Origin of the sequence: Acinetobacter sp. 'aerobic (ED)' (assembly GCF_904886855.1) — a bacterium.
Classification (GTDB): Bacteria; Pseudomonadota; Gammaproteobacteria; order Pseudomonadales; family Moraxellaceae; genus Acinetobacter; species Acinetobacter courvalinii.
In genome coordinates this window covers 173,015-221,560 of sequence record NZ_CAJHGI010000007.1, presented here as the reverse complement: position 1 = coordinate 221,560, position 48,546 = coordinate 173,015, and the positions used below count along the sequence as shown (strand labels likewise).

Annotated in this window: 51 protein-coding genes and 1 pseudogene; 24 read left to right on the top strand and 28 right to left on the bottom strand. The window is 43.4% G+C overall.

All coding sequences use genetic code 11. The features are described from left to right. Positions 1 to 266: 266 nt before the first annotated feature. From JO943_RS14990 to JO943_RS14980, 3 genes are read right to left on the bottom strand one after another with little or no spacing between them, the layout of a single operon-like run. Positions 267 to 1,325, bottom strand: coding sequence for a DUF6670 family protein (locus tag JO943_RS14990; RefSeq protein WP_202741206.1), 1,059 nt, complete (start codon positions 1,323 to 1,325; stop codon positions 267 to 269). 17 nt (positions 1,326 to 1,342) lie between these two features. Continuing rightward, the gene (pssA, locus tag JO943_RS14985; RefSeq protein ID WP_005226718.1) at positions 1,343 to 2,176 is read right to left on the bottom strand and encodes a CDP-diacylglycerol--serine O-phosphatidyltransferase; all 834 of its coding nucleotides are present in this window, start codon (positions 2,174 to 2,176) and stop codon (positions 1,343 to 1,345) included. Positions 2,177 to 2,214: 38 nt separating this feature from the next. Next, a complete protein-coding gene (locus tag JO943_RS14980; protein WP_005280560.1) occupies positions 2,215 to 3,072 on the bottom strand; it encodes a 23S rRNA (adenine(2030)-N(6))-methyltransferase RlmJ in 858 nt (285 codons plus the stop codon). Between the two features lie 120 nt (positions 3,073 to 3,192). On the opposite strand from JO943_RS14980, the gene JO943_RS14975 reads away from it, so the two are divergent. Further along, a complete protein-coding gene (locus JO943_RS14975) occupies positions 3,193 to 3,804 on the top strand; it encodes a 2OG-Fe(II) oxygenase (protein ID WP_005226714.1) in 612 nt (203 codons plus the stop codon). Between the two features lie 64 nt (positions 3,805 to 3,868). Then, complete coding sequence (locus JO943_RS14970; protein WP_005280565.1) at positions 3,869 to 4,396, top strand: hypothetical protein; 528 nt, start codon at positions 3,869 to 3,871, stop codon at positions 4,394 to 4,396. 22 nt (positions 4,397 to 4,418) lie between these two features. On the opposite strand, the gene JO943_RS14965 is transcribed toward JO943_RS14970, so the two are convergent. From JO943_RS14965 to JO943_RS14950, 4 genes are all read right to left on the bottom strand, one after another. Next, positions 4,419 to 4,664 carry a DUF2789 family protein gene (locus tag JO943_RS14965; RefSeq protein WP_005280568.1) on the bottom strand — a complete coding sequence of 82 codons (246 nt, stop codon included), beginning with the start codon at positions 4,662 to 4,664 and terminating at the stop codon, positions 4,419 to 4,421. A gap of 156 nt (positions 4,665 to 4,820) precedes the next feature. Then, complete coding sequence (locus JO943_RS14960; RefSeq protein WP_005226708.1) at positions 4,821 to 5,807, bottom strand: malate dehydrogenase; 987 nt, start codon at positions 5,805 to 5,807, stop codon at positions 4,821 to 4,823. Positions 5,808 to 5,974: 167 nt separating this feature from the next. After that, entirely contained in the window at positions 5,975 to 6,643 is a 669-nt protein-coding gene (locus JO943_RS14955) for a ribonuclease I (protein WP_032876211.1), read from the bottom strand. Positions 6,644 to 6,687: 44 nt separating this feature from the next. Then, positions 6,688 to 8,595: a lytic transglycosylase domain-containing protein gene (locus JO943_RS14950; protein ID WP_171067862.1), complete on the bottom strand. Its 1,908-nt coding sequence runs from the start codon at positions 8,593 to 8,595 to the stop codon at positions 6,688 to 6,690. Positions 8,596 to 8,894: 299 nt separating this feature from the next. Here JO943_RS14950 and miaB point away from each other — a divergent pair, with 299 nt between their 5' ends. The 4 genes from miaB to JO943_RS14930 all read left to right on the top strand — a co-directional run bounded on the left by miaB (position 8,895) and on the right by JO943_RS14930 (position 12,555). Further along, on the top strand, positions 8,895 to 10,346 hold the full coding sequence (gene miaB, locus JO943_RS14945) for a tRNA (N6-isopentenyl adenosine(37)-C2)-methylthiotransferase MiaB (RefSeq protein WP_005226701.1): 1,452 nt from the start codon (positions 8,895 to 8,897) through the stop codon (positions 10,344 to 10,346). A gap of 40 nt (positions 10,347 to 10,386) precedes the next feature. After that, positions 10,387 to 11,460, top strand: coding sequence for a PhoH family protein (locus tag JO943_RS14940; protein WP_032870775.1), 1,074 nt, complete (start codon positions 10,387 to 10,389; stop codon positions 11,458 to 11,460). A gap of 298 nt (positions 11,461 to 11,758) precedes the next feature. Next, the gene (gene ybeY / locus JO943_RS14935; RefSeq protein ID WP_005226697.1) at positions 11,759 to 12,244 is read left to right on the top strand and encodes an rRNA maturation RNase YbeY; all 486 of its coding nucleotides are present in this window, start codon (positions 11,759 to 11,761) and stop codon (positions 12,242 to 12,244) included. A gap of 11 nt (positions 12,245 to 12,255) precedes the next feature. Beyond that, positions 12,256 to 12,555 carry an antibiotic biosynthesis monooxygenase family protein gene (locus JO943_RS14930; RefSeq protein ID WP_005226696.1) on the top strand — a complete coding sequence of 100 codons (300 nt, stop codon included), beginning with the start codon at positions 12,256 to 12,258 and terminating at the stop codon, positions 12,553 to 12,555. 123 nt (positions 12,556 to 12,678) lie between these two features. Here the strand turns inward: JO943_RS14930 and JO943_RS14925 are convergent, their stop codons facing one another. Beyond that, entirely contained in the window at positions 12,679 to 13,566 is an 888-nt protein-coding gene (locus JO943_RS14925) for an energy transducer TonB (RefSeq protein ID WP_009514149.1), read from the bottom strand. Positions 13,567 to 13,810: 244 nt separating this feature from the next. On the opposite strand from JO943_RS14925, the gene JO943_RS14920 reads away from it, so the two are divergent. From JO943_RS14920 to JO943_RS14910, 3 genes are all read left to right on the top strand, one after another. After that, positions 13,811 to 14,491: a hypothetical protein gene (locus JO943_RS14920; protein WP_005280587.1), complete on the top strand. Its 681-nt coding sequence runs from the start codon at positions 13,811 to 13,813 to the stop codon at positions 14,489 to 14,491. Positions 14,492 to 14,687: 196 nt separating this feature from the next. Further along, the gene (locus tag JO943_RS14915) at positions 14,688 to 15,392 is read left to right on the top strand and encodes a DUF3108 domain-containing protein (protein ID WP_005226683.1); all 705 of its coding nucleotides are present in this window, start codon (positions 14,688 to 14,690) and stop codon (positions 15,390 to 15,392) included. Positions 15,393 to 15,480: 88 nt separating this feature from the next. Continuing rightward, positions 15,481 to 16,056, top strand: coding sequence for a xanthine phosphoribosyltransferase (locus tag JO943_RS14910; protein ID WP_005226682.1), 576 nt, complete (start codon positions 15,481 to 15,483; stop codon positions 16,054 to 16,056). A 49-nt stretch (positions 16,057 to 16,105) separates the two neighbouring features. On the opposite strand, the gene JO943_RS14905 is transcribed toward JO943_RS14910, so the two are convergent. Continuing rightward, complete coding sequence (locus JO943_RS14905) at positions 16,106 to 16,930, bottom strand: YwqG family protein (protein ID WP_202741205.1); 825 nt, start codon at positions 16,928 to 16,930, stop codon at positions 16,106 to 16,108. 171 nt (positions 16,931 to 17,101) lie between these two features. Here JO943_RS14905 and thyA point away from each other — a divergent pair, with 171 nt between their 5' ends. From thyA to msrA, 5 genes are all read left to right on the top strand, one after another. Then, complete coding sequence (gene thyA / locus JO943_RS14900) at positions 17,102 to 17,944, top strand: thymidylate synthase (RefSeq protein WP_005280599.1); 843 nt, start codon at positions 17,102 to 17,104, stop codon at positions 17,942 to 17,944. A 20-nt stretch (positions 17,945 to 17,964) separates the two neighbouring features. Further along, a complete protein-coding gene (locus JO943_RS14895; RefSeq protein ID WP_202741204.1) occupies positions 17,965 to 18,474 on the top strand; it encodes a dihydrofolate reductase in 510 nt (169 codons plus the stop codon). Positions 18,475 to 18,492: 18 nt separating this feature from the next. Next, the gene (locus tag JO943_RS14890) at positions 18,493 to 19,548 is read left to right on the top strand and encodes a DUF4105 domain-containing protein (protein ID WP_202741203.1); all 1,056 of its coding nucleotides are present in this window, start codon (positions 18,493 to 18,495) and stop codon (positions 19,546 to 19,548) included. 127 nt (positions 19,549 to 19,675) lie between these two features. Then, entirely contained in the window at positions 19,676 to 20,152 is a 477-nt protein-coding gene (locus JO943_RS14885) for an META domain-containing protein (RefSeq protein ID WP_005226676.1), read from the top strand. A gap of 106 nt (positions 20,153 to 20,258) precedes the next feature. Next, entirely contained in the window at positions 20,259 to 20,783 is a 525-nt protein-coding gene (gene msrA / locus JO943_RS14880) for a peptide-methionine (S)-S-oxide reductase MsrA (RefSeq protein ID WP_202741202.1), read from the top strand. 48 nt (positions 20,784 to 20,831) lie between these two features. Here msrA and JO943_RS14875 read toward each other — a convergent pair whose 3' ends face one another. The 5 genes from JO943_RS14875 to JO943_RS14855 all read right to left on the bottom strand — a co-directional run bounded on the left by JO943_RS14875 (position 20,832) and on the right by JO943_RS14855 (position 24,512). Further along, entirely contained in the window at positions 20,832 to 21,236 is a 405-nt protein-coding gene (locus tag JO943_RS14875) for an ExbD/TolR family protein (protein ID WP_101237624.1), read from the bottom strand. 1 nt (position 21,237) lies between these two features. Beyond that, positions 21,238 to 21,858 (bottom strand): MotA/TolQ/ExbB proton channel family protein, encoded by a 621-nt coding sequence (locus tag JO943_RS14870; protein ID WP_004774288.1) that lies wholly within the window; start codon positions 21,856 to 21,858, stop codon positions 21,238 to 21,240. A 43-nt stretch (positions 21,859 to 21,901) separates the two neighbouring features. Beyond that, on the bottom strand, positions 21,902 to 22,657 hold the full coding sequence (locus JO943_RS14865) for an energy transducer TonB (RefSeq protein WP_032870753.1): 756 nt from the start codon (positions 22,655 to 22,657) through the stop codon (positions 21,902 to 21,904). 208 nt (positions 22,658 to 22,865) lie between these two features. Further along, a complete protein-coding gene (purU, locus tag JO943_RS14860) occupies positions 22,866 to 23,729 on the bottom strand; it encodes a formyltetrahydrofolate deformylase (protein WP_005226672.1) in 864 nt (287 codons plus the stop codon). Positions 23,730 to 23,813: 84 nt separating this feature from the next. Then, positions 23,814 to 24,512 (bottom strand): TetR/AcrR family transcriptional regulator, encoded by a 699-nt coding sequence (locus JO943_RS14855; protein ID WP_004655980.1) that lies wholly within the window; start codon positions 24,510 to 24,512, stop codon positions 23,814 to 23,816. 121 nt (positions 24,513 to 24,633) lie between these two features. Here JO943_RS14855 and JO943_RS14850 point away from each other — a divergent pair, with 121 nt between their 5' ends. The 4 genes from JO943_RS14850 (at position 24,634) to JO943_RS14835 (ending at position 28,604) form a co-directional block, all read left to right on the top strand. Further along, a complete protein-coding gene (locus JO943_RS14850; protein ID WP_202741201.1) occupies positions 24,634 to 26,088 on the top strand; it encodes a coniferyl aldehyde dehydrogenase in 1,455 nt (484 codons plus the stop codon). Between the two features lie 168 nt (positions 26,089 to 26,256). Further along, entirely contained in the window at positions 26,257 to 26,493 is a 237-nt protein-coding gene (gene rpmB / locus JO943_RS14845) for a 50S ribosomal protein L28 (protein WP_004649871.1), read from the top strand. A gap of 12 nt (positions 26,494 to 26,505) precedes the next feature. Beyond that, a complete protein-coding gene (gene rpmG, locus JO943_RS14840; RefSeq protein WP_003654787.1) occupies positions 26,506 to 26,661 on the top strand; it encodes a 50S ribosomal protein L33 in 156 nt (51 codons plus the stop codon). A gap of 227 nt (positions 26,662 to 26,888) precedes the next feature. Further along, the gene (locus JO943_RS14835; RefSeq protein WP_202741200.1) at positions 26,889 to 28,604 is read left to right on the top strand and encodes a cation:proton antiporter; all 1,716 of its coding nucleotides are present in this window, start codon (positions 26,889 to 26,891) and stop codon (positions 28,602 to 28,604) included. Positions 28,605 to 28,660: 56 nt separating this feature from the next. Here the strand turns inward: JO943_RS14835 and JO943_RS14830 are convergent, their stop codons facing one another. Together JO943_RS14830 and JO943_RS14825 are read right to left on the bottom strand one after the other, a co-directional pair. After that, on the bottom strand, positions 28,661 to 28,939 hold the full coding sequence (locus JO943_RS14830; protein ID WP_202741199.1) for a hypothetical protein: 279 nt from the start codon (positions 28,937 to 28,939) through the stop codon (positions 28,661 to 28,663). A 112-nt stretch (positions 28,940 to 29,051) separates the two neighbouring features. Further along, positions 29,052 to 29,555, bottom strand: a complete 504-nt coding sequence (locus JO943_RS14825) for a DUF6586 family protein (RefSeq protein ID WP_005280620.1) — start codon at positions 29,553 to 29,555, stop codon at positions 29,052 to 29,054. Between the two features lie 85 nt (positions 29,556 to 29,640). Here JO943_RS14825 and JO943_RS14820 point away from each other — a divergent pair, with 85 nt between their 5' ends. Next, positions 29,641 to 29,985 carry an EF-hand domain-containing protein gene (locus JO943_RS14820; protein ID WP_005226658.1) on the top strand — a complete coding sequence of 115 codons (345 nt, stop codon included), beginning with the start codon at positions 29,641 to 29,643 and terminating at the stop codon, positions 29,983 to 29,985. 18 nt (positions 29,986 to 30,003) lie between these two features. On the opposite strand, the pseudogene JO943_RS18570 reads toward JO943_RS14820, so the two are convergent. From JO943_RS18570 to JO943_RS14785, 8 genes and pseudogenes are all read right to left on the bottom strand, one after another. Further along, a pseudogene (locus JO943_RS18570) lies at positions 30,004 to 30,361 on the bottom strand (ASCH domain-containing protein); the annotation flags it as partial. A 6-nt stretch (positions 30,362 to 30,367) separates the two neighbouring features. After that, positions 30,368 to 30,613 (bottom strand): RNA recognition motif domain-containing protein, encoded by a 246-nt coding sequence (locus JO943_RS14815; RefSeq protein WP_005226657.1) that lies wholly within the window; start codon positions 30,611 to 30,613, stop codon positions 30,368 to 30,370. 65 nt (positions 30,614 to 30,678) lie between these two features. Continuing rightward, a complete protein-coding gene (locus JO943_RS14810; RefSeq protein ID WP_202741198.1) occupies positions 30,679 to 32,658 on the bottom strand; it encodes an ATP-dependent helicase in 1,980 nt (659 codons plus the stop codon). 117 nt (positions 32,659 to 32,775) lie between these two features. After that, positions 32,776 to 33,348: an HdeD family acid-resistance protein gene (locus JO943_RS14805; protein ID WP_009514147.1), complete on the bottom strand. Its 573-nt coding sequence runs from the start codon at positions 33,346 to 33,348 to the stop codon at positions 32,776 to 32,778. Between the two features lie 171 nt (positions 33,349 to 33,519). Continuing rightward, the gene (locus JO943_RS14800; protein ID WP_202741197.1) at positions 33,520 to 34,278 is read right to left on the bottom strand and encodes a hypothetical protein; all 759 of its coding nucleotides are present in this window, start codon (positions 34,276 to 34,278) and stop codon (positions 33,520 to 33,522) included. A gap of 89 nt (positions 34,279 to 34,367) precedes the next feature. Then, positions 34,368 to 37,007 carry a type I DNA topoisomerase gene (gene topA, locus JO943_RS14795; protein WP_032876161.1) on the bottom strand — a complete coding sequence of 880 codons (2,640 nt, stop codon included), beginning with the start codon at positions 37,005 to 37,007 and terminating at the stop codon, positions 34,368 to 34,370. Between the two features lie 33 nt (positions 37,008 to 37,040). Next, a complete protein-coding gene (locus JO943_RS14790) occupies positions 37,041 to 37,490 on the bottom strand; it encodes a hypothetical protein (protein ID WP_005280642.1) in 450 nt (149 codons plus the stop codon). Positions 37,491 to 37,722: 232 nt separating this feature from the next. Next, on the bottom strand, positions 37,723 to 37,968 hold the full coding sequence (locus JO943_RS14785; protein WP_005280646.1) for a SlyX family protein: 246 nt from the start codon (positions 37,966 to 37,968) through the stop codon (positions 37,723 to 37,725). Positions 37,969 to 38,000: 32 nt separating this feature from the next. Between JO943_RS14785 and JO943_RS14780 the strand changes: the two genes are divergently transcribed. Further along, positions 38,001 to 39,914 carry an ATP-binding cassette domain-containing protein gene (locus JO943_RS14780; protein WP_202741196.1) on the top strand — a complete coding sequence of 638 codons (1,914 nt, stop codon included), beginning with the start codon at positions 38,001 to 38,003 and terminating at the stop codon, positions 39,912 to 39,914. Between the two features lie 58 nt (positions 39,915 to 39,972). On the opposite strand, the gene JO943_RS14775 is transcribed toward JO943_RS14780, so the two are convergent. Both JO943_RS14775 and JO943_RS14770 read right to left on the bottom strand, forming a co-directional pair. Beyond that, positions 39,973 to 40,500 (bottom strand): O-acetyl-ADP-ribose deacetylase, encoded by a 528-nt coding sequence (locus JO943_RS14775; RefSeq protein WP_202741195.1) that lies wholly within the window; start codon positions 40,498 to 40,500, stop codon positions 39,973 to 39,975. Positions 40,501 to 40,634: 134 nt separating this feature from the next. Next, positions 40,635 to 41,177 (bottom strand): DUF4334 domain-containing protein, encoded by a 543-nt coding sequence (locus JO943_RS14770; RefSeq protein ID WP_202741211.1) that lies wholly within the window; start codon positions 41,175 to 41,177, stop codon positions 40,635 to 40,637. A 203-nt stretch (positions 41,178 to 41,380) separates the two neighbouring features. On the opposite strand from JO943_RS14770, the gene JO943_RS14765 reads away from it, so the two are divergent. Then, entirely contained in the window at positions 41,381 to 42,316 is a 936-nt protein-coding gene (locus tag JO943_RS14765) for a lauroyl acyltransferase (protein WP_202741194.1), read from the top strand. Positions 42,317 to 42,375: 59 nt separating this feature from the next. On the opposite strand, the gene JO943_RS14760 is transcribed toward JO943_RS14765, so the two are convergent. Beyond that, positions 42,376 to 43,920, bottom strand: coding sequence for a PT dipeptide repeat lipoprotein (locus JO943_RS14760; RefSeq protein ID WP_202741193.1), 1,545 nt, complete (start codon positions 43,918 to 43,920; stop codon positions 42,376 to 42,378). A gap of 134 nt (positions 43,921 to 44,054) precedes the next feature. Here JO943_RS14760 and JO943_RS14755 point away from each other — a divergent pair, with 134 nt between their 5' ends. From JO943_RS14755 to JO943_RS14745, 3 genes are read left to right on the top strand one after another with little or no spacing between them, the layout of a single operon-like run. After that, on the top strand, positions 44,055 to 45,296 hold the full coding sequence (locus JO943_RS14755) for a cupin-like domain-containing protein (protein ID WP_202741192.1): 1,242 nt from the start codon (positions 44,055 to 44,057) through the stop codon (positions 45,294 to 45,296). A 49-nt stretch (positions 45,297 to 45,345) separates the two neighbouring features. Further along, positions 45,346 to 46,227: a DUF6502 family protein gene (locus JO943_RS14750; protein WP_202741191.1), complete on the top strand. Its 882-nt coding sequence runs from the start codon at positions 45,346 to 45,348 to the stop codon at positions 46,225 to 46,227. 2 nt (positions 46,228 to 46,229) lie between these two features. After that, complete coding sequence (locus tag JO943_RS14745) at positions 46,230 to 46,949, top strand: hypothetical protein (RefSeq protein WP_005226620.1); 720 nt, start codon at positions 46,230 to 46,232, stop codon at positions 46,947 to 46,949. 332 nt (positions 46,950 to 47,281) lie between these two features. Here JO943_RS14745 and JO943_RS14740 read toward each other — a convergent pair whose 3' ends face one another. Next, entirely contained in the window at positions 47,282 to 48,391 is a 1,110-nt protein-coding gene (locus tag JO943_RS14740; protein WP_009514248.1) for an endonuclease/exonuclease/phosphatase family protein, read from the bottom strand. Between the last annotated feature and the right edge of the window lie 155 nt (positions 48,392 to 48,546).

Genomic DNA, 48,546 nt, shown 5'->3' with positions numbered 1-48,546 from the left:
TTCTTCTATTCTCTTAATGATCTTCTCGATGATTCGTCATCATCAAGCTAGGTCGGCTATATTACTCTCAATTTCTTAAAAGTCAACAGGTAATTTAGATATTTAGCAAACTTATCAACCAACCCAAGAATCTAACCATTTTAGCCAAATCCTTGTTTCTCAACAAGTTTTTATCTGCATCACCGCCGATGGATGTGCATTCTACAGTATTCCCTAACCAATGCAACACCCTTTTCTATTTTTATTTAAATTATTTAACCAAGCGTCTATTTTTTACACAAATAAGGCTGAAAATGTGGAATTTGGTCGATTATTTGCTCGGTTTTATTTTTTTCCTGCCAATGTAATGGTCTGCAATCGATATATTCACAGTATCCGGTGCCTTCATAAATTTTATTTTTCCATAATAGCTGGTAATGAAAGCTACCTACATATCCTGCAGCAAGACCAAACTTATAGTCTCCCCGACTTTTGGCCTGCAGCTGGAAAATCACTTCATCTTTTTCTTGATACTGCCAAATAAACTCTCGTGGCAAATACATTTCCCGCCCATTCGGTGTTTTGACTTTCGGATAAACACGGGTGATATCCAGAACGACCTGATGTTCATAGATAACATTGGTCTCTTTTGTTTGTATTTCTATCCGTGAAAAGACAATGTTATTCCATTGGTTTCTGAGTTCAGACATGATGATTTGCAAATCAGGATGAATCTGAATAATTTGATAGGTGAAAAAATGAAAAGCGATAAAAGGAAAATAAATCGCCCGGGCATGTTTTAAGACACCTCGCGCTTCAATTTGGTATTTTTGTTTTTTATATACAATTTCACCCTCACATTGGCAAGAAACATACCAGTAATCTGCCACCCCCCATTGCAGAGCCGAGTGATTTTCAATATCTGTGCAGATCTTCACTTTGAGCTGACAACTGAGTTCTTCATCATTCCGTTTAAAATAATAATGAGGAAAATCGGCCTGAATATGATCGACATCAAGAAACTGATAGCGATCTACTTCTAACTGGCATTGTTCTTTTGCACTATAGCTTTTCAGATGCCCCACCGTGGATGCACTGCTACTGACCAGAACAGTAGCAGTATCAATCGCAGTCGTGGTAATGGCACTGGCGTTATAGCAAATCGGAATACGAGGTTGCCCAATCAGGCTAATAAAATTGAAATAATGAAATGGCTCAGGCAAATTCGGCAGGATCAGGGCCTGATAAACAATTTTAAATAAACCCTTAGGCGGGTGAAAAGTTAAAGCATCTGACTTATTGAGGTTCAGCTGCTTTAATTGATTATTACTCATCAATATTGGCATACTGAACCTCCTGAATTTTAGGTTGTTATTTTTTCATCATTCTTTTTAGCAAACAAAGTCGTTACAAAGCCTGAAAGCACATAGAGAATACATACAATCAAGATCCCTACAGGAATGTTGTACGTGATTGCAGCAAAAATCAAGACCACAGGCAACATCACGACAAAAGGTACACGTTTACGATCCATTTGTTTAAATGAATAGTATTTGATGTTCGAAATCATCAGTAAACCGACTGCGACCATGACCACCGAATTAATCACCTGAATCACAATATCTCTTAAATCAAAGATAAACGGAAAATCACGACCAACCCATACTAATGAAATCACGGTAACGGCGGCAAGCGGACTGGCAATTCCGATAAAATAGCGCTTATCCACTACACCAATCTGTACATTGAAACGTGCTAGACGGAAAGCTGCACAAGCGGTATAGATAAAGCAACAGGCTAAACCAATACGCCCAAGGTCATGTAAACTCCAGCTATACATCAAGATTGCAGGCGCCACACCAAAAGCCAATAAGTCAGAAAGTGAGTCGTATTGTTCACCAAATGCACTTTGCGCACCAATTGCACGTGCCACGCGACCATCCAGGCCATCAAGTAATGCAGCCAGAAAAATGGCATAAATCGCCTGGTTAAAATTACCATTCATACTGGCAATAATTGAGTAGAAACCAGAAAGAAGTGCAGCCGTTGTAATTAAATTCGGCCACAAATAAATGCCACGACGTTTCACTTTTTGTCCTTCGTGCGTATGCTCTTCTTCTTCTACTTCAAAAGTGATGCCATCAAAAGAATGGGCATCTTTATTTAAATCAGAATCAGGTTTAAGAGAATTTGTCATTATTTTCAATTCCTCAAGAATATTTGGACGTTGATGGGTTATTCACCCACCAACCAACGCACTGCAGCATGTCCACCATTTTCACTCATACGCAAATGTGGAAATAACCATTGTAATGCCTGATCCGCATCTTCCGAGAATTTCCAAGGTGGATTAATCACTAACAAACCACAACCATTCAATCCAACAGGTGTGTCATCTGGCCATACGCAAATTTCACAAATCAATTGACGGCGAATACCGGTTTTCAACATTTTCTTTTCAAAACGGTCGATCATCGCGCGATCTTTGATTGGATACCAAACAGCGAATACCCCTGTTGGCCATTTTTTATGAGCGGTTTGCAGTAATTCAACCAGCTGTGGGAAATCTTTACGCTCGATTTCGTAAGGTGGGTCAATCATGACCAATCCACGCTTTTCTTTTGGTGGAATGACCCCCATCAGACCTTCATAAAAATCACGCTCATGCAGGCCAGCACGTTTATCGCGAATATTAAAATATAATTGCTGAAACACGTCACGCTGCATTTCAAACACAGTCGCTTTATCTGTTTCACGCATGCCTTCAAGCGCAAACCAAGGTGATCCTGGATAAGCACCTTTACCCGAAGCTGCACGCATATCTTCAACAATTTTAAGATATTGCTTTACACCTTCCGGTGCATTTCGTTTAATCGAATCGTCAAGTTTGACCAAACGATGGATACCCGTTAAGAATTCACCTGATTTTTGTGCTTCAGAAGTCGATAAATCATATTTACCGGCACCACCATGGGTATCAATATATCGATAAGGTTTATCTTTCGTATTTAAGCGAGCAAGCAGTTGAAGCAAAAGTACATGCTTCATAACATCGGCAAAGTTACCCGCATGGAAATGGTGACGGTAATTCATGTTGACAATTTATTCCTCAATTCAGCAGGTAGTTTAACATGAAAGAAAAAAGTATTCTTTAGCGTTGATGTGATCGTCTAAAATCGCACTTTAATCCAACCCATCCTAAACTGGAGTGCCATGCAACCAACCTCTCTTGCTGAATCATGGAATTTAGAGCAAATTCTGGATGATTTAAATGAATTTGGCTTTGCCGTGATTGATGATGTCTATTCACATGAATATGTACACTCTCTTGTTCATGAATGCACCTCTCATCTTGCGGAATTCAGAGCAGCGGGAGTACAAAATGGTGTGGTCAGTCATATCCGGAGTGACCATATCCTGTGGATTGATGGTCAGTTACCGATTGCCCAACAGCATCTCAAGGCCTTAGAAGTATTATCACAAACTTTAAATCAGGCCTTTTATCTCGGCATCAAAGAAGTAGAAGCACATTTTGCCTGCTATAACGCCGGTGAATTTTATGCTTTGCATCGTGACAATCCGCAACAAAAAAATGACCGGATGATTTCCACCGTATTCTATGTGCATGAAAGCTGGCAAGAGGACTGGGGCGGCCAATTACGTTTGCAGGATAAAAATGGTCAATGGCATATTATCCAGCCCTCACCTAATCGTCTGGCGATTTTCCAGAGCGATTTATTACATGAGGTTCTACGTTCAAAACAACAGCGCCTGTCGATTACTGCATGGTTACGTAGCGGAAGCTCAATCTGGAATCAGGGCTAAGCCCTTTAAATTGCTAAAAACAGCCTTATATACCTAGGCATAACTGACGATTCTGGATCAATACATGTCAAACGAAACTAAACAAGTCATTGCACGCATTGGTGAAACTGACCAACTCTTTTTAGAGAACAATAGTCCTGAACTTGCTTTAGAGCGTGCAGACCTGCGTTTACAGCTGGTTGTAATAAGTCATGTACGTCAGGAACAGTTGCATTTCTTGCAAGAAGCAATCGTATTGCTTGAACAGGCACGTATTGAATATGAGGAAATGCCATTAAGCCTGTATCTCAACCTGTCGTTGACTTTAGCCAAAGCTTATATGATTTATTTCGAGCTGACCAAAGAGCAACGTTTTGCCCTCATTACTCAGCAGATCTTGAAACCGCTGGCACATCATGAGCATCTGGATATTTATTTCTTTTTGGCTTATGCATCTGCCGTTAAGCAAGAACAGGCCTTAACACGACACTGGTTGAAAAAGTATGTGTCTTGCCTAGAGCATGATCTGGAATTACTACAGCTTCACCCCGCTTTTGTTGAAGTCCGTAAAGAAGACTGGTTTAGTACCCTATTACGCAATAAAGCTCACTAATGTGAGCTTTATTTTTATGGAATCATGACTTGGTACTGTCTACATGCAACTGCTGATTCAGCTCATCAATTACAATGGCCCAGTCATCATCTTTGTCCCAGTGACTTTTTAGAAAATCTCGCTGACCCGCACTCCAGAACTCGGCTTCATGCAATTTCTGATCAGCACCGAGCTGATGCGTTTTCACAAAACTTTCAATTGCAGCATCATCTGCCCCAAGCCCAAGTTGCTCAAATAAAAGTTCCAGTGTGGGTTGTTGTTCAAACATTGTTATTCTCCATAAGTGCTTCCGATCAAAATAATTTATCAGCAAACCCAGCAGATATGCTTAGGTATGTCTATATTTTCTTGTTGTTTTTTGTGATTCATGTATAAAAAAAGCACTCTATAGAGAGTGCTTTTTTCAATTTATCAAACTGATAAATTATTTAACCATGTCAGCAATCGCTGCACGTTCTTCTTCAAGCTCGTTCAGCGTGAAGTTGATACGCTCACGGCTGAATTCGTCGATTTCTAAACCTTGAACGATTTTGTATTCACCGTTTTCAGTGGTTACAGGAAAACCGAACATTACGCCTTCAGGAATACCATAAGAACCATCAGATGGAATACCCATAGTGACCCATTTGCCGTTAGTACCCAACGCCCAGTCACGCATATGGTCAATTGCAGCATTCGCAGCTGAAGCAGCTGAAGACAAACCACGCGCTTCGATAATCGCAGCACCACGTTTACCAACAGTTGGAAGGAACACATCTTTGTTCCAAGCCGCATCGTTGATTTTGTCTTTTAAGCTTACGCCATTTGCTGTTGCGAAACGGTAGTCAGCATACATGGTTGGAGAGTGGTTACCCCAAACAGTCATGTTTTCGATGTCAGAAACTGCAACACCTGCTTTTTGAGCAAGTTGAGTCAACGCACGGTTGTGGTCAAGACGCAACATTGCTGTGAAGTTTTTAGCAGGAAGATCTGGAGCAGATTTCATTGCGATGTAAGCATTGGTGTTCGCAGGGTTACCCACAACCAATACTTTAACATCACGGCTTGCAACTTCGTTCAATGCTTGACCTTGGCCAATGAAGATTTCGCCATTTACTTTTAATAAGTCAGCACGTTCCATACCTGGACCACGTGGACGTGAACCAACTAATAACGCGTAATCAGCATCTTTAAATGCAACTTTAGGATCATCAGTCCCGATCATGCCTGCCAATAACGGGAAAGCACAGTCATCAAGTTCCATCATCACGCCTTTAAGCGCTTGTTGAGCTTTCTCAAAAGGAACTTCAAGCAATTGTAAAATGACTGGTTGATCTTTACCTAACATTTCGCCGCTTGCGATACGGAATAATAAGCTATAACCAATTTGACCAGCAGCGCCTGTAACGGCAACACGAACGGGTTGCTTCATGTGATATTCTCCAATGAGATGCGTTAGCACGATTGAACGTTATTGTTATTCAACCGAATTATCATAAACGGCAAAGATTGTACTCTAAAGCGAATGCATATGCATGTAAAAGAGAATGAATTTCAACGAAAGTCTAATAGAAAATACAAATCAAACTAGGTAAAAGCCTAATAACTGCCTTTAATCGTAAACTCACTTGGGCAGCCCGTTACAATATGGCTAGCACATTGTTTATATTGACCATTTTTCTGATAACAAACCCGAATTTCCGTCAAAACCGAATTAAATTTTGAAGATTGGCAAGTGAAACGGATGCCATTTGGCGGCAAGGATGGATTGAGCTTGGTAAACTGCTGTCTCAGGCTTTCTTTTTGTACTTCAATGGTATTTGGACTAGTCAAGTCAGCCGGTATTTTCAGGCGTTCAGCGAAATTAATAATGGTTCTAAAGTATTGGCTGGCATTCATTGGCATACAGCCCCCCACATCCTGCCACAGTTGTACCCGAGCATTTTCATCCGGCATAACCCGTGCAACCACTTTCGCTTGTAACGGTGACAATCTCGCAGAAGTCTTGGTCGAGCAATCCCGGTTTAAAGGGACTTCAGGCAGCAAACTTGCAATGGTCAGCGAATAGCCTTCCAGACATTTACGTTGTTTTTGTCTTGATGAATCAAATGCGCAGGCAGCAGGCGTCATCTGTACATGCATGACATAACCGGCAACATCCTGTTTATCAGCTGCATATAACGGTGCAGCGAATGATAAGGCCAGATAACAGAACAATGCCTGTATCGCTTTCATCCACTTCCCTTTTAATAAGTCGACGGCTTTCATCAAATGCAAAAACTTCATTATCTCAATTAAACATCTTCGTGTGTTTAAGGACTATTGCGCACAGGTATAGTACTCATGCGTTTTTCTAACGACTGTGCGCCCTGTCCCAATACCACACCATAGTGCGTGGCATTGGTCATGACATGTTTCACATAGTCACGTGTTTCCAGTAATGGAATGGTTTCGGTGTACTGATCTGCGGCCATGGTCTGATTATCCGGCTGCCAACGACGGGCACGATTCGGACCAGCGTTATAGCCTGCCGTTGCCAGTACCGAACTGCCACTCAATTGACTCTGGATCATAGAAAGGTAATAGGTACCGTAACGAATATTGGTATTCATTTCACTTAATGCCGCAGGGTTATAGGTTTCACCCATTTGGCGTGCAATCAGTTTTGCTGTGTTTGGCATAATCTGCATTAAGCCACCTGCACCGACATTGGAACGTGCAGAGGTCACAAAACGACTTTCCTGGCGCATTAAACCATATGCCCAAGCGGGATCAATACCAGCATTGTAACTATGACTGGTGACATTGCTGCGGTGCGGTGTTGCATAACGATAGGTATCGTTATGACGAGAGGTGGTCCGGTCAGCCGCATAAATGGCACGATCATACCAGCCCATGTCATGCGCACGTTTTGCTGCAGCAAGCAACAAACCATCATCATGTTGCAAATAAGCCTGTCGTACGGCCCAGTTCCATTCACGGTTGGTATAGTTTGCAGGTGCATTGATATTTCTTAACGCAAAGGCACGTCGAAAATGAATATTCTGGTTTAGACGCTGGGTATCTTGAGCGCTCGGCTGTTCATTATAAGGCTGATGGTTATAGCGTTCACCGATACGGTCTTTGGCTAACAAATTATGATAATCGTCGCCACCTTGTGCCAGTTTACGATAAATCTGTTGAGCCGCCTGCTTGGAACCACCATCAGAACGCTGCTCAGAGGCACGTGCTAACCAGTACTGCCAGCGATCTTCCTGTTTTTGGGTTACCGACATTGCATCAATGGCACGAATCAGACTTTCCCAGGCCCCGAAACGAATCGCCTGACGCGCATAGATTTCAGCTTCTTCCGGGCTAAATGGATAACCATAACTCTGATCAAACGCGTTCAGTACTTCACGGTTAAAACCGTTTTTCATCACAGTGGTACCACCGACATAGCCAATGGTGCGGTAAAGATATTTCTGTACAGGTTGAGGCACATCCTGAACCACACGTTGCACATTACCTAAAGCATTGGTTAAGTCACTATCGGCAACACGACCGAGCGCAAAAATCAGATAAGCATAATCGGCATCGTTGGACTTAGGGGCACTCCATAAATAGCCCAATGGATTGGCCTGAATCTGGTTAAACTGAGCCAGCGAAAGATTCAAGCCCATAGTTTGAGCTGTAGCAATTGCTGGGCCAGATTGACCAGCGCGCAATTGTCCCCACAAACGTTGCTGACGATCTTGGGTACTCATTAACGGGCTAGACAGCATTAAACGTCCCAAGCCATTACACGATTCAGGTTGAGTACTGGTGGTCAGCCAGATGTCTTTATATTCGGCAAAAACCAGACTATCGCCCGTCTTGGCACGCACTTGTGCCACCGCACAACTTTCTTCCTGATCAGGATTGGTGACATAACTCAGTACGGGCTTGGCATCGGCGAAGCTGGCCTGTTTAACTTTTTCTTCGACATAATCGGCCGCGAGTTTCTCAGCCATTGCGGATTGCGGGTAACGCTGAGCAAAACTGATAATCGAGGTAGCAGGCTGGAAGCCGAGATTAGTATTCAGTTTCCAGTATTCTGGATAATAACCCAATGCATCATTTTGCATTGAATATTGGTATTGATCGAGCAAAGCCGTGTTACCTGAGCTGGCAGCACGTAGGGCGTCATTGAATTGTTCATCCAAAGCATAGACCGATGAACAGGCAATCATTCCACTCATGGCAATAAAACGACGGAAACTGTTCTTATTATTCGATTTACGTCTTCCTGTTGTTATTAAATCACACTGCTTTTTCATCTTCATCAATATCTATGCCCAATTTTGCCTGCTTACATAGTGTAATAAGTCTAGCTTCTCACTATTGTTGTGTTATGTAAATTACTGATTCATATTCATTAAAATTCACACAATTTTATTCACAAACTGTCCATTTTTGTCAGTTTTTTATTCTCTGCGCACAAGCAAAAATACTGCTATAATCCGCGGTTTATTTAAATCCACCTTGTTTAGGAGCCTGCATGACGGTTCAAACATTCATTCCCAGTGCTGTAAAAGCTGCCTCAGAAAACACTGTTACCCAGCCCATGCACACCGCTGATGTTTCAATTAAGAAGTTATATATTGAAACTCAAGGGTGTCAGATGAATGAGTATGACAGTCATCGTATGGCAGATTTATTAGGTGATTCACACGGTTATGTGCTCACTGACAACCCGAATGATGCGGATATTCTGCTGATGAATACCTGTTCGATTCGTGAAAAAGCCCAAGAAAAGGTCTTCAGTGGTTTAGGCCGCTGGCGCAAACTTAAAGAAAAAAATCCGGATCTGGTGATTGGTGTCGGTGGTTGTGTTGCCTCTCAAGAAGGCGACAACATTCAAAAACGCGCACCCTATGTCGACATGGTCTTTGGCCCGCAAACCTTGCACCGTTTGCCACAAATGCTGGATCAGCATAACGAGCAAGTAGAAAAGCCAAAGAAAGAAAAAATCAAACTGGTGGATATTTCTTTCCCGGATATCGAAAAATTCGACTTCCTGCCTGAACCACGTGTCGAAGGCTTTAAGGCATTTGTCTCTATCATGGAAGGCTGTTCTAAATACTGTTCTTTCTGTGTGGTTCCTTATACACGCGGTGAAGAAGTGTCTCGTCCTCTGGATGACGTGCTGGCTGAAATTGCCGGTTTAGCTGAAAAAGGGGTTCGTGAAATCAGCTTGCTCGGTCAAAACGTGAATGGTTACCGCGGTGAAACCTTCGAGGGTGGCATCTGTACCTTCCCTGAATTATTGCGCTTGGTTGCAGAGATTCCAGGAATCGGTCGTCTACGCTACACCACCTCTCACCCGCTTGAATTTTCAGATGATCTGATTCAGTGCTACCGTGATTTACCGCAAATGGTTTCGCATCTACATTTGCCAGTACAAAGTGGTTCGAACGATGTACTGCAAGCCATGAAACGTAACCACACCATTGATGTGTACATTGATAAAATTGCCAAGCTACGCAAAGTACGTCCAGATATGCATTTATCCAGTGACTTCATTATCGGTTTCCCGGGGGAAACAGATGAACACTTTGCTGAAACCTTGCAATTCATTAAAGATTTAGATTTCGATCACTCTTATAGCTTTGTTTATTCAAAACGTCCGGGCACCCCTGCATCGGACTTACCGGATAGCACACCTGAGCAAGTGAAAAAAGATCGACTTGCGCAAGTTCAGGAAGTGATTAAGAAATCGAGTATCGATAAAACTGATGCCATGCTCGGTAAAATTGAACGCGTGCTGATTGAAAAAGTGTCGGATAAAGACCCGAATGTTTTAATCGGTACCGCAGACAATACACGTTTAGTCACCTTTATCGGTGATGCCGCGTGGGTTGGTCGTTTCGCAGAGATCGAGATCACCGAAATCAAAACTTTAAATTTAGTTTACGGAGAACTCTTGAATCTTGAACCTGACGTGGCGTAATGTAAGGGTTATTCCTACAAAGCAACAAAAAGGGTTTATCTTGACTGCAGCGATTCGACGTACAGTAACGTTCCCTGAGATTCAATTGGAACGCTTAAAAAGCATGCTCGGTGCGTATAACGGGCATTTAAAACAAATCGAACAACGTTTAGATGTCAAAATTACTCACCGTGGCGATGCCTTTTATCTCGATGGTGATATAGAAGCGGTCGAAAGAGCCGAAGCACTATTGCAACGGCTCTATCAAGAATCAGAAATTTCCTCACAAATCAGTGCCGATGTCATTCATTTGATGATCCAGGGTTCACAGACCGACCGTGAACTCATGGATGATTCAGAACAGGAACATACTGGCCTTGACAGTGTTTGGTTGCAGACCCGCAAAGGGCGAATCAACCCACGTGGTGCCAATCAAAAACGTTACGTACAACGCATTTTACAAAGTGATATCTCATTCGGTATCGGCCCTGCCGGGACAGGTAAGACCTATCTGGCAGTTGCTGCTGCGGTTGATATGCTGGAACGCAATGAGATTCAGCGCATTTTACTGGTTCGCCCAGCGGTTGAAGCAGGTGAAAAGCTGGGTTTCTTACCCGGCGATCTGACCCAGAAAATCGATCCGTACTTGCGTCCGCTTTACGATGCCCTGTATGAAATGCTGGGGTTTGAAAAAGTAGCTAAACTGATTGAACGTCAAGTGATTGAAGTTGCCCCGCTCGCTTACATGCGTGGACGCACCCTGAATCACTCTTTCGTGATTTTGGATGAAGCGCAAAATACCACCCCTGAACAGATGAAGATGTTCCTGACCCGTTTAGGTTTTGGCTCTCGTGCCGTGATCACCGGTGACGTAACTCAGGTTGACTTGCCACGCGGCCAGCAATCCGGTTTGGCACAAGCCTTACGGGTACTGGAAAATGTGCACGAAATTCATATCACCCGTTTCCACTCACGTGATGTGGTGCGCCATCAACTGGTACAAAAAATTGTTGAAGCTTACGAAGGCTGGGATAATGAGCAGCAACGCTTGTCAGCAGAAGCCCGCGCCGAACGCAAAGCCAAACAAGAAGCACTGATTGCAGAAAATGATGAGAAAGCTGATGCTCAGCATTAAATAATATTAATCTAATTCGATACTCGGAGCTGTCATTCGCAACCTGAGCGAAGATAAACAAAGCTATGCTTTGTCTGAGCGCAAGATGAACAGCTATGCTGTGAATGAAGGATGCGGATTTAACGTTACAATAATGTAAAATCAGGTTTTGCCTACTTTTGCCAAAACAAAAGTAGGTCGCGCCGAAGGCTTATCCAGCAAATGGATGAGAATGTGGCAAGATTCCACCATGATCTTTATCTACGTTTCTTAGACTCAATCTAAGTTCGTAGATCTAATTTATATCTAAGGATCTATTTTGAAAATCAATTTAAGTCTTCAACAAGACTTTCAAGCTGCTGAATTGTCACTCAAACGTGGGCAAATCAAAAAAAATATCGAAACTGCACTGCGTCATGTTGATTTCGATGTCAATTGTGAAATCGGGATTGCCTGTGTAGATCTGGCAGAAAGCCATGAACTCAATTTGCAATATCGTGAAAAAGACAAACCGACCAATGTGCTTTCTTTTCCAAGTGATATTCCAGAGGAAATGCTCAGCTTACTGGATGCAGAGCCTTTAGGGGATTTGGTGATTTGTATTCCTGTAGTTTTACAAGAAGCCGCTGAACAGCAAAAAACACCAAATGATCATTTCAATCATTTACTGGTCCATGGCGTTTTACATTTACTCGGTTATGACCATGAGACCAGCGAAGCTGAAGCTGAAGAAATGGAAGCTTTAGAAATCGAGATTCTGAAAAAACTGGGAATCGCCAATCCTTACCAAGCGGATGAAAGCTAAGCCAAGGTCCTATGTATATCGTTATTTTTAAAGCCACGATCAAACAACTTGATGCAACGTATTCAGACATGGCCCAAATGCTCAGACATAAAGCCTTGAGCCAGTTTAACTGTGCCAAGTTTGAAGCATGCAGTGAAAATGGTTTTGAAATTGCCCTGTCTTATTGGCATAGCCTTGAAGATATTCAACGTTGGCAACAAGATGCAGAACATCAAGTAGCTCAGCGCTTGGGTCAACAAAAATGGTATCAGGACTTTAGCGTTGAAATCTGTAAGATTGAACGAGCCTATTCCAGTCAAAAGGAATTGTGAATAAATACAAACTTATCCACAAAGCGCATAAAAAACGGCTAAATCCAGCCGTTTTTATGATTTATTCGCTTCGCAAAGATAAGGAATAATATTTTATTCAGTATGTTATTCAGCAACTTATAATTAATGCACTTCAAACTCTGCATCAACGGGGTCAAAACGCCAGGTCCGGATAATCCTTAACTCGGAAATATCCTTTTTCATCGCTGCATCAAATGCGCCAAAGGGTGCACCACGGCGTACTGAGGCTTTAGCAGCTTCATCCAAAACGGAATGCCCCGAACTTTCGATTAAACGAATCGCCCGAATCCCGCCCTCCGCATTCAGAATCACCATTAAACGCACTTCTCCGGCTAAACGTTGCTGCTTTGCCTCATCCGGATAATAACGGTTGCCATACAATTCGACTTTTTGACGGAACTTATCCAGATAGGCAGCGGATGCATCTTGTTTGGCTTGAATGCCATCAACCGTTTTAATGCGTTGCTTGCGGCTAAAATTTTGCTGCCGTTGTAAATATTGTGCTTCCAAGCTCGCTACCATCGCGGCCTTGGCCTGAAACTGGCTTTGTAACTCATCCAGCGTCTTTTTACGTTCGCTTTGTTCTGCCTGTTTTTGCCAGCTTAAAACCGTCATTAATACTTTTTCTTCAAACTTGAGTTCACGCTTCTGTTGAACTTTTTCCAGACTTTCTAGTGTAGACTCACCTGTTGTCGCATCAGCCTGCATGGGCGCTGGCATATCACTGGACATACGATGCGCTTGACGAAAATCACCCGAACCCTGTTGATCCGCCTGGGCCAGAAAATCCGCCTCTTTGACTTTATCCGCACTGGGACGCACAGTGACTGCAATCTCTTTGGTTGAGGTATCTGCAGGCGATGGCATGGTAAAATGAATAGCCAGCACAGCACCATGCAGCAGCATCGCCAAAGCAACCGCCCCTACAAAAAGCGGATCTTGCCACCAATAACCAGACAGCGCTGAACGAAAATTTATTTTATTCCACATGCGATTCAAGCGGCAAAAAATGCCTCATCTCCAACGGTGATAACCGTATAAAAACCCAAACAATATTCAAAATTTTACAAAAATGTGATCCACTTATAGTTACAGTGTTTCCATAACATCATTTTATGAAAATGTAGCAATTAATTTTGCTACACTGCAAGTTAGAAATTTATTTTTATTTTTTAGTTAATACAAAGATCGTGGTATTGCATGACCTATCAATTCACTTTCTGGAACAACTTTTATGCAAACGCTAATCTCGTCCGTTTTTAAACGTCTACGTAAAGTTTACCAAAAAGCAGAAGAATTCATCGAAGAAGAAAGAGAATTTTCGCTTTCACAAGTTTTTGTGAATGCCACCATGGAGCGTTATGTCACAGAAAATGTCGACATGATGCAAGACCTGCATGCCGATTTATATGATGGCTGGTTACGCTTATATACCACGCTAGATGTAAAAGGCTTACATACCACGCTCTCGGTTGACTTGAAATTGATTCAGATGGAAATGAATCAAAACGTACAACTGATGGTGTTTGAACAGATCAGCAATACTCAGGTCATTGAAGCAAAATTCAAGAATATTTTTCAGAAATGGGGCTTTTACATTGCCATCTGGTATTACCAGAAATTTCGTGAAGAAGATCCACTAGGTAAAATCCTGGAACATTTTGATATCGTCAAGGTCAAGGATGAATTGCTTTATCTGGACCTGAATCGCTGGCTTGGCAAGAAAGCCAGTATTATCGAAACGCTGAGCAAAGTGCATGTAAACCGAGCCCGGGTTCGTCCAGCAGAGTTAATCGTCTGGGGCAATGTTAATCTGGCTGCAATTCTGTCGCCGTCAAACGATGACGACTTTGATGAAGATGGGCTGGAAGATACTGAAGTCACCCCGATTCAGCAAAAAGACCCTAAGCAGTAACAAATTGATTATTCGGTGGTATGTTGCACCATAACCCATACCACGTATATACACAACTTCATGATTTATACGAAAAATTAACAAGCGCTTAGTAAAAAGCCTGATCTTTTCTTCACAATCTAGCAGCATAATAGTATTCAATCGTAGTTTGAAATGAGTGATTGCCTTATCCAGATCGCTCAGAGGATAGAATGTTATGACAAAGAAATTATTGAAAGTAGTGGGTATTACCTCTGCGGCCATTTTAAGTGCAAGCTTATCTAGTCATGCATTGGCGATGGCACCTTTTCAGGCCAGCTATCAGTTTAGCTACAACAATAAAAATCTGGGTTCTGCAACACGCACCCTTTCCCAACAAGGCAATAACTGGACCTATAAGTTCAATGCCAAAGCCGGTGCGATTGCGTCTGCCTCTGAAACCAGCCAGTTTAATTTTGCCAATAACAAAATTACCTCACAAAATTTCAGCCGTAGCAGCAAGATCCTGATTCACAACAATACGATGAATATTAATTTCAACCCAAGCAGTAAAGTGGTGAATACCAAAAAGGATGACCAGAGCCGTTCATTTGCATGGCAGGCGGGCGCGCTGGATGAGTTGAATGCCGAATTGCAAATCCGTGAAGATTTGAAAAATAATTCCCTGAAAAGCAAATACTTGATTGCAGATGCCAAAGCTTTGGATGAACGTCGTTTTGTTAAACAAGGTACTGAAAGTATCAAGACCCCTTATGGGACATTCGATGCCATTAAAGTGGTCATGCAGCATGATAAACCTGAACGTAATACCGTGTTCTGGTTAGCACCAAAACTTGACTATCTGCCAGTAAAAATGGCGCATAATGATGGAAAATCGTCTTACGGACTGTTATTAACTGGCTATTCGGGTAAAACAAACTAAGCAACTGGTCAATTTTGGCTTGCATTTTTTTTGATGCTTTTTAAAATATGCCTTTGCTTGAACAAGCATCCGTTTAGAGGATTCTCCCGTGTACGCTTTAGAACAGAAAATCTTAAATGAAGGTATCGTTCTATCTGATCAGGTGTTGAAAGTTGACGCTTTCTTAAACCACCAAATCGATCCTGTGTTAATGCAGCTGATTGGTAAAGAGTTTGCCGCTCGCTTTAAAGATGCAGGTATTACTAAAATTATTACCATCGAAGCTTCAGGTATTGCACCTGCAATCATGGCAGGTTTAGAACTTGGCGTTCCTGTTATTTTCGCCCGTAAATACCAGTCATTAACACTCAAAGACGACCTTTACCGTTCTAAAGTGTTCTCGTTTACCAAACAAACTGAAAGCACCATTGCAATTTCAAACAAGCACATCAGCTCAAGCGACAAAGCGCTAGTGATTGATGACTTCCTTGCCAATGGTCAGGCTGCTTTAGGTCTCATCGACTTGATTCACCAAGCAAATGCTGAAGTGGTTGGTGTCGGTATCGTGATTGAAAAATCGTTCCAGCCGGGTCGTGACGTGTTGCTTGAAAAAGGCTACCGCGTTGAGTCCTTAGCCCGTGTTAAATCTTTAGCAGACGGCAAAGTGACTTTTGTGACTGAATAAGATTCCAAAGCGAGAAAAAAGCGGATGACAATTCATCCGCTTTTTTTATTTAACAACAATCCCAGTTGTATAGCACTTTAGAAAAGTCTCTGTTCTTTAAATCTTCTGGATGGATAAAGAAATTCCCCACACCCGAATCGCCCCACATAATTTCGTTTTCAGCATCATCGGTATCCAGCTGAAAAAGCAGTACATAATCTTGAACTTTTTCATTATATTGACGTGGATCAGTTTGGGTAAAATAAGGATAACCGCCTAAACGGTGTCCACTTGCGGAAGCAACCTCATCATAAGGTTCGATAAAATCATCTTCGAAATCGCCACCTTCAAATCGATCTTCAAAATCGTAAAGCTCTTCACCCCCTAAAATCTTCGGTGCAAAGGCAAAATCACCGAGGCTAATGGGCTGAGAAGTGAGGTTAAATTCAATCGAGTATTGTCCCGTAAATGGTAAATAAGCGTCTTCATCAAACTCAAGCTCGGAAAAATCCTGTTTTAATTGCGCTGCGTCTGCAATCACCTGATCAAAATATAAGACCTTAAAACCCGATTGCTGTTGTTGGTCGTCGAAATTCATTCCATACAAATCATCGGCTGCAATATAGAACTGCAAAATTCCCTGGTCTGGAAAATTGGGTAAACTTGGAATTTCAGCAAAATTAAACTGTGCCAACAAGGCCAACGGATTGCCATTAGTATCGACTGGATAAGCGGTATCCAAAGGTAAATACGGCTCTCCCCCAATCTTACTTTGCCATAAGCTTAAGTTATCACTTGCTGTGAGTTGCATCGTAACTGTTGGCAGAATAGTGGCTGAAATTTTTTCTAGGTATGGATGTAAAGTATGCGGTAAATGCTCGGCTTGAAGATTCATTTTGTTGATTGTCTCTGTCGTTATTTATAGAACTTAATATAAAACAAGCAGCTAAATTAAAATAGAGAACAAAGTCTGTACCACGACAGTTAATGACGCTCAACTGCCCCCTTATTTATTAGCTAAATTCTGCTAAGATGAGCCCGAGCAAAATCTGCGATAGGAATGACGATGCGTACATATTTAGACCTTTTACAACATATCCTCGATAATGGCGGCGACAAAGGTGACCGTACAGGAACAGGAACACGTTCAGTATTCGGTCATCAGATGCGCTTTGATCTTTCACAAGGTTTTCCATTACTGACCACCAAAAAAGTACATTTCCGTTCCATCGTGATCGAGCTGCTCTGGTTCCTCAAAGGCGATACCAACGTTCAATACCTAAAAGACAACAAAGTCACGATCTGGGATGAATGGGCAACGGCTGAGCAAACGGCGCGCTTTGGCCGTCCAGAAGGCGAACTTGGCCCTGTTTATGGTCACCAATGGCGTAACTTTGGCGCAACCCAGAATGCAGATGGCAGCTATCAGCAAGATGGTTTTGACCAGATCAAATGGTTGGTGAATGAAATCAAGACCAATCCAAACTCACGTCGTTTGATCGTGTCTGGCTGGAACCCGAATGAAGCAGGTAAAGTTGCTTTGCCACCTTGTCATACCCTGTTCCAGTTTTTTGTCCAAGATAACAAATTATCCTGCCAACTGTACCAACGCAGTGCCGATGTATTCTTAGGCGTACCCTTTAATATTGCCAGCTATGCCTTACTGACCCATATGATTGCGCAAGTGTGCGGTTTAGGGGTGGGCGATTTTGTCTGGACAGGCGGCGACACACATTTATATGCCAACCATTTTGAGCAGGCACAATTACAGCTTTCTCGCGAACCATTGCCACTCTGTGAATTAAAGTTAAATCCGGAAATTACCGATATTTTTGATTTTAAATTTGAAGATATTGAAATTGTTGGCTATGAGTCACATCCAGCAATTAAAGCACCCGTCGCAGTTTAAAAGATTAGAGAGAATATAAAATGGCATGGCAAGGCACTGAAGTTGTTCACGTAGTTGCGATGGATAAAAATCGCTGTATCGGCAAAGGCAATGCTTTGCCGTGGCATATCTCGGCTGATCTCAAGCACTTCAAGGCCATCACGCAAGGTGGTGTGGTGGTCATGGGGCGTAAAACCCTTGAATCTATGGGACGAGCCCTTCCCAATCGTGTCAACTGGGTGATTACCCGTGATCTTGAATGGCAGTTTGAAGGAGTTAAAGTTGCACACAGCATCGAAGAGGCATTAAACGGCGCACTTACAGATGCACAACACGCTGAAAAAGCCTCTTTATTTATTATTGGGGGTGGAGAGATTTTTACTCAAACCCTTAGTATTTCTGACCGCCTAGAGTTAACCCATGTGGAACTTGATGTTCAAGGCGATGCACATTATCCAGAACTCTCTGAGGATTTTCACAAAGTAAACTCAGAACAACATCGCGATGAGAAATCTGGTGTGGCTTTCGAGTTTGCGACCTACCAAAAATAATAATGGATCGCAGTTGCCATGCATAACATAGGATCACGTGAGTTTTTTATTGCCTTAGGGATCGGGCTTTTACACGGTCTGTTCACCTTATGCGTGGTTCTTTCCAGTGTCTGGCTTTGCCTTGCGCTCTGGATTCAACAACCGCTCGGTACCTTCTTTAGCCGGGTGACAATTGTACTCTGGAGCCTGTTTGCACTGAGCCTGCTGGGTGTATATTTCAGCGGTCATCTCATCAGTCGCCGTACCGATATCATTATTTATTGCGTTGCCTTTGCCTGCTCACTGTTTTGGTATTTCTCTATCGAAGCCAGACAAGATCGTGACTGGAATCCAGAAGTTGCCGAACAGCTCAGCTATAGCAAACAAGGCGATCTGGTTAGCTTACACAAGGTCCGTAACTTTGACTGGCATGCGGACGGGACGTATGACATTCGCTGGGAAGACCGAAACATTGATCTGAACAAAATTACCGGGATCAATGTCATCACTTCTTATTGGATGGGGCCACAGATAGCACATACGCTGGTCAGCTTTGATTTTGCCGATCAAAAGCCTTTGGTATTTTCGATTGAGATCCGCAAAGAGAAAGGCGAAGATTTTTCTGCCATTGGTGGTTTTTTCCGTAAGTATGAACTCAGCCTAGTCGCTTCAGACGAAAAAGATATAGTGTATACACGCAGTAATATTCGTCATGAACAGGTTTATTTATTTCCTGTCAAAATGCCCGCGGCAGAGCGTAAAGCGCTGTTTATTGAATATCTGAAGCAGGCCGATGAACTTCGCGGTGAAGCAAAATGGTACAACACCCTAACCAGTAACTGTACTACGCTGGTATTTGATATGGTTCAGGCCATTAACCCACAAAAATTACCGAAAGATTATCGCTTACTGGCTTCAGGGTATTTACCCAACTATCTTTACGACCTGAAAGCACTTAACCAGAATTACAGCATCAATGAATGGTATCGTCTGGCACATATCAACCCACGTGCTGAACAGTACGATCAACAGCCCAATAAAAGTAGCGAGTATTTTTCGGATGTAATTCGCGCAGGCCTGCCGAAAGTTGAGTGATTTTTCCACTAATTTCATTAAAAGTATCTGAACATTTACAAAAGGATACTGAATATCCTGTGCTACTCCATGTTGTTTTCTTTTAATAAACACTTATAGAAACACAATGATTCGGATTTAAAATCTTATGTTAAAGCCTTTTTTAACAACATGTACTTTGGCAATTGCCGTAGCAATGACGGGTTGTGCAGCCACAGAATCTCTCCAGACTTCACCAAACGCTTCTCAGAAAGAAAGCATCGGTCTTTATAACCGTAACTGGATCGCTACCCAGATCAATGGTGTGGAGATTAAAAGCAATGATCTTTCTGGCAAACGTCCAGCCATTCAGTTCGATGCTCAAGGCAAGCGTTTCTTTGGTGCAGATGGCTGTAACCAGATTCAGGGGACTTTTGAAAGCCAAGGTTCAATCTTACGCCTAGGCCCCATTGCTTCAACCATGATGGCATGTATCGGCAAGGACAACAGTGCCCTTTCTCGCCAATATGCAAATGCTTTGGCAAGTACCACCAACTATGAACTAAAAGGCCATGAGCTTAAATTCATGGATGCATCAGGCAAAGTACTGGTCAGCTTCGTAACAGTCATCCAGCCACTTCCTTAACGCGATTACTATAAAAAGTAAAAGCTCGTTTCAAACACGGGCTTTTACTTTTTGGGTAGTTCGTTTAAGTTAGTGGCATGCTTAAAATTAAAAATCGGGGAGTTATATGCAACAGGCAATGTTAGGTGGTGGATGCTTTTGGTGTGTAGAAGCCGTATTTCTACAACTGAAAGGTGTGGAAAAAGTGGTGAGTGGCTATGCCGGCGGGATTACCCAAAACCCAAGCTATGAGCAAGTCTGTCAGGGCAATACACAACATGCCGAAGTCATCCTGATTGATTTTGATGAACAGCAGATCAGCTACACCCAATTGTTGAATGTATTCTTTACCACTCATGATCCAACCACATTAAACCGTCAGGGTAATGATATTGGCACCCAATATCGCTCTGTGATTTATTACTTTGATAATGAGCAAAAGCAGCAAGCTGAACAGGTCATTCAAAGTCTGGAAGATGAAGGGCTGAATATTGTGACTGAACTCAGTCCAGTAACGACCTTTTACCCGGCTGAGGAATATCACCAGAACTTCTTTGCCCGTAACCCGTCACAAGGTTACTGCAACTTCAGTATTCCTCCTAAGCTGTCTAAACTCCGCGCCAAGTATCTTGACCTGCTTAAAGATGAATAGACATAAAAAAAGCAACTCACCGAGTTGCTTTTTTATTACGATCAAGCTTTAGTTTTCACTTACAAACGCAATATCACTTAAGCCGGCTTCACTAGCACGCGACATGACCTGTGCAACCGTATCATATTTTGATTCTTTATCTGCACGTAACTGCACGGTCGGTTTGGTCGCAGCCTGACCCGCTTCCTGGAAACGCTTCTCTAACTCATCCAGGCTAATGATTTGCGCATCCCAAGCCACTTCACCTTTGTCATTAATACTAATAGTGATTGCTTTTGGTGGCGGATCAACAATTTCAGCCGTTGTTTTTGGTAAACTTAATGGAATTGATGGGTTAGCAACCGTTGCTGTGACTAAAAAGATAATCATCAATACCAACATAATGTCGATCAGAGGAATGAGATTCATCTCATTCATGCCACTGTCGTGGTCTTCACCCAATTGAAAGCCCATTTTAAGCTTGACCTCCAACTAAACTTTGTTGAGTCGCTTTAGTTTCTGTTTTTGCCGCTGTTTCTTGCTGCAACATGGTATCGATTAACAGGCTATGTGCCTGATCTTGTAAATCATGTGCCAGGCCACGGTTAAAACGTACACAGATGTTATAAGCCATTACTGCAGGAATCGCGACGGCTAGGCCTAAACCGGTCATGATCAAGGCTTCACCGACTGGTGTTGCTACCTGAGCCAAACCAGCCTGTCCGCTTTTACCTACCGCAACAAGCGCATGGAAAATTCCCCATACTGTACCGAACAAACCCACAAACGGTGCCAATGAAGCGATTGTTCCAAGTACGGATACCCCTTTTTCTGCTTGAGATTTCTCAGCAGAGATCTGGCGAAGTAATGCTTGTTCAGCGACAGCTTTACGTTGTTCAAACGATAAAGGCTGTAACTTTGATTTTAGCGCAGCCAAAGCTTGCACCAGTTGGTTATAAGCCTGTTGTTTTAACTGGCGTGTTCCTAAAATGCGCAGAATGAAAATAGTCCACGTTGCAATCGACATTGCTAATAGGATGAAATACAGTGTCTTACTTACTGCATCTGCATGTTGCCAATAAACTGAAAAGTTCATATACGAACTCCTGATTTAATCTGTCGCAAGGACTCAAATTTCATTAAGGACTAAGATCAAACGGCTGCTCTGCTCGAATTGGATAAGCAACACCATTTTCCATATACGGTTTAAATTTCGCATTTTTTACAGCACGTAAAACTTTTTCATCGAGATTCGGTAGACCACTGCTACGGGTAATCCGTGCATTGGTAATTTTACCTTTCTCATCAGCTTCGATCATAACCATCACCGAACGTGTCTGATTATCCAGATCTTTCGCTGTTACAGATAATTTAGGTGACCGGCTCCACTGCACACCAGAACCGCCAATTGAAACACGTTTAGGCGATGGATCAGCAGCAGGTTGAGGTTTTACCACTTCTTGTACGGGTTGCGGCTTTTCTACAACTTTTTCTGTCACTTTAGTGGTAACCACTGTCGTTTCAACTTTTGGCTCAACTTTAGGTTCAGTTTTTTGCAGCACTGGTTTTGGCGCTTCTTTTACCTGTTGAACCTTTTCAATCTTTTTCGGTGGAGGTGCCATTGGTTTTTCAACCACCTTGACCTCTTTCACTTCTTTTTTAGGTTCAGGTTTCGGCTTTTCTTTCGGTTTAGGCGGCTCAGGCTTTGGCGGTTCCTTGATTTTAACGAACTTCACCTTAAGCGGCTCTTTCTCGACGGGCTTAAGCTCCATCGTTTTCATGTGGCTCACCGCCCACAGAACTCCTACATGTCCAATCACAACCGCAACTAAGGCAGTGATGATTTTCTTTTTCATCGGGTGTGGCGTGTTGAATGTAGCAGGAGATTGACTCATAAGAATCTAAGTACCTATATAGATGGTGAGGCTTTCAAAAAAGCGATTTCACTCATCGGATAGAACAATGAAAGTGCCGTAATAATAAATGAGAAGTGTTTTCATTTGCAACCATTTTTTCTTGTATATTTGCTAAGCTTTGAAAAATAGGCATAAAAAAACATGCCTGACGGCATGTTCTTTTTATACAACGGCAGGATAGCGTTTCTTAGAACACTACGGTTTTATTGCCATCTACAATAATACGGTCTTCTAAATGCCATTTCACCGCACGTGCCAAGACATTACGTTCAACGTCTTCACCTAACTCACGCAGCTGTTCAACGTTATAGTCATGGCTCACACGTTCAACGTCCTGCTCAATGATCGGGCCTTGATCGAGATCAGCCGTCACATAGTGTGCTGTTGCACCAATCAGTTTTACGCCTTTCTCATAGGCTTGCTTATATGGATTTGCACCCACGAAAGCTGGCAGGAAGGAATGGTGAATATTGATAATCTTCATTTCCCATTTCGCAACAAAGTCTTCGCTGAGAATCTGCATGTAACGCGCCAACACCAATAAATCGTTGCCTTGCATCATTTCATCAATCTGAGCATAAGCTTCAGCTTTATTGTCTTTATTTACTGGGACAACATGGAAAGGAATACCGAAGTTTTCAACCGCTTCACGCAAATCTGGATGGTTTGAAATCACCTGGGTAATTTCACAGGGTAATGAACCACGCGCATGACGCCATAACAGTTCTAGTAAAGCATGGTCAACTTTCGACACCAGAATACCGACTTTTTTCAACTCGCCAACGAAATTCATTTTCCATTGCATTTCATAACGTTCAGCCACATTTACAGCAAAAGTCTGCATAAGCGCTTCTTTACGAGATGGCAAATTATCAAGTTCAAATTCAACACGCATGAAGTAACGCCCGCCCTGAGCTTCTGTTGCGTACTGATCAAGTGCGGTAATGTTTGCTCCCTGATGATACAAAAAGCTCGATACGGCTTGCACGATCCCCGGCTTGTCTTCACAAGTAATCAGTAATCGCGCTGTGTGGGCTGTAGTCGTGTTCATTTGGTTAATATCACTTATTCGAATCAAATTAAAATCAAGCCGGGCATTCTAACCCTTTTTTGCCCCTGACTAAATAGCTAAGGCTCACTCGTCGTCATTTTTAAGATTAGATAAGCTGGCAAACAGGTCGGATGGACCCAATGATTTCAATAATTGCTCATAAGTCTGGCGGCTTTCCCCCATCAAATACGGACCTTCCAGAAACACCATCTGACGCAAAGCCTGCCATACCCATTTTTCTTCAAGGCGATTGTTATCACTGATATGACCAGACATATATAAGAAGTTAGTCCAGTTGGTCAGCACAATCCACAGGTTAATAATCAAGGCTTCGATTTCCGAATCGGTCATCTTCATCAGGCCGGCATCCACGAAAGCACGATAGATTTTTTGGCCCTGCTGCATCACCTGTCCTGCAAAACGCGGATAGATTTTTCTAAAGTCTTCATTATTTTCCACCAGATGATACACATCGCGGTGAATAAAACGATAGGCCCACAACTGATTACTCAGCACCTGAAAGTAGCTGATCTTGTCATTGGCATTCAATGGGCGATCGGTCGGCAAAGCCAGCATTTCCAAGGTTTCAGCCTGATACTGCTGCGCCAGTTCCTTGATAATTTCCTGTTTGTTACGGAAATGATAATACAGGTTACCAGGGCTAATCCCCAGTTCAGCCGCAATGTGATTGGTGGTGACCGAACGCTCTCCACGCTCATTAAACAACTGCAAACTGATTTGCAAAATTCGATCTTTTGTTTTGTTCGGTTTAGCGTGCGACATTGAGTTTAACCATCTATAACATTATCAATAGGTTATAAAACAAACCTATAAAGCGACTTGACACTTTAGAGTATTTACTCTAAAAATTAAAAAATAATAAGCTTTCTTTTGGTCCACTCCTATGAACAGTCAAACAAAAACAACCGCTATGACACCTCATGTTGATGTACAACGGCTACATGATTTGCTTGAGCAGCAAAAAGCAGCTTACCAACGCCATCCTGTGCCAAGCGCCAAAGAACGTCTTGATCGCTTAGCCCGACTTAAAAATATCCTGGTAAAATATCAAGATCAATTTGCTAACGCAATTAATCAGGATTATGGCAACCGTGCCGTAATGGAAACCAAGATTGGCGAAGTTCTGACTTGTCTGGAACATATCAAATATTACAGCAAGAACCTAACCGAATGGATGAAACCGTCCAAACGCCATATCAGCATGTTACACCAACCAGCGAAAGGCTGGGTAGAATATCAACCTTTAGGTGTCGTCGGCATTATTGCACCATGGAACTATCCTCTGCTCCTTTCACTGGGTCCACTGATCTGTGCCTTGGCAGCGGGTAACCATGCCATGATTAAAATCTCGAGTGCATCCTCACACTTTGGTTATGTACTGGAAAATGCCCTTTCAGAAGCATTTCCGCAGGAACTGGTGGCTGTGGTAAATGGTGGCGGGGTTATTTCAGATGCATTCAGCCACCTAGCTTTTGACAAAATGATTTTCACCGGCTCAACCTCGGTAGGGAAAACTGTCATGGCGGCAGCGGCGGAAAACCTGGTACCCGTGATTTTAGAATTAGGTGGCAAATCCCCTGCGCTGATGCATTCCGCTATGAACATTCGTGATGTGGCACAGCGGATTGCGGTCGGTAAACTCTGGAATGCGGGCCAAACCTGTGTTGCCCCTGATTATATGTTCCTGCCTAAGGGCAAAACGGCTGAGTTCACCAAGCATTACAATGACTTTGTCACCACCATGTATCCAAGCTTGCGTGATAATAACGACTATACTTCTATTATCAATGACAAGCAGTACAACCGCCTGCAAGGTTATCTGGAAGATGCCCGTGACCAAGGCGCCAATATTGTTGAGCTCAATGCCAAGAATGAGTCTCTGACCGAGGTTCGTAAAATTGCACCGACCCTATTAACCGGTGTGACCACAGAAATGGAGATTATGAAGAACGAGATCTTTGGTCCAATTCTTCCTATTCTGGAATACGAACATATTGACGAAGCCCTACAGTTTATTAATAGTCGCCCTCGCCCACTGGCCTTCTATTATTTTGATACAGATAGTGCCCGTGCCGATTATGTCGCAGGCCGCACGCATTCAGGACACTTCGGGATTAACCAGACCCTGACCCACGTGGCTCAAGATGACTTGCCATTTGGCGGCATTGGCGCATCGGGCATGGGCAAATATCATGGCAAGGAAGGTTTCTTTAGCTTCTCACATGAACGCTCAATGATGTCGAATCCAGTTAGCCCTAAACTTTACAGTTTAAAATTCATTCTGCCACCGTATAATAAAGCGACACACAAACTGCTTTTAAAAACACTATTTCGTTAAGCTGGTTAAGGCATGATCTATCACACCAGATCATGTCTTGTTTTTACCAAATTCGCTTGTCTTTTAATCGTATTTTTGGTATAAAACGCCCCTTGAATGATTTCATCCGTTTACTTGAATGGCTAGTTGCACGAAATTGTGCTGTATAAACTAGCAATGGAGTTCACCATGTCTAAGGTTTGCCAAGTTACCGGCAAGCGTCCTATCGTTGGTAACAACGTGTCGCACGCAAACAACAAAACCAAACGCCGGTTCGAGCCGAACCTGCACCACCACCGTTTTTGGTTAGAAAGCGAAAAGCGTTTTGTACGTCTTCGTTTAACCACTAAAGGTATGCGTATTATTGATAAATTGGGTATCGAGAAAGTTGTTGCTGATCTCCGTGCTCAAGGTCAAAAGATCTAAGGAGTCTGAACAATGCGTGATAAGATTCGCCTCGTTTCTACAGCTGGTACAGGTTATTTCTATACCACTACTAAGAACAAACGTACTATGCCGGAAAAAATGGAAATCAAAAAATTTGATCCAAAAATCCGTCAACACGTCATCTTCAAAGAAGCTAAAATTAAATAATTTTAGTTCTTTAAAAAAACGACTTCTTTTGAAGTCGTTTTTTTTGCCTGAAAAACGCGGTATAACTAAAAAAACACATGAATAAATCTCTTACATAATTTTTTTTGATAATTAAAAAAATTATCATCAACAAATTCGATTTTAGTTGTTACAATTTATTCGCTGTTTTCTTGGCATGTTTTATGCTCATTTATTTCTACCTTAACCGCAACGATTAAGGAGCTCCGATGCCACATGATGTTGATTTAATTATATTACTTGCTGTCGGTTTTGGTATGGCCCTTATTTTTGGCTATATCGCAGCACGTCTACGCCTCCCCCCTTTAATCGGCTATCTTGTTGCCGGTATTATTATTAGTCCAAATACGCCCGGTGTTGTGGGTGACATCCAGCTCGCCAATCAGCTGGCCGAACTCGGGGTCATGTTCCTGATGTTCGGTGTGGGGATGCATTTCTCCCTCAAAGATTTATTACAGGTTCGCCGTATTGCCTTACCGGGTGCGATTTTACAAATCGCCGTGGCAACCTTACTCGGCGTTGCGGTGTCCATGTATTGGGGCTGGAGCTTCGGTTCAGCGTTGATTTTCGGTTTAAGCTTATCCTGTGCCAGTACCGTGGTCTTACTCAAGGCGCTAGGAGATCGTGGCCTGCTCGATTCGGTGAATGGAAAAATTGCCGTCGGCTGGCTTCTGGTTGAAGACCTAGTGATGGTGTTAGCACTGGTACTTCTCCCTGCAACGGCGGTATTGCTGGGCGGACAAGCCCTTCCTGGTACCGATACTTCACAAAGCATCTGGGTCACGATCGGGATCACCCTGCTTAAAGTGACGGGCTTTATTGCCTTCATGCTGATTATTGGTAAACGTCTTGTGCCGATGATCATGCAATTTGTGGCACGTCTGGGTTCACGTGAGCTGTTTACTCTGACTGTGGTGGCAGCTGCGGTCTCCATTGCTTATGGTTCATATGCGGTATTTGGCGTATCCATGGCATTGGGCGCATTCTTTGCCGGGATGGTGGTTAAAGAATCGGACTTTAGTCATCGCGCCGAAGAAGAAACCCTGCCCCTCCGTGAAATCTTCTCGATTCTATTTTTCGTTTCCGTGGGTATGTTATTCGATCCAGGTATCTTGGTCGAAGCCCCATTAAAGATTTTAGCGGTGGTTGCCATCATTATGGTGGGTAAGACCTTGGCTGCAATGGCTTTGGTGCTGTTCTTCCGCTACCCGATTAATACTGCTTTAACGGTAGGTGCAAGTCTGGCCCAGATTGGGGAATTCTCTTTCATTCTGGCAACACTGGGCTTATCACTCGGTTTGCTGACACCGGATGCACAAAACCTGATTCTTGCAGGCGCATTATTCTCAATTACGCTGAACTCATTTGTGTTCTCTGCGATCGAGCCAGTCCAACGCTGGATCCGTGAGCGCTCGCATTTGGCACGTTTACTGGAACGTAGTGGTGACCCACTGGCAATGCTTCCAGATGAGGTAGATCAGGCTTACCTGCGCGATCAGGTGGTAATTATCGGCTATGGGGGGGTGGGTCGTCGTATCAGTGAAAACCTGATGCAGCAAAACATCAAAGTGGTGATTGCTGAAGAAAACCGGGAAATTGTTGAAAAACTACGTGCCCAAGGCAGAGCAGCAGTCAGCGGTGAAGCCACCGAACCGAATGTCTTGATTCAGGCACACATTCAGTATGCGCGCCTGTTAGTGATCTCACCGATGGATATTCTGGATATTCATCGTATCGTGGATATTTCCAAACAGCTTAATCCTGAAATTCAGGTCCTGATCTGTGCAGAAAGCAAAGAAGAAGCGGTGATTATTCGTGAGGAAAATATTGGGGAAGTATTCTATGCCAAAGAGGAAATGGCCAAGAATATGAGCCATCATATCCTCAATCAGATTGAACTCGCTCATCAGACCGAAGCCCATTAACAAACTGCTTTAAACGAAAAAGCGTACCTTGAGTACGCTTTTTTTATTTTTCAGGATTAGCTGAAATGGCTAGGTTGCTCGTCCAGCACTTCGGCTTGCCACTGATTCATCTGCTTTTCCAGCAATCCGAACAAGGCTGCCTGAATCATGTGTTGCGCGACGGCTGGCGTCTGGTCTCCGAGGATGGCTTTCACCTCATCGCTAAACTGGATTTTGACCAAAGGCTCATTTTCAGAACCCGCATTGCGCAAAGCAAGCTCACCACCTTCGAGTTGAACCAATTCAAGAATTGCGTCCTGATTACCAAATAATTCTTTTAACTGTTGCATTGACATAAATTTTCTCCATGTTTCAACATGGTGGCAAAGTATTTGGCACTTTGCGCTCTCACGTCTTATTTATATAAGTGCTGAGGGAATAGATTTCAAGTCGTCTTAAAGTTTCGACTTAGAACTCCACCATTTCATTACGAAAACCATCAATTAAGTGACTTAATTCACGATGCCATTCACGTAAGATTTTGGCATCGGGCAACCATGCCTGTGGGCTTTGCGTCACCTTGATAATCAAATTAGAAGAGGTTTCATTTTCAGGTTCTGGTGCAGAGGGCTCGGGTGCATACTGACACATCCGATAGGCACGTTTCAATTCAGCCACAAAACCGTCTTTAGCCAGTTGTTGTAATACCTGAATCTCTGGAGAGACCTGCCCTTTATCCGCCATATGTTCTTCAATCGACTTAAAGGTCGGCTGTAAGTCATTCAGGCGATAATAACGCACCAGTTCTTGCAAAAATGCCAATATTGCCCCATGCAAATGGAAAACAGCAGCTTCACGATAAGCCTGTGCTTGTTGAATATGTTCTGTTTGCTCAGCTTGTTGACATGCGAGACGGGCGAAATACAGTTTCTGATTGGTACGATCTGCATGATAACGAGCAACACGGGACATAATATTTTTCCTTCAAAATCCTTTCACTTGGATAGCTTAAGATTAAATGCTTTAATGATAAAATCAATATCTTTTGAGACCGCTCATGCGTCATATTCAACAAGCCATCCTGAGCTTAATATGCTGTATGGCGATTTCAATGAGTTATAGCTGTGAACCTGCCGGTTTGGACTGGGAAAAGCTCTATGCCGATTACGATCTCAACCGAGATCAAATGATTGATCAAAATGAATGGACAAAACTCATTGAACTAAAAGATCAACCTGTTTCCTGGCAAAAACAATTTTTCCCGCTCGACCGTAAACGCATAAAGATTTTTAAAGCACTCGATCAGGATCATAATGGCTTAATCGACCAACAAGAAATCACCAATATCTATGGCTATTTTATCAACCCTTGTCAGGGTTGGGGACAAACATGGGGTAAATAAGGAGAAGACAAGTGACTCGATGCCCAGCTCGAGCAGATAACGTTTTCGCTTAGCCATGACTTGAATGGGTTGGTCGAATGGACGGACATTTGCAATCGTCCAAGCGAAATAGCCTTCAGCCCAATATGATGCGCAAGCAGCTTCAACTTCATCCACTCGCCAAGCATGGACGGCTACTATATCGACTAAGGCAACGGCCAATCCAGCTTCTTCATCACCATCCTACAACAGAAAGTTTTGATTCTCGACAATCACTACATCTTTTTAAGGGCAAAGCCTCAGGATGCCATGAGCGAACCTCCAAGGTTTTCTGACCTTGCATAATTCGCCCGGCATTTGGAGCAACAACCGATAAAGCGGTATATTGCTTTAACATACAGAATTAAGCTTGATCTTCCGCAATTTTCACTCGGATACCATAGTTTTTTACTTTCAGGGTATTTAAACCTTTCACTGCTTTGACCGCTTCACGTGGATTCGGCATTTCAACAAAACCAAAGCCTTTGGATTTTCCTGTTTCAGCATCTTTAACCACCACACAAGACTCGACTTTGCCATAGGCTTTAAACAAGTCGAGCACTTCTGCATCGGTCACGCTACGATCTAAATTACGAACTAAAATTTTCATGCTAAAACCTAAAACATGATTCACCCTCAAATCGGTGAATCAAAAATAAATTGAATCTGGGTAGTTTAATCCAAATCGATCCCAAAACCTAAATTGATTGCAGTCGAACGCGAGCGACTGGCTTGCCCATAAGCACGCGGAATATCCCGGTGAATCTGGGTATCGACTAAATGTTGAGGTAAATCATTGAGAAAATAACTTTCTATTTTGCGACCGAGCTCATCATATTGATCATGTGCCCATAGATTTAAATTCTGTTTCGTCAAAATGAGTTCATTCTCGGCACGGGTCAAGGCAACATACAATACACGGCGCTCCTCCTCCACATCATCAAAATCACCCTGTGCGCGTGCATGTGGATATTGTGTTGGAGAGACATGCGGTACATAACAGACTTTTTGCTCAGCACCTTTAGCCGAATGGATGGTAATCAACGTCACTAGGTCCTGATCTGGGGTTTTATCAATTTCCGAGACCGAGATTGGATCGAGTACATACTCCTCCAGAAACTCTCCAAGCGAACTGTGCTTACGCGCCAGTTGCTTAACCAGATCAAAATCTTTGACACGGCGGGTCCAGTCTTTGGTTTTATAGTTATTTTCCAGTTGTTCATTCAAGGCATCCAGCGCCAGCCCAATGCAGGCTTCGACATGTTGCTGCAACACATCCAGCTGCATCAGGATCAGAATGGCTTGCTGAGGCACTTTGCCATGACGCTCTAAACGCTGGCAACGCGCCTCAATATCAGGCAGCTGGATCAACTCCTGAGCCAGCTTGCTGGCACCGACATCACCGACACCATCCCAGAGCGTCAGGAAACGCATCCATGCCAGATCGTCCTGCGGATTGACACTAACACGAAGCAGACTCAGCACATCTTTAACATGCGCCGATTCCAGCAGTTTCACCCCACCAATAAAACGGTAGGGAATATTGGCGGCAATCAAGGCCCCTTCCAGATAACGTCCACTAAAACCCGAACGCAACAGCACCATATGCTCTGCCCATGCCGCACCCTGCATATGCCGACGATTTAAATCCTGAATAATCCAGTTGGCTTCTTCAAACTCATTGCTGAGGATATGCAACTGAGGCTTTAAACCTTTACCGCGATAGGCTTGCAGATGCTTGCCATACTCAATCGGACTTTGCGCTAGCAACCAGTTGGATAAATCCAGAATCCCCTGCGTGGAACGATAATTCATTTCCAGCGTCAGCACTTGGGCATCAGGGACACGTTCTTTAAAATGATGGATATTTTCAAAATCCGCCCCACGAAAGCCATAAATCGATTGTGCATCATCGCCGACACAAAACAGTTTGACCTTGCCAACCAAGGGCTGCAGCAACGCCCATTGCAAGGGATTGGTGTCCTGCATTTCATCGACCAGTAGCGCTGAACAAAAGCCGGTAACCCATTGCACCAGCTCAGCTGAGTTTTGCAAATGCACAGCGACAATCGACAAGATGTCATCATAATCGAGAAAATTGCGTTCTTGCTTACGTTGTTCATAGGCTTGCATCAGTTCCGCAATTTGCGCCTTGTACTCCACTGCTTGCGGTAACTGTTCTAATAAGGCATCTGAAAGTTTGGTCTTGGTATTACGGGCATATGAATACAGATCACATAATTCAGCCGCTTTTGGCAATACATTGCCCTTATCCTTGCCGCGCAGTAAACGGAACATCAGTAACTGATCATCACGGTCAATAATGCTGAACTGGGTCAGTCCAAAAGCGCGCGGATTACGACGTAACAAATACATGCAAAAGGTGTGGAAGGTCGATGCACGTAAACCTTTGGCCTGTGCACCCATATGCTGCTCGACACGGGTGACAATTTCACTTGCAGCCCGACGGGTAAAAGTCAGAATCTGGATCTGCTGTGCAGGCAAACCCTGATCAATTAAATAAGCCGATCTCGCCACAATGGTCTTGGTTTTACCACATCCCGCTCCTGCCAGAACCAGACAATTTTGTGCAGTCGTGGTGGCAGCCTGTTTCTGTTGTGGATTCAGTTCATCAATTAGCTTGGCAAGCGTCATACAATCGGTCAGTTACAAACGAATCGATATTTTAACAGACTAAAGCCGTGCAAATGTTTCTCGCTACAAAACAAAAAGGACGTGCAAAAAGCACGCCCTACAATTTTAGCGAATGAGTTAGGCGGTGGTTGAGCTATGCGGCAACTGTTTGATCGCTCCCGCAAAGGTCAGGTAATTAATTCCCTGGAATAAAATATCAATTGCCAAGAACATTCCCAACACCCAGAACGGTGAATCCGGTGATGAAAGGATTAAAATCCCGGTAAGTAAGGTTAATATGCCTGAAAACAGCACCCAGCCCCAACCAGAAACCGGTCTCAGAATAAATGCATTCACAGTGCGGATAATCCCCGCAATAATCAGGGCAATTGCCAGAAAGCTGGTGAGCACCACCGCAGTGATCACTGGTGTAGTAAAGGCAAAATAACCCGCCACCAAGTACAGCACACCAAATAAAGCCCACAACCAGCGCGTACCGCCTTTAAAGACGGTAAATGCGGCAATAAAATGCAAAATGCCGCCCAGCATCATCAAGACACCAAATAAAAGTACCGCAGACAAGGTGGCGAATGGTAGCGCAGCTAAAAGAACCAAGCCAAAAATAACCAGTAACACGCCCAATAACAGATACCATTTACGATCAGCGTGTAGCTGATTGCGAATCAGATCGTTACCCACTGTTTTCATCATTATTTACTCTTTTATCTTCAATGTTATATGCCTATATTGAGCCTGTTCGACACAAAATTCTGTATAAGGCATGTTGAAAATTAATGATGGAATGTCAGAAAACTTGTGTTTTATTTCATATTTTTGAGTGTTCTGTTGAATGCTATGGATAAATCTAAACTTATCCACAATTTACTTGATCCACCCCACTTCCCTGGCCGTTAAAATACTGATGACTGTTTCATTCAGGTCATTGGGCATTTTACTTTTATGTTCGGACAAGGGAATTCTTCCTCCCATAATTTCAGCTTCAGTTTGTGGATATAAAGGCTGCTGATCGGCTTGGGCATAGCCAATCGGGAAAATCGGTTCGCCATTATTCAAATTATATTTATCTGTCGCGCCAAACCCGTGCAGTAATTCATGTACCAACACCACATTGTTCTGTGCAGCCTGTTTGGGTGAAGCAAATAAATTGACCGAGCCGATTCGTCCACGCTCCAGCGCAGTCGAATGCTTCAACTCCCTGCTCTGCTTCGGATCGTAGAAATTCAGATATAAGGTCAAACTCGGAGAGCCATCTCCCGATTGATGCTGTTTCCATGCATAGAACCTGAATTTCAGGCTCCATAGAATATTATTCAAGATACTCGGCTGTTCAGACATCTTTGGGGGTATTTGTTGCAGTTCCCGCCCAATCTGAATCATGAAATAGCTGCTTTGCCCGCGATACTGCTGGCTATTTTTCTCTAAATACTGTTTCACCTCAGCAAAGTCATCTTGCTGTAATTGTTGAATATACTGTTGTGTGGTCGCTAAACCATCAGCATTAATCGGATGCAATAAAATATGAATCGGTTGATTCCAGTCCTGATTCTGATCATGATAGGCATTCACGGCGACCACCAGCAGCACGACCAGCAAAATCGCGACCCGAATATTTTTCCACATATCATTTCCCCAATAAAAATATATTTCTTGTTTTTCTTGATGCGATAAAAAATGCTAGCAAGTGCTAGCATTTTTTTAAATCTGAATATTTAGCCTTCTACCCATTTTCCGTCTTGGAACACCAGACTCCACTTGGTTTGTTTGCCTTCAGCCGTTTCAGAACCCACATATTGTGACTGGTTCTTACGACTAAATTTCACCACGGTTGGATTGCCTTCAGGATCAACATCTGGCGCTTGTAGCAGGAATTGATACTTCGGATCAAGCTGTTCCGCAACACTTCGCAATTCCGCCACTTTCGGGGCACGTGTTTCACGAATTTTCGGGAATTTACTTGCAGCCAGGAATAAACCGGCGGCGCCATCACGCAAGACAAAGAAATCATCATGTTTGGTTGAGCGCAAGTGTTCCATTTTGATCGGATCAACACGTGGAGGTGCTGGCTGACCACTCTTCAAGACCTTACGGGTATTGTCACAGCTTGAGCAGGCAAAATACGGACCAAAACGGCCAGTTTTCAACTGCATTTCACCATCACATTTATCACATGGAATGGTTGGGCCATCATAACCCTTGATCTTGAATTCACCTTCTTCAACTTCGTAGCCATCACAATCCGGGTTATTACCACAGACATGTAGTTTACGGCCACCATCAACCACATAGCTGTCCATTGCAGTACCGCATTTAGGACAACGATGTTTCGACATCAAATCGGCTGTTTCAGCACCATCATCATCCGACAATGCAGCTAAAGACTCGACTGGTGTTAAATTCAGTGTACCCTTACAACGCTCTTTGGGTGGCAGGTTATAACCTGAACATCCCAGGAATACGCCTGTTGTTCCGGTACGTACCTGCATTGGGCGCGCACATTCAGGACATGGTACATCTGGCACTTCAACCGGCTGGTTACGGCGCATGCCGCTTTCGCCCTGAGCATTGGTCAAACGCTTTTTAAAGTCACCGTAGAAAGTGTCTAACAGCTCTTTCCAGTTACGCTCACCTGTCGCTACACGGTCAAGCTGACCTTCTAAATCTGCGGTGAAAGCATAATTCATCAGGTTATTAAAACTTTCATCCAGACGATCCGTCACGATCTCACCCATCTTCTCGGCAAAGAGACGACGGTTTTCCAGTTTGACATAACCACGTTCTTGAATGGTTGAGATAATGGCTGCATAGGTCGATGGACGGCCAATGCCTTTTTTCTCAAGTTCTTTCACCAGAGAGGCTTCGGTAAAACGAGCTGGCGGTTTGGTAAAGTGCTGGCTTGGATCAAGCTTTTCTAACTTGAGCACCTCACCCACTTTCACTGCTGGCAGCAACACGTCATCATCTGATTTGTTGGCCCCACGCACGCGGGTAAAACCATCAAAGACTAAAGTACGGCCTTTGGCCTTTAACTCAACATTTGCTGCTTCAACCGTCAGAGTCGAAGATAAATATTCTGCTGGTGTCATTTGACAAGCGACAAATTGACGCCAGATCAAATCATATAAACGCTGAGCATCACGCTCGACACCTGCAAGTTTGTCACCCGTCAATCCGACATCGGATGGGCGAATCGCTTCATGCGCTTCTTGCGCACCTGCTTTATTGCCATAACGGTTTGGCTTGGCCGGCACATATTTTTCACCAAAATTTTGCTGAATATGATTACGCACCATATTCACCGCGTCATCACTCAAGAAGGTTGAGTCGGTACGCATATAAGTAATAAAACCACCTTCATACAAACGCTGTGCCAGCATCATGGTTTTCTTTACAGAGAAACCTAGACGGGTACTTGCTGCTTGCTGGAGGGTCGAGGTGATATACGGTGCACTTGGATTGACCTTGGTCGGTTTATCTTCGCGTAATGCCACCTTATATTCAGCATCTTTTAATACGCTTAATAGCGCATCGGTTTCGGCTTTATTCTTGAGTTTAAGCGTCTTACCGGCCTGTTTCACTGCTTCCAGACGAATGTCATCTTTCTTCGACAAGGTATCTGCAAATACCTGCCAGTATTCTTCCGGGATAAAGGCACGGATTTCACGTTCACGCTCGACCACCAGTTTGACTGCAACCGACTGTACACGACCTGCCGATAAGCCACGGGCAATCTTTTCCCACAGTAATGGCGACACCATAAAGCCCACCACACGGTCAAGGAAACGACGTGCCTGTTGTGCGTTGACACGGTTCAAATCGAGACGTGTTGGCTGTTTAAACGCTTCCTGAATGGCATTTTTGGTAATCTCGTTAAAGACCACACGATGGTAACGACTGTCATCGCCGCCAATCACTTCTCTTAAATGCCAGGCAATCGCTTCCCCTTCTCTATCCAAATCCGTTGCGAGATAGATTGCATCGGCATCTTTGGCAAGTTTTTTCAGTTCGGCAACCACATGTTCTTTGCCCGGCAGCACTTCATAATGGGCGATCCAGTCATGTTCCGGATCAACACCCATACGGTTAATCAGTGCAGATTGGGCTTTTTCCGCTTTTTGCTGTTCAGTCAGCTTGACACGCGTTGCTGGCTTCTTTTCGCTAGACTTCGCTCCGCCGCCTGTCGGTAAATCACGGACATGACCGACCGATGATTTCACCACAAACTGTGAGCCTAAATATTTATTAATTGTTTTCGCTTTTGCAGGCGACTCCACAATCACTAAGGCACGTTTCTTTGCAGCAGACGCGGAAGCTGCTGTGCTTTCTGAAGCAGAGCGTGGAGTTTTCGCCATAATAAATCGTTTTTCCTGTGTTCAATCAATAAATTAGCGTTGAGCCAATTCATGTAAATAAGTTTTTATCTGTTCAAGCTGTGTGGCTTTTAAGTCAGTTTCTTCATCCCAATATAGCCCAACACAGTTTGCCTGCATATCAATAGCATAAACTCCTGTTAATGCAATGGTTAAATCATTAAATTTCTGATCACCTTGCACGACCTGAAGCTTGCCATCCACCACTCTTGCGCGCATAAGCGGCAGACGGGCATCTGGAATCAGGACACTATAATAAGCCACCATGCTGGCACGCTTTTCTGATGCCATTGGAATTTTCGTCCATTCTGGTGCGGCGATTAAACGTGGATGCAAGCCCATTTTTCGTGCCTGATCGCGCATCATGCCCAATGCTTTTTCTCGGGGACTGACACGTAAGCCAAAAATCGAGCCAAGTACAAACAGTACAATCGCAACTGTGATCCAAATTCCAATATTACTCATAAAGTTGCCCAAAATGTCCTTTTATTAGCGTTACATAAGTTGAATCCAAAAGGCAAGCTTTCCTTACAGTCGACTTTCAAGGCTTTGATTTATCATTCAAACTTGAAGAGATCGCAGTTATCTAACCTTATTTTTCTAAAGTTTAAAATATGATGAATGCCAGAAATACACAATAAATACATCTGTGATTTTTGAATCTCTATTCAACAGGTATTTTATGATGGCAAATCGCTTAATAATGCGGCGGTTTATCACTCATCGGATCAAAAGGCGCAATCCCGTCCGATAAATCCGACGATTCAACCCGACGATATAACAGTTGCATCTGTTTTTTTAGATCGGCTATTTCTTGGGTCTGAAGTGCCAGTTGTTGATTCAATTGTTCAACTAAATCATCTAAAAATGCAATTCGGACTTGCAAATCTTCAATGGGTGCGGAAAATGACGCGTGATCATCAAAATTTTGTGGTTTAGTCATTTCAGACCTCATCTGAACTTTTAGGAAACATTATGGCCTATATTACTTTAAGGGATGTCCATCTCGCATTTGGCGGACCTGCCTTACTCGACGGCGCGAACTTTAACCTGGAACGTGGCGAACGAGTCTGTTTAATTGGTCGTAATGGCGAAGGTAAGTCTACTTTATTAAAACTGATTGAGGGAAGCCTGTTACCGGATAACGGCGAAGTTTCCATTCAAAACGGTTTAACTGTTTCAATGTTAGCCCAAGACGTCCCGATGGACTCGGGTAAAGTTGCAGATATCGTGGCCGAGGGTGCTGGCGAAGCCGCCAATGTCTTAAAAGAATATCATGAAGCCAGCGATGCCTGCGTGCTGGGCGATATGGAAGCCTGTGACCGTATGGGCATGCTGCAGCACAAACTCGATCAGCTCGATGGCTGGGCCTTAGAAAACAAGGTCAACTCGATTCTCAGTAAAATGGGACTTGATCCGAATGCTGACTTGGCAGATTTATCTGGTGGACGTAAACGTCGCGTACTGTTGGCGCGCGCTTTACTGACTCAACCCGATGTTCTGTTACTGGACGAACCCACTAACCATCTCGATGTCGAAAGTATCGAATGGCTCGAAAAATTCTTACTGGATCAGAATAATCTGACCTTGCTGTTTATCTCGCATGACCGTTCATTTGTTGACAGTATCGCAACCCGTATTGTCGAGCTGGATCGTGGTATTTTGCGGAGCTACGAAGGTAACTACTCACGTTATCTCGACCTCAAAGCACAGCAAATGGAAGCAGAAGAAAAGCAGAATGCTTTATTTGATAAAAAGTTAGCTGAAGAAGAGGCCTGGATTCGTCAAGGTATTAAAGCACGTCGTACCCGTAACGAAGGTCGTGTCCGAGCCTTGAAAGACTTGCGTGAACAGTCTAAGGCACGTCGTTCACAACAAGGCAAGGTCAGCATGGCAACCCAGGAAGCGAATCGCTCTGGTAAGCTAGTGTTTGAAATTGAAAATCTGAGTGTGAGTTACGACAGCAAAGCCCTGATTAAAGATTTCTCTGCCATCGTGTTGCGTGGCGACCGCATCGGTCTGGTCGGTGACAACGGTGTCGGTAAAACCACCTTGATCAAAGCCATTCTGGGTGAAATCGAGCATGGCGGTTCAGTCAAGACCGGTACTCAGCTTGAAATCGCCTATTTTGACCAGTTACGTAATGCGCTTGATCTGGAAAAGACCGTGATGGCCAACGTTTCAGAAGGCTCAGACTTTGTCGATGTCAATGGTAACCGCCGTCATATCTATAGCTATTTACAAGATTTCCTGTTCTCTCCAGAACGTGCCCGTACCCCTGTTAAAGCCCTTTCTGGTGGTGAACGCAACCGTATTCTCCTCGCAAAATTGTTACTCAAGCCATCCAACCTGATTGTGATGGATGAGCCAACCAATGACCTGGATATGGTGACGCTTGAGTTGCTGGAAGAAATGTTATCGGAATACAAAGGCACCTTGCTGCTGATCTCGCATGACCGTGCCTTTATGGATAACGTTGTGACCTCAACCTGGGTATTTGATGGCAAAGGTAATATTGATGAATACATCGGTGGCTATCAGGACTATCTAGAACAACGTCCAGACCAGAAAGTCGTTGATCAAAAAAGTGATGTAAAAAAAGCACAAGCCAAAGCTGAGGCGGCTGCCGCAGCTGCAAACGCTCCTGCACCGAAGAAAGTAAAACTCAGCTATAAAGATCAGCGTGCGCTTGAACAGTTACCTGCTGAAATTGAAGCATTAGAGACTGAACAAGCTACCTTATCAGAGAAACTGGCTGATGGTTCATGGTTTGTCAGCGATGCTAATGCAGCGACTCAAGCCAGCCAGCGTCTCGCAGAAATTGACGAGTTATTGCTAGAAAAGCTGGAACGTTGGGATGAGCTGGAAAATCTCAGCAAAGGCAATTAAATAACCAGTGAGCATCTATCTGTTCGGGATAGATGCTCTATTTAAAATCAAACCGGAGTTAAATCTTAAAATTCGCTTTTAATGACTGATAAATATTAAAATTCTCATCATCAAAGCAGACAAAAATGACATCTGTTATAAACTGACTCTGTTTTAATTGTTCAGCAATTGTTTTTAACGCAATTTGAGCAGCCAGCTGTTTAGGAAAACGATAAATTCCTGTAGAAATATTTGGAAATGCCACACTTTGTAGTTGCAAATTTTCAGCCAGTTTAAAACTATTCCGATACGCATTTTCCAACAATAACGCTTCATCGTGCTGGCCATTGACCCAAGTGGGTCCAACGGTATGAATGATATATTTTGCAGGCAAATTTCCGGCAGTGGTCATGACCGCCTCACCAACCGCACAGCCACCCTGTTTTGCCCTTATTTTTTGACATTGCGCTAAAACTTCGGCGCCGCCTTTTCGATGAATTGCGCCATCCACACCACCGCCACCAAGCAATGAAGTATTCGCTGCATTTACAATCGCATCTATGGCAATCTGAGTAATATCTCCCCGGATGATGTTTATCGTTTTCACCCTGATCTCCTGATCGACATAATGATTGGCCTATCGCCAAAAGCATGCGCTTTATCTTTTAGATTTAAAAGTGTAGGAACAATTTGATCTAAACTTCAATTCGCAACAGGTAAATTCTTGTTTAGAGCATGAACTCACTCAAAACCAAGCAAGCTATTATCATCGCGTTGCAGAATAAAGAAATAAGGCTGGGGCTGCTGTTTCAGATCCATCCAGCCCAATACGGTATTTTCATCTATTTTTCGAAATACATCGTGTATCGGCTTTTCATCATAAATCATCGTGGCCGATATTTTCCCTCGAAACTCAGTCATTCTTAAACGGGCCTTACTGTCTTTGGTTTTTAGAAGTTTCAAGCCACCGGCCAGAGACTTGGCATTTTTTTTCAAAAATTTAAAATCCAGATTTAAAGGCAGCCACTTTGGATCAATGAAAAATAACGCTGTTTTTTTGGTATTCAGCAACACTAGGGGATAGACCGTTTCCTGATCTATCAATAATTTTCCATACCAGTTTGCCTGCGCTAACAGACCATTCATTGGATGCCCAGTGATGACCTCATATCCTTTCCAGCGACCATACATAAATGCACAGTCTATTTCCTCTAGCTGATCATAAAACTCGATCATTTGCTGAACGTCGACTTTCTTTCCTTGTGATATTTCCTGAATATTCATCATCCTTCACCTTTTTTTGTTGTATGGGGCTTAATCTTAATTAAGTCAGGTATGAGCTCATTGTATGACAGCAGTACAACAAGCAAAAAACTCTCATTCATTTTCCGTCGAGTAGCAGCCGAACCAAAGCGTGCGGGCATATTCTCAGGCGTACTTCATGTTACACTGCTCCAAAATTCAACATTATTTACTCTACTAAGTTTATGAGTCAAAAGCAGTCTTATATTCCTGGCGAATTTCAATGGGAATTTCTATTACCCAAATATTGGAAAATCTGGATCGCCATTTTTTTCCTTATGTTATTGGCCATTCTCCCGTGGGCAATCCAGTGGCGCTTGGCCCATAGCTTAGCAGGCTTATTCTGGCATCTGCTCAAGTCACGCCGAAAAACCACCCTTCGAAATCTGGAACTGTGTTTTCCAGAATGGTCGCCTGCGGAAGTTGAAGCTCAGGCCAAGCAGGTTTTTGTCGATATGATGCTGGGAGTTTTTGAAACCTTGAATGCCTGGTACTGCCCGCAATGGTTTAAGGGTCGCCATAGCATTGAAGGTTTAGAACATATCACTGAAGCAAAGGCTCAAGGCAAAGGCATCCTGTTACTGGGGACGCACAGTACCTTGCTTGATGCTGGCGGTTATATCTGTGCCCAATATTTTGAGCCGGATGTGGTGTATCGACCGCAGAATAATCCGATGCTGGATATGCTGATTTATCGTTGCCGTGCCACCATTTATCAGCACCAGATCGATCATGATGATATGCGCGGCTTGATCCGTCGCCTTAAAGACGGTGGCGCCATCTGGTATAGCCCGGATCAGGATTTCGGTTTGAAACAAGGTGTCATGGCCCCTTTCTTTGGTGTCCCCGCAGCAACGGTCACGGCACATCGCCGTTTACTCAAAATTTCAAAAGCGGTGGCAATTCCGCTGTATTTTTATCGCTACGGCGATGTCCGTAATCCACAATACAAAGTACTGATTGAACCGATGGTGGACAATATGCCAAGCGAAGATGAAGTGGGTGATGCGATTCGGGTCAATCAGATTATTGAAGCTCAATTACGTATCGCACCGACGCAATGGATGTGGTTCCACCGCCGTTTTAAAACCAGAGCCGAAGGCTACGAAAAAATTTACTAAGCAACAAAGAGCCGATCCATATACATGAATCGGCTCTTTCTTTAATAAAACAACAAGACTTAATTCGGGAAAATCACGCCTGAGCTTAAATCGTAATAGGTTGGGGTGTTACTATAAACCGAGCCTAATTTCACATTGATAAACCAGCCAAGATTACCCTGATCTTGTAATCGGTTTTGCACCTCGCTCGCGAGATCGAGTTTATAAATCGCATCTTGGTTAAAGACCTTGGATTCAATACTGCTTGTGCTGGAGCTATCACGTTCAAATAAATAACCTTTGGTATTAAAGAACATAATTGCATTGTCCTTATCAATCAGGTGATAACCTTCCGCGGCCTGTTGTTTGAGTAACAGGTCTAGCTTGGTTGGATTGTCATCATAGAATCCTGCTTCTGTTTTTGGCATTTCAAAATAGCGATAACTATAAGTACCGTTATGAGTACTGCTGTTTACACAGGTGGGTACATAAAATGTGCCATTGGTTGTACCGTTATAGGTAAAGGTACTGCCCGCATAAATTAATTTACAGCCCTGAGCCCCGAGCTGATTAAATACGGCCAGAATATTAGCGCGACTGGTATCGGTCAAGAAACGGTTGTCATAACTATAAGTCGCTGGTTTTTTGTCATTTTTAACAAATAAATATTTATAAGTATTGCGTGGTGACTCACCCAGAGATGACTTATATGCGAAGCCTGCAACACCCTGTTTTTTAATTTCAGCTAACCAGAACAGATAAACATTGGCTACTACATTGGTGGTGACATCAGCGATTTTATAGCTATAGCTATCGGTCGAAGCATTATTTTTAATATATAAATTCTTAGGCTCAGGGAAATCACTATTGGGCTTTTTTACATCCAGAGAGTGACTGACCAATGCAAAGCCCTGACGCCCCTGCTCATTGGCTTGCGCCAGGAAATTCTCGAGAGAGCTCTGGTTGTCTAACAGGCGATAGCTTGCGGTGGCTTTTTTTACAGTCGGTTTAAATAAGCTATAGCCCTCAACATTGGTACGGGTATAGCAGGTTACGGTCCTCGATGGATCAATAGCATCCATAATAGACTGTACTTCTTGCACTGTGATTGTACCATTTTGAAATTCACACATCGCATCTGCTTTAAAACCATAGCTATAAATCGATCCATTCGGCCTAAACTTATCACTGTTTTTTGCTCGGTTCATGGTCGTCGTACCACTACTTTGTGTAGCCGCAATCTCGGTAAGCAAGGCATCCTCATTGGCAACCACATAGTTCTTAATCACAGCCCCAGTACAATCTTCTTTTTCAAACTGACGTTTTTCAGTGGTAAAGCGAACACTATTATCTGAAGTTTTATACACGGTTAAATTTGTTCGTGCACCGTTATAGCAAAGGCCGCCTAGCCAAGAACCAACAAAGCGGTCAGCCACGACTGGGGTCGGTGTAGGCGTTGGAGTTGGTGTAGGCGTTGGCGTTGGTGTAGGCGTTGGCGTTGGAGTCGGTGTTGGTGTTGGAGTCGGTGTTGGTGTTGGTGTTGAATCGGAATCATGATCCGAGCCACAGCCGACTAGTACTGCACAAGTCATGCTCAGTGCGAATTGTGTCCATATATTTTTCATTATTTTACCCTCTGTGTGATTTTTTCACATATTTATAGATGTGAAAATTTAACACTTTTTTGCTTGAGTGCAAATATATTTGTGCGTAAATTAATAACGAAAGGTCAAAAATAATTTATTGATGGGCTGAATGTATGGACACACAAGAAAACTTAGCCAGACAACTCAATGCCTTACCTCAAGAATGGCAGCAGTGGCTAGAAGAAAATTTAGAACGCGGCTGTCATCCCAATGATCTCGTCAGGATTTTGCGACGTGAAGGCTTAATTGATCTGGACAAAAATGTTGCACCCCAGACGTCGCTGGAACCACAGCACTATCATCAACTCGAACAGATCGCATTAGAAAAACAGGAACAACTAAGCAGCGCTTTTAATCCCCAGCAAAAAAAATGGCTGGCGCAGGCAGTGTTGGATGGAGCAGATCACATCTATATTTATCAAAGCTTGCAACAACAAGGCTTAAGTGAAATTGATATCGCCCTCGAGTTGGTGCAGTTAAAACAGCATCCTTATTTTCAAATCGCTCAAGAACAGCACTTTTTAGTGCAGAAAAGAAACTGGTTGCTCCGCACGCTCGACCATTTTGCCCGTTTAAATCCTGATTATCAGTCTCTGAGCCGTATCGCACTCCCCTCATTCGAGCAATTTCTTCAAGCCTATTACAGCCGTAACTTACCTGTTGTGCTCACAGGTTCAATCGACCATTGGCCTGCTTTACGCAACTGGTCACCTCAGTATTTCAAAAAAACAGTGGGGAATCAGGAAATTGAAGTGCAGTTCAACCGTGAACAAGATCCCTTATTTGAACGCAACTCGGTGCAACATAAAACCAAGATGTTCATGCGGGAATTTGTCGATTTAATTGAACATACCTCACACTCGAATAATTTTTACATGACGGCCAATAATGCCAAAGCTAGCCAGACCAGTTTAGCCGCATTATTTCAGGATATTGATCATTTCCATGGTTATACAGATCATCGCCAGGTCTATGACCGCAGCTTTATCTGGTTTGGGCCCAAAGGCGCATTTACCCCTCTCCACCATGATTTGACCAATAATATTCTGGTTCAAATCTATGGCCGCAAGAAAGTCACCTTAATTCCGGCACTACAAGTCGCCAATTTATATAATGATGTCGCAGTATTCAGCAAAGTTGCCAATCCTTATCAACCTGATATAACAGAATCTTTTCCAGACTTTGCCTTAAGCAGCAAAATCGAATGCATTCTGGAACCGGGTGAAGCTTTATTTATTCCTCTCGGCTGGTGGCATTGTGTCGAGAGCCTGGATATCTCCATCAGTGTGTCATTTACCCATTTTAATATCGACAATACTGGCGCTGAATCATTTCCCACGTCCAGCTATAGCTAATACCGGATTAGTCAATCACTGATCCTGCTTCAACTCTTCAGGTGCTTTAATGGTAAAACCAACCCATCCGCTCATGACCGAAAACGAATTATCTGCCGACAATACCCAGGGCATCATTGCCCAGCAGGCAGAAACCACTTTGGAAAGCATTTTTCCAATGATGCAGCATATTGCGCGCTGGTTAATTCATTCAGGGGTAGGCTATACCGACTTTGTTGCTGCCTTGAAGCCCATCTTTTATCAACAGGCACTCGCAGAACTCGACCGGATTCAACAGAATAAAACCGATTCAGCGGTCAGTTTACTATCCGGTCTACACCGTAAGGATGTCAGTGCATTTCGACAACAGGCCACTCAAACTTCCAGCGAGGCACCCAATTTTGCCATTAGCGTTCCGGCCCGTGTCATTGCACGCTGGATTGCACTGGATCTTCCCCACCAGATTCCGGTTTCTGGTGAAACCGATAGCTTTGAAGCTCTGGTTAAGCATATCTCGACTGAAAAGCATCCGCGTTCGATTCTTTTTGAACTGCAACGTTTAGGTGTGGTTGAACAACAAGACCAGCAGGTGATTTTGCAACAAAATAGCTTTACACCGGATAATCAAATGCAAGAGAGTAAAGCGCTCTTCTCTGCCAACCTGACTGACCATTTAGCAGCCGGAATTGATAACTTTATCAGTGAAAAACCGTTTACTCATCTGGAACAGGCCGTCCATGCCGAGAAACTGACTGCCCAGTCGGTGGAAGCACTTCGACAACTCAGTCTCGACCTGTGGCAAGACATGGCAAAACAATTATTAAATGCTGCTATCCATCATTGCGAACATGACCAGAACCAAGCAGATGCGACCTATCAGTTCCGTTTTGGCGTGTATCAATATGATCACCAGATAAAACTGCAAGTGCCTTATCTCTTTAAGGATCAATAAAAATGAAAACAATACTTTTCCCAAGCATTTTTTTATTTTCCGCCCTGACATTGACCGCATGTGGTGAAAATTTTTCTGCGGCTAATGTCAGCTTGGGAGGAAGTGGTTCGGGAACGCTAAAACCCTTGCCGGGTGGAAATAATGGCGGGATTTCCAACCCGTCAACCGGAGATAAGGATGAGCGTTATGAGTACCTCATCGCGATCCCGAAAGAGAGTCAAAGTAGCTGTAAAGGCATACAACGCACGATGGGTTTTATTGATGCTAAAACCAAACAGCCGTTCCCCGTCAATTCGCTTCAGCCCTTGGCGATGGCTCCTTTACAGATTGAAATTAGTAACACGACCTCCGATTATGTCTATCAGCGTGTACCACTTTGCCGTCCAATTGAATTTCAGGTCGGTGAAACCATCATGTTTCACGGACAATCATTGAGATGTGCGACAGATCAGGATGAAATCCAGGTCTTGCGCCCTTATGAAACCCGCCGCTATGAGCTGGATCTGAGTTTTGCTGAAACTGAACTACCCTTGATCGTCAACTATAATGCTTTTTATGCTACAGACTTACCGAGCATTGACCTGGCATGGGAAAAATGTGAAGCCGCGCAGATCACTGTGCCTATTTATAAAAAATCGCTGCCTAAAAAATCTGAAAGCATAGCGCAGCCCCACCCTGATACTGAAATAGCAGTAGGAGAGAAAAATAAAGCATCTGAATAAATAAAAAATTAAAACCCGAGCCTTGCATCCTGCAAAACTCGGGCAAATGAGGTTGTGCTTTCACGTTATTTTTATTGGGTTGCGTCCATCGCATGCATCATATCCATGATGACTGTTCCATCTCAGCGCTGCTTATCCTTAATCGGAAATCCATTCCTGCGTCCTTGTGCTGATGTATTTAGAATAAATCTTTTGTACCTGTAGGGCTATTCGTTACAAACTTAAATCCATGTACGAAATAACGTACATTGATTAGCTAAAGTTTAAAATCAGAGGTTTTAGCAATGCGCTGAAATTAAAAAGAATTGCATCGTTTCAACACAATCGCATTGCTATTTATGCGGTTGAGCCAATGGATCAATCACGACTTTTTCCTCTTCTTCGGCCTTCTCTATGCCTTCCTGTATGGCCTCTTGGGCTTCCTGTTCATCTTCGGCCGTCTGTTGCAGTGATTGTTGTTGCTGTTCAAAGCGAAGACCTGTTTGCAATACCACATAAATTGGAAAATGATCTGAACCGATATGGGATAAACGTTTCATTTTAACTAAACCAAAATCGGTACTATGAAAGATATGATCCAGTGACCAACGTAGTAAAGGATAGTTGGCATGGAAAGTATTCATAAAATAGCGTCCAACCCGCGGATCGAGCAAGCCGCTAATACGCTGGAACAAACGCGTTGTTCGCGACCAGGCCACATCATTCAGATCACCCATCACAATACAGCTCTGGTCCAGATCTTTGATCTGATCACCAACAAGCAATAACTCGGCATCCCTTAAAGTCGAATCTTTGGCCTCAGTAGGACTCGGCGGCTTCGGATGTAAACAATATAATTTGACCTGCACCCCCGACTTCAAGGTCAGGCAGGTATGAATCGAAGGAATTTCATCACTTAAGATAAACTTCACTTCGGTATCTTTTAACGGCAAGCGACTGTACAGATGCATGCCATACAGATTTTCCAAGGGTACAGGGACCCGAAACGGATAGTCTGGCTCAATCTGGCTAAGCGCCTGTTGCCAGGCAGCATTGGATTCAAGCGTCAACACCACATCAGGCTTTAATGTCTCAATATGCTCCAGCAGAAGATGATATTGATGATTGGGAGTCAGTACGTTGGCAACCAGTAATGAAATTTGCTGTTCTGGCTTTAAGTCCGCCTGTTTGACTTGTTGTACCTGCTTTTTCCATAACGGCGTATAAGGCAACACCATTTTGAGCTGATAGGCAATCGCAGCCATTAAGCCAAGAAAAAAAAGCTCGGTGCTCAAGGTCCAGTCCGACAGACCAAATAACATTGCCCCGGCAGTCACGATCCCCAATGCCAAGATCTGTAATCTGGGAAAATCCGCGCCCCGAATCCACCATTCATCTCTCGGGATTAATGACCAAAAGGAAAGCCATATCACCACTGCTGCGCAAATCTGAATCCACATCATGTTCATTTTTCTCTTAGGGATAGCATAGATTTACAATAAAGCTGTCGCTTTATCAATTTTCTCTCTAATATAAACAAGATATTCCACTCAATAAACTGACTGTTTTAGTTCGCTAAAGCTTGCAGTTGTGGACGCTTTTGATACACTCAAACCCC

Bases quoted from the DNA above. Each gene is read 5' to 3' on its own strand.
- JO943_RS14965 (WP_005280568.1), bottom strand. From the start codon at position 4,664: ATGTTTGAACAACAACCCACACTGGAACTTTTATTTGAGCAACTTGGG.
- topA (WP_032876161.1), bottom strand. From the start codon at position 37,007: ATGGCGAAAACTCCACGCTCTGCTTCAGAAAGCACAGCAGCTTCCGCG.
- JO943_RS14855 (WP_004655980.1), bottom strand. From the start codon at position 24,512: ATGTCGCACGCTAAACCGAACAAAACAAAAGATCGAATTTTGCAAATC.
- JO943_RS14825 (WP_005280620.1), bottom strand. From the start codon at position 29,555: ATGTCCCGTGTTGCTCGTTATCATGCAGATCGTACCAATCAGAAACTG.
- JO943_RS14970 (WP_005280565.1), top strand. From the start codon at position 3,869: ATGTCAAACGAAACTAAACAAGTCATTGCACGCATTGGTGAAACTGAC.
- JO943_RS14770 (WP_202741211.1), bottom strand. From the start codon at position 41,177: ATGAATATTCAGGAAATATCACAAGGAAAGAAAGTCGACGTTCAGCAA.
- msrA (WP_202741202.1), top strand. From the start codon at position 20,259: ATGCAACAGGCAATGTTAGGTGGTGGATGCTTTTGGTGTGTAGAAGCC.
- JO943_RS14980 (WP_005280560.1), bottom strand. From the start codon at position 3,072: ATGAATTACCGTCACCATTTCCATGCGGGTAACTTTGCCGATGTTATG.
- JO943_RS14755 (WP_202741192.1), top strand. From the start codon at position 44,055: ATGGACACACAAGAAAACTTAGCCAGACAACTCAATGCCTTACCTCAA.
- JO943_RS14810 (WP_202741198.1), bottom strand. From the start codon at position 32,658: ATGACGCTTGCCAAGCTAATTGATGAACTGAATCCACAACAGAAACAG.
- thyA (WP_005280599.1), top strand. From the start codon at position 17,102: ATGCGTACATATTTAGACCTTTTACAACATATCCTCGATAATGGCGGC.
- JO943_RS14800 (WP_202741197.1), bottom strand. From the start codon at position 34,278: ATGTGGAAAAATATTCGGGTCGCGATTTTGCTGGTCGTGCTGCTGGTG.
- JO943_RS14890 (WP_202741203.1), top strand. From the start codon at position 18,493: ATGCATAACATAGGATCACGTGAGTTTTTTATTGCCTTAGGGATCGGG.
- JO943_RS14925 (WP_009514149.1), bottom strand. From the start codon at position 13,566: ATGTGGAATAAAATAAATTTTCGTTCAGCGCTGTCTGGTTATTGGTGG.
- JO943_RS14830 (WP_202741199.1), bottom strand. From the start codon at position 28,939: ATGTCAATGCAACAGTTAAAAGAATTATTTGGTAATCAGGACGCAATT.
- JO943_RS14805 (WP_009514147.1), bottom strand. From the start codon at position 33,348: ATGATGAAAACAGTGGGTAACGATCTGATTCGCAATCAGCTACACGCT.
- rpmB (WP_004649871.1), top strand. From the start codon at position 26,257: ATGTCTAAGGTTTGCCAAGTTACCGGCAAGCGTCCTATCGTTGGTAAC.
- pssA (WP_005226718.1), bottom strand. From the start codon at position 2,176: ATGACAAATTCTCTTAAACCTGATTCTGATTTAAATAAAGATGCCCAT.
- JO943_RS14895 (WP_202741204.1), top strand. From the start codon at position 17,965: ATGGCATGGCAAGGCACTGAAGTTGTTCACGTAGTTGCGATGGATAAA.
- JO943_RS14740 (WP_009514248.1), bottom strand. From the start codon at position 48,391: ATGATGTGGATTCAGATTTGCGCAGCAGTGGTGATATGGCTTTCCTTT.
- JO943_RS14990 (WP_202741206.1), bottom strand. From the start codon at position 1,325: ATGCCAATATTGATGAGTAATAATCAATTAAAGCAGCTGAACCTCAAT.
- JO943_RS14975 (WP_005226714.1), top strand. From the start codon at position 3,193: ATGCAACCAACCTCTCTTGCTGAATCATGGAATTTAGAGCAAATTCTG.
- JO943_RS14930 (WP_005226696.1), top strand. From the start codon at position 12,256: ATGTATATCGTTATTTTTAAAGCCACGATCAAACAACTTGATGCAACG.
- JO943_RS14920 (WP_005280587.1), top strand. From the start codon at position 13,811: ATGCAAACGCTAATCTCGTCCGTTTTTAAACGTCTACGTAAAGTTTAC.
- JO943_RS14955 (WP_032876211.1), bottom strand. From the start codon at position 6,643: ATGAAAGCCGTCGACTTATTAAAAGGGAAGTGGATGAAAGCGATACAG.
- JO943_RS14865 (WP_032870753.1), bottom strand. From the start codon at position 22,657: ATGAGTCAATCTCCTGCTACATTCAACACGCCACACCCGATGAAAAAG.
- JO943_RS14820 (WP_005226658.1), top strand. From the start codon at position 29,641: ATGCGTCATATTCAACAAGCCATCCTGAGCTTAATATGCTGTATGGCG.
- JO943_RS14870 (WP_004774288.1), bottom strand. From the start codon at position 21,858: ATGAACTTTTCAGTTTATTGGCAACATGCAGATGCAGTAAGTAAGACA.
- miaB (WP_005226701.1), top strand. From the start codon at position 8,895: ATGACGGTTCAAACATTCATTCCCAGTGCTGTAAAAGCTGCCTCAGAA.
- JO943_RS14905 (WP_202741205.1), bottom strand. From the start codon at position 16,930: ATGAATCTTCAAGCCGAGCATTTACCGCATACTTTACATCCATACCTA.
- JO943_RS14835 (WP_202741200.1), top strand. From the start codon at position 26,889: ATGCCACATGATGTTGATTTAATTATATTACTTGCTGTCGGTTTTGGT.
- JO943_RS14785 (WP_005280646.1), bottom strand. From the start codon at position 37,968: ATGACTAAACCACAAAATTTTGATGATCACGCGTCATTTTCCGCACCC.
- JO943_RS14760 (WP_202741193.1), bottom strand. From the start codon at position 43,920: ATGAAAAATATATGGACACAATTCGCACTGAGCATGACTTGTGCAGTA.
- JO943_RS14875 (WP_101237624.1), bottom strand. From the start codon at position 21,236: ATGGGCTTTCAATTGGGTGAAGACCACGACAGTGGCATGAATGAGATG.
- JO943_RS14815 (WP_005226657.1), bottom strand. From the start codon at position 30,613: ATGAAAATTTTAGTTCGTAATTTAGATCGTAGCGTGACCGATGCAGAA.
- JO943_RS14915 (WP_005226683.1), top strand. From the start codon at position 14,688: ATGACAAAGAAATTATTGAAAGTAGTGGGTATTACCTCTGCGGCCATT.
- JO943_RS14745 (WP_005226620.1), top strand. From the start codon at position 46,230: ATGAAAACAATACTTTTCCCAAGCATTTTTTTATTTTCCGCCCTGACA.
- purU (WP_005226672.1), bottom strand. From the start codon at position 23,729: ATGAACACGACTACAGCCCACACAGCGCGATTACTGATTACTTGTGAA.
- JO943_RS14950 (WP_171067862.1), bottom strand. From the start codon at position 8,595: ATGAGTGGAATGATTGCCTGTTCATCGGTCTATGCTTTGGATGAACAA.
- JO943_RS14885 (WP_005226676.1), top strand. From the start codon at position 19,676: ATGTTAAAGCCTTTTTTAACAACATGTACTTTGGCAATTGCCGTAGCA.
- JO943_RS14960 (WP_005226708.1), bottom strand. From the start codon at position 5,807: ATGAAGCAACCCGTTCGTGTTGCCGTTACAGGCGCTGCTGGTCAAATT.
- JO943_RS14850 (WP_202741201.1), top strand. From the start codon at position 24,634: ATGAACAGTCAAACAAAAACAACCGCTATGACACCTCATGTTGATGTA.
- JO943_RS14790 (WP_005280642.1), bottom strand. From the start codon at position 37,490: ATGAGTAATATTGGAATTTGGATCACAGTTGCGATTGTACTGTTTGTA.
- JO943_RS14750 (WP_202741191.1), top strand. From the start codon at position 45,346: ATGGTAAAACCAACCCATCCGCTCATGACCGAAAACGAATTATCTGCC.
- rpmG (WP_003654787.1), top strand. From the start codon at position 26,506: ATGCGTGATAAGATTCGCCTCGTTTCTACAGCTGGTACAGGTTATTTC.
- JO943_RS14765 (WP_202741194.1), top strand. From the start codon at position 41,381: ATGAGTCAAAAGCAGTCTTATATTCCTGGCGAATTTCAATGGGAATTT.
- JO943_RS14780 (WP_202741196.1), top strand. From the start codon at position 38,001: ATGGCCTATATTACTTTAAGGGATGTCCATCTCGCATTTGGCGGACCT.